The organism is Geothrix paludis (assembly GCF_022808815.1).
Classification (GTDB): domain Bacteria; phylum Acidobacteriota; class Holophagae; order Holophagales; family Holophagaceae; genus Geothrix; species Geothrix paludis.
Genome location: NZ_JAKZLC010000001.1, coordinates 901,210 through 956,503, shown reverse-complemented (window position 1 = coordinate 956,503; position 55,294 = coordinate 901,210). Strand labels below are relative to the sequence as shown.

Genomic DNA, 55,294 nt, shown 5'->3' with positions numbered 1-55,294 from the left:
CAGGTTGGGCTCACCCCAGTTGAAGTGACGGGCGCCGTAGGGGCAGGCGGCCATGCAGTAGCGGCAGCCGATGCACCAGTTGTAGTCCACCACCACGATGCCGTCCTTCTCGCGCCAGGTGGCGCCCACGGGGCAGACCTTGGTGCAGGGCGGTTTCTTGCACTGCTGGCACTGGACGGGCATGTAGAAGTGGCCCTCCTGGGGCACCTCCTCGGGGTTGTAGTACTGGTCCGCGTGCTGGAGGTTGACGCCCTCCTCCTTGTCCATCTGGAGGACGCGGATCCACTGCACTTCGGGATCCCGAGACTGGTTGTTCTCCTTCACGCAGGCATGGACGCAGCGCCGGCAGCCGATGCAGCGGCTGAGGTCCAGGGCGTAGCCGAAGATCACGCCGGGGATGGCCGGGGTGTTGGCGACCTTCACGTCCTTCCCGTACTTGGCCTTGTATTCCTTCTCCAGCCGGGCGATGACATCCTGCACCTCCTGCTTGGAGAGCTCGCGGAAGTTGTGCTGGAGGAACTCCTCCTTGCTCAGCGTCCCGCAGCCCGTGAGGGCGGCGGCCATGGCGGCCGTGGCCGCGCCGAGGAACTCGCGCCGGGTGCCGCAGCCGGAATCGCCGCAGCTCTCGGGAGGGGTGATGGGCTTCGGGTCCGTCATCGGACACCCCCTTTCCGGGCCTGGATCTCTTCGGGATGGGCGGGCGGCGCCATGGGCTTCAGCGGCTTGAACCGGGGGGAATGCGGGTTGTGGCAGTGGACGCAGAGGAGGTACTGCTTCTCGCCGTTCCAGTGGCCGGTGCGCTTCCCGTGGACGCCCACGCGCCAGTCCCGCAGCTTGTCCCCGTGGCACTGGCCGCAGAGCAGGTAGGAGGCGGTGAAGGGCACCTTCTCGCCGCTGGCCAGGTGGAGGCTGTCGCGGCTGTTGGCGTCGTGGCAGTCCAGGCACCAGCGGCTCGCCGGTCCGTGGTTCAGGACGATGTCCGTGTGCATGTCGGTCAGCTCGCGGCGCTTGAGGTTCGGCTTCATGCTCTTGCCGTCGTGGCAGGAGGTGCAGGGGAAGATGCCCTCGCTGAAGGGGGGCTTGGGCACCTCGATGCCCTCCGGCATCCCCGGATTCTCCGCCCGGGTTCCGGCGGGCGGCTTGACGGTGGGCGGCTCCGCGAAGGCCGCTGAGCCCAGGAGCATCAGCAGACCCGCCGCCAGCATGGACAGGATCGGAAAACGCATAGGGATGTCCTTTCGTGGAACGGCGCCGCAGGACGGCGAATGGATGGGGGCGGGACCGGCGGATCGGGCGAGGCGCTTCATGGGGCGTCCTCCTCTTCGTCCGCGTCCCGGACCGCCGGGTTCCTCAACAGGCGTGGGGCGAGGATGAGCGTCGCCCCGAAGCCCATGAAGGCCAGGAAGAGGGTGAGGGGCCGTCCCACGGCCATGTCTTCGAACAGGAACTTGAGCGTGGTGACGGCGAGGAACGGGTAGACCATCCACCGCAGCTCCAGCACGGGCACACGCCGCCCCAGCCAGGCCAGGGCGATGGCGAGGGCCGACAACACCAGGGTCCGGGCCAGGGCCAGGCCTCCGGGATCCGGGGTCCTGCCGCCGCAGCAGATCCAGATCGCCACGGCGCCGAGGCCCGCCGCGGCCAGGGCTCCCATGACCAGGATGGCGGGACGCATCAGGGCGGTGACGGGATCCGGCGGCCGGCGCGCCAGGAAGACCGCCAGGGAGGCGAAGAGCGCGGCCAGGCTGGCCAGCCCCGCGATGGAAGGGGCGGCGGTGGGACTGGCGGGATCCATGAACACGTGGAGGGCCCAGGAGCCGAGCCCGGAGGCCAGGGCGGCGGCCGTGAGGTAGATGCCGCTCTGGTACACCAGCACCTTTCGGCGCAGGCGCAGCGCGGCCAGCATGGCCACCAGGCCGAGAACCCCCGCGAGGGTGGCGAACAGGGGCAGGGGCACGACGAAGGGCCCGCCCAGCAGGAGGAAGATCTGGGCCAGGAAGGTGAAGAAGTTGAAGTTCGCCCGGGTCTCCTCCCGGTCGTCCGCGAAGGGGAAGGAGGCGGCGTAGCAGCCCACCCCGGCCAGGGAGACTCCCGCGCCCAGCAGCGCCGTGCCCGAGCCCGAGGCCTGGGCGACGCGGACCGCGCCCCCGAAGCCCACGAGGAGGACCAAGGCCGTCTGGATGAACTCGAAAGCGTTCACCGCCCGGCGGCGCTGGAGCATCCGCACCGCGAAGCTACCGATGTAGATGGCCACCAGGGCCAGGGCCAGGAACATGGCCCGTCCCAGGGACAGCCCCTGATAGATGCCCTGCGCGCCACCCGGCCAGGTGGCGAGGAGCGTGAGGATCAGCACACCGGCATCGGCCGCTAGTGCGGTGGGCCAGCGCAGGCCGTGCCAGCGCCGCCCGTAGGTGAGCCACAGGGCCCCGGCGCCCAGGGCGAGGAAGGCCGCCGTGAAGGGTTCGATGGACCGGCGGGCCATCATCACGATGAAGCCGGAGCCCAGGGCGGCCAGCGTGGCCGTCCAGAGGATGGCGTGGAGGTCCCTGCGCCAGGCCACGGCGGCGTGCAGCGCCGCGACCGCGACCAGGACCAGGGCCGCCAGTCCCGGGGCCAGGATGCCGAAGTGGGTGGAGGATTCCACGGTCAGCGGATAGGCGATGAGGATGGAGGCCAGGGTGCGGAAGGCGGCGTCCAGGGGACGCCGGGCCCGGCGCCCCAGCACGGCCCAGGTGGCGGCGTAGGCGAGTCCCAGGGCCACGCCCACGCCGTGGGGCAGGGTGCCGGCGTCCACCAGGGTCCGGATGAGGTAGGCCCCGCCGAGGATGAGGCAGACCCGTCCGATGAGGCCCAGGACGCGGGTGGGACTTGGCAGGGCGGGTTCCGGCAGGAGCGCATCCACCGCGGGAGTGACTCCGGGAGATCGCGCCGCGGACGCCGCCGTGGACGCCGCCGCGGATGTCGGCGCGGTCCGGAGCGCCGCCTCCAGGGCTCCCACCCGGGCCTCCAGGCCCCGGACCACCTCCGCCAGTGCCGCAAGGCGGGATTCCATTCCGGCCGGCGGGGCTTCGCCCGGCGGGGCCTTCAGGGGTGGAACCTGGGCAGTGGACATGGACCTTCCTCCGGGGAGGTGGGACCGACATATGTGGATGGATGAGTTGGACCCATCCTCACCCCGGGTCAGGGGACGTCAAGTCTCGGGAATCCATTCCAAGCGATTCATAAAGAAAACAATGAATCGTGTTATCACATGCGCGAATCGGTCGGGCCGCCCCAATGCCGGAGATGCTGAGAAAAAACAGATCGCGGCACGTGTCGGGACTTTCCAGGCCTCTGGGAGATCATGTGTCCGCCATCACAGGGGAGGCGCACCTCCGTTAACCTCGGAGGCGGAGGTTTCATGGCCGCGGTCCGATCCGCTTTCCTCTCGCTCTGGCTGGCCGTCGCCGCGGCCGGTCTCGCGGCCCAGGACACCACGGTGGTCCTGCTCCGGCATGCGGAGCGCCAGTCCCTCTTCGATGGGGACTCTCCTCTGGCCGAGGCCGGCCTGCGCCGGGCCCAGGCGCTGGCGCCTGTGCTGGCGGCCTTCCACCCGGCGGCGCTCTTCACGTCGGAGCTGAGGCGCACGCAGCAGACCCTCGCCCCCACCGCGGCCAGGCTGGGCCTGACGCCCCTCGTCCGGCCGAAGGAGGGCAGCGGGGCTCTGGCGGCGGAGATCCTCCACGCCCAGCGGGGGCGCACCGTGATCGTGTGCTGGCATCACGACCTCATGAAGAAGCTCGTCCGGGCCCTGGGCGTGAAGGGGCCCGTGCCCTACTGGTCGCTGGGCACGTACGACCGGATCTGGATCGTCACCATCCCCGCCGAGGGCGAGGCCCGGCTGGTGGAGAAGGTGCAGGAGCTAGGGCCTGTTTTCAAAGTGGGACGCCGCCGCGACACTGCCCAGCCGCGCTCATGGCAAGGCGACGGCCGAAGGGCGATGCGGGACATCGTTTGAGGCCGGCAACGCAGCCAGGGGTGCGGCTGGGCAGCGTCCCCCTCTCCCTATCGCAGGCCCCGCCCGGGGCCTGCTCCTGCCCGGCGGAACGCCGGGCAGAGGGCGGAACCGGCAAGGGGCGGCGCCCGGCGCGATGCTGCGTCAAGCTCCTCGACGATGGGTCCACCATCGCCTTCGTCGCTTTCCTTGCCTCGCTTGGGCGGCGCCCCTTGCGCGGCCACGCCCCACTTTGAAAACAGGCCCTAGCGCCAGCTCTCGCCGCGGCGTCCTGAGGCGGCCAGCACCTCTTCGGCTGCCCGCACGCCGTGGTCCTGGGCCTCTTCGAAGAGGGCCAGGCCGCTGAGCTCCGTGTGGGCGAAGTGGACGGCCCCGAAGGGCCGGGCGAGGCCCAGGAAGGCGGGGTCCCACATCTGGCCCGGCGCCGGCCGCACCATGGCGTGGCCCCAGCGCATCACGTCCAGCCGGGCCACCAGGCCCTCGAGGTCCGGATGGGCCGGGCGAAGGTCGTCCATCACCATGCGGGCGCACGCGGGCCAGTCCATGGCGCGGAGCCTCGCCCGTTCCGCATCGCAGTCGGCGCCGGCGAAGGGCCGGTACCAGGTGAGCACCGTGGGGCCGTAGTCCTTCAGGCTCTGGTGCGTGGCGGCCACGTAGCCCAGGGCCTCGCTGTCGCGGAGTACATTGTCCCAGGCCAGAGGAAAGGTGGGTTCCTTGGGGCGCGCGCGAAGGGTGAGGTTGGCCACCATCCAGGGCGCGTTCCGGATGCGGGCCGCGGCCGGGCGCGCTTCCGCCAGGCCCGCGACCACATGGCGGGCCACGTGCTGCGGCCCCGCGAAGATCACGCGCTTCGCCTTCCAGCCCACACGCCGCTGGCCCAGGTGATCCCAGGCGGTGACCAGGACGCCGTCCTTCTCCTCGCGGATGGCCACGGCCAACACACCGCAACGGAGCCGGTCGCCGAGGGGCTGGCGCAGGTGGTCCACGAGGAAGCCGTTGCCTTCGGGCCAGGTGAGGAGGGGCCGGGAGTCCTCGCCGGGGCCCTGCTTCCGGGCCGCGAAGTAGAAGAGGCCCGCCCAGGCGCTGGTGGTGTCCAGCCGGGAGCCATAGTCGTCGCGGCAGGCGTAGTCCAGCAGCCAGCGCAGGCGCGGCGAGGAGAGACCGCGGGCGTCGAGCCAGGCGGCGAAGGAGAGGCCATCCAGGGCTACCGCCTCGGGTGCGTCCGAGCAGCGGGAGCGCGGGATGCTGAAGGCCGGGCGCCCCTTCGCGTCGCGGAATGCCGCCCAGCGGTCGATCTCATGGAAGAAGGCATGGTACTGGCGCTCATCATCGGCACTGGCTCCGGCGCGCAGGTAGAGTCCTTCCCACCACTGGCCGTAGGCGAAGATCCGCTCCTCGGGAGACCGCACCGTGGCCTCCTCCGCGAAGCGCGGCTCGCCCTTGGCGTCGAAGCCCTCCAGGACGCCGCACTCGTCCAGCAGGCGCAGCACCGCGTGGTTCCCCCGATCAGGCACGGGCAGGTAGTGGGCGGCCCAGGGGAAGGCGCTCACGTGGTTGCGCCCCGAGCGGGAGGTCCCGCCCGGTTCCGGCTCCAGTTCCAGCACGCGGAAGTCGTCCAGCCCGCCGCCCGCCAGCCGCCAGGCGGCGCTGAGGCCGGCCACGCCGCCGCCCACCACCAGGGCGGAGACCGGTTCGAAGCGCTCCGGATCAGGGAAATCCCCGCCGCGAAGCCAGTGGCCCAGGGCCAGATCCGGCCCCACCAGCTCACCCTGGAATGGGAACTCCGGCTTCCGCCGGCAGGCCAGGGAAGCCGCCGAGATGGCGCCCGCTGCGAGGAAGGCGCGGCGTTTCATGATCCAGGCGCCCTGGAGATTCGAGCGGTCTGTTCACCGCAGAGAACGCGGAGAGCGCAGAGAAAGGCCAAATTATTCTCTGCGCTCCCCGCGTTCTCTGCGGTTGGCGTTTGTCTTTCCGGGGATGGGAGATGGATGGCCCTCACGACCACCGCCGCCACTCCCGGGCGTAGAGGTGGACCAGCACCTGGTTGTCGAGACGGTTCACTTCGGTGGGCACGCGGTCCATGTCCCTGGGGAAGGCGAACATGGCGGCTGTGGCCTCGTCGGAGAGGTGGCGCAGGCCGGGCAGCACGTGCGTGGGGATGGCGAAATCGCGCCTGGAGGCCAGGGCGAAGCCCCAGACGCCGAAGGAGGGTACGGCCAGGTGGTAGGGGTGCACCTTCAGGCCCGCGGCCTCCATGGTGGCGGCGATGCACCAGAAGGATTCCCGCGCCATGAGGGGCGAGGTGCTCTGCACGGCGATCATGGCGTCATCGGTGAGGCGGCGCTGGAGCAGGCGGTAGAACCGGGAGGTGTAGAGCTTTCCCAGGGCGTAGGTGTTGGGGTCCGGGAAGTCCACCAGGGCCAGGTCGAAAGGCGGTCCCGAGCTCTCCTGGAGCCAGACCATGGCGTCGGCGTTGATCACCTTCACGCGGGGATCCTCCAGGGAAGCCCCGTTGAGCTGGCGCACCATGGGTTGGAACCGGGCCATGTCGGTCATGGCGGGGTCCAGGTCCACCAGCACGATCTCCTGGACCGAAGGGTGCTTCAGCACCTCGCGCACGGCCAGGCCGTCGCCGCCGCCGCAGATGAGTACCCGCTTCGCATCCGGCTTCACGCCGAAGGCCGGATGCACCAGAGCCTCGTGGTAGCGGTACTCATCCGCCGAGGAGAACTGCAGGTTGCCGTTGAGGAAGAGCTGGAAGCTGCCCCGCCCCCGGGTGAGGACGATGCGCTGGTAGGGGCTGTCCTTGGCGTAGACGATCTCGTCGGCGAAGACTTCCTCCTCCAGGACCAGCGTGAACTTCCCGGCGAACGCCAGGCCCACCGCCAGCAGGGCCATGACCGCCAGGCAGCGCAGGCGGATCAGCCGCGTGGGTCCCAGCTGCGTGGCCAGCAGGTAGGTGCACCAGAGGCCCACGGTGGCGTTCAGCAGGCCGAAGAACAGGCTGGTGCGCACCAGGCCCAGCTTGGGCATGAAGAGCAGGGGGAAGAGGATCGAGGCGAACAGCGCGCCCATGTAGTCGAGGGTGAGCACGCCCGCGATGAGATCCTTGAAGCGCACCTGGTTCTTGAGGATGCGCATGAGGATGGGGATCTCCAGGCCCACCAGCGTGCCTACGACCATCACCACGCCGTAGAGCACCACCCGGAAGGCATGGGTGTGGGCGAAGGCCTGGAACAGGATGGGCGCGGAGAAGCCGCCCACCAGGGCTACGCCCAGCTCCAGGTCCACGAAGCGCCGCGCCAGGCCCCGCTGGATGAACTTCGAGAGATAGGATCCCAGCCCCATGGCGCTGAGGTACACCCCGATCACCGTGGAGAACTGCATCACCGAGTCGCCCAGCAGGTAGCTCGACAGGGTGCCGGCCACCAGCTCGTAGATCAGGCCGCAGCTGGCGATGAGCAGCACGCTGATGAACAGCAGCGGCGCCTTGAGCGTCGGTGCGGGTGCCTCTGGTTCAGATTCACCCATGGATCGCGGCAGCGATGATGAGGCTGATGCCCAGGATGAGGCTGCCGAGGACGATGCCCAGGGCCACGTTCTGGTCGTCCTCCATCTCCTTGCGGAGGGAAAAGGGCAGGACCTTCACCAGGATCAGCCAGACCAGGCCCAGGATGACGAGGCCCAAGACGGAGAAGATGGCGGCGACGACGAGCTGGTGGAGCAGTTGGTCCGTGATCATCACTTACCCCCGTGGAATCCGTTGTTGTGCAGGAAGGTGCGGTAGGCGCCGGGTGTCTGGCGTACGCTGGGCGGCAGGTCGGCGCGGCGGCGGTTCCCGAAGAATTCCCGGCCGAAGAAGCCGTTGGCCACCATGAGGCTGAACCCGCCGCCGAGGAAGAGCAGGTAGAGGATCCGCATCAGTCGTCACTCCCGGAGGCGCCCGCGTTCGGCGCGTACATGCTCTCCTGCCAGCGCCGGCTCTCGAAGGCGACCAGGCGGAACACCATGAGCAGGGGCACGAGCAGGATGGCCAGCAGGGCCAGGCCCGGATAGAGCCAGCGCATGACCCCCTGGCGCAGCCTCACGTCAATCAGCCGGACCGGCGGCACCTTCCCGTCCCATTGGGGCGCGAGGCGCAGCACGTAGCTTCCGGGCGGCACGGCGCTGAGGAACACCGTGTCGGTGCGGCCGCCCTCGGACCAGGACTCGCCGCCATCCACGCCGTGGTACCAGCTCGATTCCACCAGGAAGAGCTCCGCCACGCCCGTGGTCTCGCTCACCAGGGCCCCCTCCACGCCCACCCAGCTGTTGTTCACCGGGGCGTTGAGGGTGACCGCCAGGTTCTGGTGGCCGTCCTTGATCTCGATGGGGTCGGAGAAGAACACCGGCTCCTGGGGTTCCGCCGGGGCCGCGGATGCAGCCGAAGTCGGGAGAACCGCCTGGGTTGGCGGTCTGCGCGCGGGAATGCCCGGGCGCGCCGCGCCGGGGGCCTCGGCCTGGATGCGGGCCAGATCGTACAGGTCCAGCTGCCGGTGGAACAGCTCCGCGTTGCGGTGCGTGATGGATTCCGCCATCACGAGCAGCAGCAGGAGGCCCAGGGCTCCCACCAGCCAGAGGGCGGACTTCGCCAGGGCGACCCTGTGGGGGTTGGGCTGGAAGGACGCGATGCCGATGGGTTCCGGCGGGGCGCCCTGCAGCTTGAAGGCGGACCAGACCTCCGCCGGCTCCAGATAGGTGGAGAGGCTCCAGTTCACCTCGCCTCCCCCGCCCTTGTGGGCTTGGCGTTCGCGGGTGAGGCTCTGGGGCGGGGCCACGAACTCGGTCACCTCCACCCGCTCGCCCTGCTCCACCTGCCAGTAGAACTCGCCCCACACGCCTTCGACGACCGCTTCGACATCCTGGAAGCGCCGCCAGTTGCGGCCCTGGGCGAAGAGGTTCTTCTGGCCATCGCGGGCCTGGGGGATCTCGCCGGGCGCCACCGCCACGGCCAGGCTCCAGTGGCCGTCGCTTTGCACCAGCCACTGGAAGCCGTGGCGGCTGTCCAGCAGCAAGTACTCGTTCCAGGGATAGGCCGTGCCCTCGATGGTGCAGCTCCGGCGAAGCTGGCCGATGCAGGTGACCGGCTCGCCGCGCAGGCTGCCCTCGGCGCCCAGCGGGATGACCACATCCTGGCGGGGCTGCTGCAGGCTCTTGAGGAAGGCGAGCTTTCCGTTTTCAGCCGAGAGCAGGCTGCCGCAGCTGGGACAGCCCACCCGCTGGGTCTGGTCCGGAGCGCGCAGGGCCAGAGCGCCGCCGCACTTGGGGCAGTTGAGGGCCTGGGTGCCCGCCTTGGGCGGCTTCCGCGTGCCGCCCTGGATCCCCAGCTCCGCCAGCGACACTTCGCGGCCCAGGAAGAAGAGGGGCGGCTCCTCGCCGTAGTCCAGGGTGGCGAAGGCGCCGTTGCGGCCCGAGAGGTCGGCGTAGCGGTAGGTGGCGCCGGGTTCCACGGCCCAGGGGATCTCGCCTTCGGCGCTGTGGAAGGCGGCCTCGCTCACTTCGTCCACGGTCCAGAGGCCGTCCGGTCCCAGGTCCGCCAGGCCGCCGGGTTGCAGGCCGGCCGGAGACGGCAGGGTTCCGTGGGGCGTCTGGGTGAAGGTGAGGTAGAAGCGGCCCTGGGCCTCCGCCAGCCAGCCCCAGCGGCCGTCGTCGAGGGCCAGGTACCACTCGTCCCACACGCCGCCCAGGGGATGCTTAAGCTGCACCCGGCCCGCCAGGGTGAACGAGCGCCCCGCATGGCGCCCGGTGGCGCCCAGGCCCAGGGGCGAGCCCGTGTCCACCAGGTCGGCCACCTTGCCGATGAGCTCGGGATCCCGGTCGCGCCGGGCCGCCAGGGCCTTGCAGTAGGAGCAGACGGCCACCATGGTTCCTGGCCGGAAGCTCAGGGGGGCACCGCAGCTGGGGCAGGAGGCGAGGGGGCTCATGGGGATGGCCGATTATGTCAGAGGATCGGAAGAATCCGGTTGAGGCCTTCCCGAAAGCCCGTTTCCGGCGTGAGCAGGCTCAGGACCAGGTGGCCGTCCCCCGGCAGGTCGAAGAAGGAACCCGGATGGGCGAGCACCTCCGCCTGCTCGAGCAGACGCAGGGCGCAGGCTTCGTCCGCGTCCACGGCGGGGCGGCGCAGCAGGGCGGACCAGCCGCCCTCCACGGGAAGCCGGGTGAGGCGGGGATGCCGGGCGAGCGCGGCGTCCAGGGCTGCGAGGTTGGCGGAGAGGCGGGCGCGCACCTGGGAGCGAATCGCGGGAGCCAGGGCCAGAAGGGCCGGTGCCGCGGCCTGTACCGGCGCGGAAACGGAAAGGTACTGGTCCGCCAGGAAGGCAAGAGCCTCCAGGTGCGCCTCGGCGCCGGCGCCGCGCACGGCGATCCAGCCCAGCTTGAGCTGCGGCAGGGCCGCCACCTTGCTTAGGCCCGACAGCAGGAAGACCGGGCAGGGCGGCGCCGCATCCTCCAGGGCCGTGGGGAGCCGGTCCGCCGGAGCCTCCAGGGTGTAGTCCGCGAAGACCTCGTCCACCAGCAGGGCCAGACCCCGACGGGCACATAGGGCCGTGAGACCGTCCCACTCGCCCTTGGACAGGAAGTGTCCCGTGGGATTGTTGGGGTTCACCACCACCACCGCCCGCGTGCGGGGGCCCACTGAGGCCTCCAGAGCGCCCAGGTCGAGGTGCCAGCGGTCATGGAAATAGGAGGGCACGGGCCGGGCGTGCAGGCCCTCCAGGCGCGCCAGCCACTCGAAGAGCGGGTAGCTGGGGCTGGGCACCAGGATCTCGTCGCCGGGATCGCCCAGCAGCTTGAAGAGCAGGCCATAGCCCTCGCTGGTGGAAGCTGTGAGCAGCAGGTCCTCCGCCCGCAGCCCATGCCCGTGGTGGGCGGTCACGGCCTCCCGGGCGACCCGGGAACCCAACGGATCGGGATCGTAGGCCAGCACCGCGGGTGTGGACAGCGCTGCGCGGATCACCGCTTCGGGGTAGGCGAACCCGCAGCGGGTGGGGTTCGACACCGTGAGATCCAGGACCTCCCGGCTTTCCCGCCGCATGCGAGCCAGCGCCGCAGACAGGGCGTTCGGCTCGAAACCGTGCGGGAGGCGCGACGACAGGTGCATGGGGCTAGGTTAATCGAACAGCTGGCTCGCCGCGGAGATCGCTGAGAACGCCGGGGAAGGAATGTTTTTTCTCTGCGCTCTCCGCGTTCTCTGCGGTTGGCGGTTTGTCTTTAGAGGGATAATCGACCTACAAATCAGGAGGCTCCCATGGCGAAGACCCCCAAGGTCGCGGTGCTGCTGGCCGGTTGCGGCCACCTGGACGGCGCGGAGGTGCGCGAGGCGGTGCTCACGCTGCTGGCCCTGGACCAGCACGGAGCCGCCTTCCAGTGCATCGCGCCCAATGCGGACCAGCACCACGTCATCAACCACGTCACGGGCCAGCCCGTGCCCGGCGCCGCCCGCAACATCCTGGAGGAATCCAGCCGCATCGCCCGGGTGGGTCAGTGCCTGGACCTCGCCCAAGCCAAGGCCGGCGACTACGACGCCCTGGTGATGCCGGGCGGGTACGGCGTGGCCAAGAACCACTGCAGCTTCGCTTTCAAGGGCGCCGAAGCCGACGTGCGGCCGGACGTGGCCGCCTTTGTGCGCGCGTTCTTCGACGCGAAGAAACCCGTGGGCGCCATCTGTATCGCCCCGGCCCTGGTGGCCCTGGCCCTCTCTGGCCGGGCCTCCGCCAGCCTCACCCTGGGCAACGACGCGGGCTGTGCCGCGGCCGTCAACAAGCTGGGCCAGCATCACAAGGACACGCCGGATTCGCGGGAGATCGTCATCGACGAGGCCTGCAAGCTCGTCACCACACCGGCCTACATGTTCGACGACGCGCGGTTGAGCGACGTATGGGTCGGCATCGAGCGCTGCGTGGCCGAAGTCCTGAAGCGTTGCTGAGAAGGCCGGAGGTCCCATGACCACCTGCCCGGACGAACTCCTGGATGAGCGGACCCGGGGCCTGCGGGAGGAAATCCGGGCCTTCGTCAAGGCCGTGCCCCGGGACCTCCTTCTGGACATGGACGCGGAACGGGTGCGGTATCCCAAGGGTTTCCTCGCGGATGCCGGGCGGAGACGCCTCCTGGGGCTGCGCTTCCCGGAGGCCTACGGGGGCCGCGCGCTGCCCTGGACCGCGGAACTGGCTGCCCTGGAGGAGGTCGGCGTTCTGGGGACCTCCCTCGGCTGCCTCTACTCGTTGGTGTCCATCGTGGGCGAGGCGCTGGTCCACTTCGGGACCGAGGAGCAGAAGCGCCGCTACCTGGCGCCGATGATCGCCGGGACGCTTGCCCCTGCCGAAGCGCTCACCGAGCCCCGGGGCGGATCGGACTTCTTCGGAGCCGCCACCCGCGCCGTCCGGGACGGAGATTCCTTCATCCTCGAGGGCCAGAAGCGGTTCGTGGTGGGTGCCGAAGGGGCGGACGTCTTCCTGGTCTACGCACGCACCTCGGACGTTGGCGATCCCCGGCGATCCATCACGGCCTTCCTCGTGGAGCGGGGCGAGGGCCTGACCGTGGAGCACGTCTACGGGCTGATGGGCACCCGGGGCAGCGGCACCGGACGGCTCCGGTTCCGGAACTGCCGTGTGCCCATGGCCCAGGTGCTGGGCGGTGAGGCCGGGATCGGGCAGGGGGCCGAGGTCTTCGACCAGATGATGATCCCCGAGCGCATGACCAGCGCGGGCGGGGCCCTGGGCATGGCCCGGGCCGGGCTGGAGATCGCCGCGCGCTACGCAGCCAAGCGCAAGGCCTTCGGCCAGGAGATCCGGCGCTTCGAAGGCGTCTCCTTCAAGATCGCCGAGTCCCTCACGCAGCTTGAGGCGGCCCGCGCCCTGTGCCGGGAGACGGGCCGTGCCATCGACCACGGCGGCATCGCCCCGGGGCGGGTCCGCCGCATGGTTTCCGAGTCCAAGAAGTTCGCTACGGACACGGCCTGGACCGTGGTGAACCACGCCATGCAGGTGCTGGGCGGCATCGGCTACACCAACGTCTACCCGCTGGAGCGGCTCCTCCGCGACATCCGGCTCATCCTCATCTGGACGGGAACCAATGAGATCATGGACCTCGTCATCCAGCACGAGTTCTACCGCGAGTTCCTCAAAGCGCCCCTGCCAGGCCGCGACCTGGAGGCCGATGCGGTGAACGCCGAGGCTCCGGAGGAGAAGGCCTTCGAGTGACCGGCCTCCCTGGAGGCCCCTCTCGCGCCTTCAGCCCTCCGATTCCCGCCGCGGATGCACCATCCGGCGCAGGGCGGGCGTCAGGATCCGGCTGGCGGCGAGGATACGGGCATCCTCGTCCAGGGCCCTGATCCAGGGGGCGGCATGCCCGAGGGCCAGGCCGGATTCCGGCAGGGCCAGGCTGCGGTCCAGGGCGCGCAGCATCTGGTCTGCCACGGGGCCCACCTCGCGCCAGCGAGAGGTGGCCAGGGCTTCGGCCTGAGCGGGGCGCAGAGGCGGCTGGATGAGTGCCACCAGGGCCTCCAGGCCCAGCTTGGGATTCTGGAGGAAAGCGGCCAGCACGCCCGCGTCGGGAGCCCGCCACACCAGGGCCCACAGGGGCCGCGGGGCGTGCAGGGCGAGGCTGCGGCGCTCGCCGGTGGTCATGGCCGTCCACTGCTGCTGGAGTTTCTCGATGGCCTGCTGGCGCGCCTGGGGGTGGGCCGCCGGATCCACCGCCACCGCCGCCAGGGCCCGCCAGGGCAGGCGCATCATGAGCGAGGCGCGCAGGTGGGCAGTGGCCTTGGGGTGCTGGGCGATCCACCGGAGGAGCAGGGGGCGCTTCTTCAGCTCCGGAAGGTCCGCCGCCGCCTCCAGCCATCCCCGGGGCGGCTCCGGATGCCGGAGCATCCGCAGGAACCGCGGCCAGGGCAGCTCGGGCGGCAGGGCCCAGGGGGCGGATGAGGGGCGCGACATGGGGGAAGTCTAAGGGAATCCAATGATCGGCGAGCCTCAGCCAAAAAAGATCTCCACGAAGAGCACGAAGACGCCTTGCGGGCGCACGAAGAGCGCGAAGGGAACTTGACCCATCACGGACATCCCGTCGCCCGCGAAGCCGGTCGCGCGATGCGTGACCGGGGGCCAGAGGCCCGGATGTCCTAAGCGGAAACGCTGGTGCCTGTCTTCGTGGCCTTTGTTTTCTTCTTTGTGCCCTTCGTGGAGGCTTTTGAAGCCCTTGGTCAGGCTGAGGCTCGTCGATAACCGGGTAAGGGGATAGAGCCCTGACTCTGGACTGAGGACTGAATGCCGAGGACTGAGGACCGATTTGCGCCACACTATCCCCATGACTCCCGAGTTCACCATCCTGGGCCGGGGCCGCGCCGGCCGCGCGCTGGCGGCGGCCTGGGGGCCGCGGGCGGGCCTGCTGGATCACGGCGCCCGGCCAGATGGTCTGGTGATCCTGGCGGTGCCGGACCGGGCGGTGGCCGAGCTGGCCCAGGCCTTCCTCGGGCGCTGCGTGCACCTGGCGGGCAGCCTGCATCTGCCGGGCGTGCCCTGTGCTCATCCGCTCACCAGCTTCGACGGGCAGGCCCGGGACTGGAAGGGCACGCCCCTGGCCATCACGGGCGCGGTGCCGGACGGCCTGCGGAGGGCTTTCGGGGATCTGGGCTTCGCGGCCTTCGACCTGCCCGCGGAGCTGAAGCCGCTCTACCACGCGGCGGCGGTGCTCACCTCGGGCCACGCCGCCTCGCTGTGGCTGGGAGCCGAGGCCCTGCTGCGCGCCCGGGGCGTGGCGCTGCCGGGCCGGGGCCTGCTTCCGCTGGCGGAGGCCACCCTGCGCAACGTGGCCGCCCTCGGATCCGCGGGACGCACGGGCCCGTTCGTGCGCGGCGACGAGGCCACCATCGCCCGGGATGCCGAAGCCCTGCCCGAGCCCTGGCGGGACATCTTCCTGACACTGGGCCGAAGCCTCGACTGAACCGAATCCGCCCCGGAGCCTCATGTCCCTGCTGATGATCGTCTCGATTCTCTGGGCCTTGTCCTTCGGTCTCACGGCCCAGGTGAGCGAGCTCGGGGCGCCCTTCGTGACGGCCATGCGGACCCTCCTGGCGGCCCTGGTGTTCCTACCCTTTCTGGATTCCAGGGGCCTCACGCGGAGGCAGGTCCTGGCCTTCGCCGGCATCGGCGCCCTCCAGTTCGGTCTGATGTACCTGCTCTACATCGCCTCCTTCCACTGGCTGCGCTCCTCGGAGGTGGCGCTCTTCACCATCTTCACGCCCCTCTTGGTGACCCTGGTGAGCGACCTTCTGGACGGCCGCATGTCGTGGATGTTCCTCCTCACGGCCGCCCTGGCCGTGCTGGGGACGGGCATCTGCGTGTGGTCGGGGCTGGGGCGCCGCGGGATCCTCCTGGGCTTCCTGCTCATGCAGGCCGCGAACCTCTGCTTCGCCCTGGGCCAGGTGCTCTACCGGCGCCTGGCGCCGGCGTCGGGCAAGCGGGATCGCGACCTCATGGGCCTGCTCTACCTGGGGGCTTCCGTGGTGGCCGTGGCCATGGCCGCGCCCTCCATCCCTTGGGCCCGGATTTCCGCCATGGGCCTGCGCCAATGGGCGGTGCTGGTCTACCTCGGCGCCGTGGCGTCGGGCCTGGGTTTCTTCCTCTTCAATGCCGGGGCCCGGCGGACGGACATCGGCACCCTGGCCATCTTCAACAACATGAAGATCCCCCTGGCCATCCTGGCCTCGGGCCTGGTGTTCCGTGAAGCCGTGGACTGGCCGAGACTCGCGGCCGGCGGCGCGGTGATCGCCTGCGCCCTCGGCTTGAACGGCCTCACTGGAGCAAGGCCATGAACGCCTTTACGCCACCCCTGGCCCTCCGGGCCGAGACCCCCTTCGAATGGGCCGAGGCCGCCCTGGCGGACCCGGAAGCCCTGCTATCCGACCACGCCCACTGCGAAAAGAAGGCGGCCCTCACAGCCATGAACCTGGCCCGCCACCTGGGCGACATGGCCCGGGCCGCGGGGTTGCTGGAGCGGCTGGCGGAGGAGGAGCTGGATCACTACCGCCGAGTGCTGGAGGGCCTCCAGGGCTTCGGCTGGACCCTGCGTCCCGACCGGGGGAACCCCTACGCCCAGGCGCTCCACCGGTCGGCCTCCAAGGGGCTGCTGGACCAGCTGCTCATCGCCGCCCTCATCGAGGCCCGCAGCTGCGAGCGGCTCTGGCTGCTGGAGCGCGCCGCCGCGACTCATCCGACCCTGGGATCCGCCCCCTGGCTGGCCTTCCTGCTGGAGCTGGAACGGTGCGAGGCCGGCCACGCCCAGGCCTACCGGAGCCTGGCGGAGGAGCGGTTCGGCCGGGAGGCCACCCAGCTGCGGCTGGACTGGTGGCTGGACCGGGAGGCGGAAGCGATCCGGACCCAGCCCTGGAGGTCTGCGGTCCATTAGGGCCTGTTTTCAAAGTGGGGCGTGGCCGCGCAAGGGGCGCCGCCCAAGCGAGGCAAGGACAGCGACGAAGGCGATGGTGGACCCATCGACGAGGAGCTTGACGCAGCATCGCGCCGGGCGCCGCCCCGTGCCCTCCGGGACGCTGCCCCGCCGCACCCCTGGCTGCGTTGCCGGCCTCGAACGATGTCCCGCATCGCCCCTCGGCCGCCGCCTTGCCATGAGCGCGGCTGGGCAGCGTCGCGGCGGCGTCCCACTTTGAAAACAGGCCCTAAGGTCTCTTAACCAGAAGTAGGCTCAACCGTGGCAGACTGGACTACCTCCGAGGCAGCCTATGTCCACAGTTCCCGACCACGGTCTCAAAGAGATGGTGCCGGTCTTCGGGCCCGACGCCCTCGGGGCCCAGGCCGGCGTGAGCTTCCACCACGCGCTGGCGCGGCTCAGCGAGGGCGGCGACCTCAAGGCCCGCCTGCTGCTGTCGGCGCTTTCCCATTTCGCCGCCAAGGGCTACGACGGCGTGCAGGTGAAGGAGGTGGCCGAGGAGGCGGGAGTCTCCAAGCCCACCCTCTACTATCACTTCGGCAGCAAGGAGGGCCTCTTCCGGCAGCTCTGCCTCGTGTCCCTCTCGGCCATGGCCGTGCGCATCCAGAGGCTGGTCGAGCCGTTCCTGGCCTCGCCCATCCGGGGGGTCAAGGCCATTGACGAGGCCAGCGTGAAGCTCGCCCAGGCCTATCTCGATCTGCTGCTGGAGAGCCAGGAATTCACCGGCTTCATCCTGCGCTCCATCGCCGTGCCGTCGCCGGATTCGGGATTCCGGGACCTCATGCCCCTGGTGGAGAAGGGACTGGCCCCGTTGGGCCTCTTCATGAACCATGTGTTCGGCACGAGCCTGGAGCAGGCGCGCAAGGAAGTGCTGCTGTTCACTTCCCTGGTGGGCGCGCTCATCGAAGAGAAGCTCCGCGATCCGCAGTACCAGATCACCGGGGATGAAGTGCGGTGGGTGGCCCAGCGCTGGCTCCACGGCGTCCAGGGCTGACATTCGAGGGAAGGGCACCATGGCCAAGCTCGCCCCCATCAGGGCCACCCTCCGTCCGCTGGATCTGCCCCAGCATCTCTTCGAGGTCGAGCTGGCGGTTCCCGTCGAAGCCCTGGGTTCAGGCGCGGTGGCCGCGCTGCCCGCATGGACGCCCGGTTCCTATCTGGTGCGGGACTACGCACGGTTCGTGGACCGCGTGCGGATTCTGGAGGGCCGCCGGGAACGGCCCCTGGAGAAGCTCGACAAGCAGCGGTGGCGGGTTCCGGCATCCAAGCGGGACCTCGTGCTCCGCTACCGTGTGTACGGGAACGACCTCACCGTGCGGACGAACCATGTGGACGCCGCCCATGCGCAGATCATCCCCGCCGCCACTTTCCTCTACCTGGAGGATCAGCTGGACCGGCCCGTGGAGGTCCGCTTCGAGGGCTTCCCCGGCGACTGGAAGGTGGCTTCCGCCCTGCCGCAGAAGCAGGGCGCCTGCCTGGCGAAGGACTTCGACACCCTCGTGGATTCGCCCTTCGAGCTGGGCGCCTTCCGGACCCGCAGCTTCAGGACGGGCGGTACAGCCTTCGAGCTGGTGTTCACGGGGCCGCACAACGGTGATGAAGGCCGCATGGCCGAGGCCACTCGGAAGATCGTGGAGGCCGCGGGCGCCATCTTCGGCGGCTTCCCCTTCAAGCGGTACGTCTTCTTCTTCACCTTCACACCCAAGCTGCGCGGTGGTCTCGAGCACCGGGACTGCACCAGCCTCATCGCGGACAGCCACGCCTTCGACAAGCCCGAGGGCTATTTCGCCCTCTACCAGCTCGTGGCCCACGAGTTCTTCCACGCCTGGAACGTGAAGCGGCTCCACGATCCGGTCCTGGGGCCCTTCGACTACAGCCGGGAAAACCCCACGAAGATGCTCTGGTTCCACGAGGGGCTCACCTCGTACATGGAGCACGTGATCGTGCTGCGGGCCGGCGTGGTGCCCTGGAGCCACACGTCGAAGGAACTGGCCAAGTGCTGGAGCGAGCAGGTGCAGCGTCCCGGCCGCCTGGAGCAGAGCCTGGAGGAGTCCAGCTGGGATGCCTGGATCCGCTTCTACAAGCAGCATGAGTTCAGCCCCAACAGTTCGGTCAGCTACTACGACAAGGGCGAGATGGTGGCCTGGCTCATGGATGCCACCATCCGGGAAGGCAGCCGTGGAAAGGCCGGACTGACGGATCTCTTCGCCCTGCTCTGGACGCGTCATGGCGAGGCCGGCCTCACGGACGGGGATGTGCGCCAAGTCTTCCGGGAACTCTCCGGGAAGGATCCCGGTCCCTTCTGGGACGCCTACATCTCAGGCCGTGCGGAACTGGATCCCGCACCTCTGCGGCGCGCCTTCGGCCTGTCGATGGAAGCCCGGGCGCCCTGGGAATCCCTGGGCCCCGAAGAGGCTAAGGACCCGACCGCCCAGCGACGGGCCCGATCCTGGACAGGCCTGGTACTGGCCTCCAATGGCCCCACCATCCAGAACGTGATTCCCGGCAGCCCAGCCGCCAGGGCAGGCCTCAGCTTCGGCATGGAGATCCTGGCGGTGGACGGCTGGCGCACCACGACCGCCGCCGAGGCGCAGCGGTACCTCGCGGACCCCGGACCCGGCGGGAAGGTCGCGGTCCTGGCAGCGGACCGGGGCCGGGTGCTGGCCGTGGACGTGCCCGTGATCGAGAGCCCCGACCGTTCCCACCGGCTGACGGCGGATCCCCGGGCCGGCACCACGCAGCGGGCCGCGTTCTCGGCGTCCTATGGCCAGGCCCTTCCCTCAGCGCTGGTGAAGCGGGGCGGACGCCGGTGAGGCTCGCCGCGATCCTCGCCGCCCACGACGAGGCGGATCACATCGGAGCGGTGCTGGAGGGCCTGAAACCGTTCGGCCTCCATCGCGTGCTGGTGGTGGATGACGGTTCCTCGGACGGCACGGGGGCTGTGGCCGCCGCCCATGGCGCCGAGGTACTGCGCCTGGAGCCGGGGCAGGGCGGGGGCAAGGGGCAGGCCCTGCGGGCGGGCATCGCCCGGCTGCGCCCCGATGACTTCGACTTCTACCTGTTCCTGGACGCGGACGGCCAACACGATCCGGCCGACCTCCGGCGCTTCCTGGATCACCTCGCCATCCACCCGGACGCCGACTTCCTCATCGGCTCGCGGCTCCTGGACCGGGCGAAGATCCCGGCCAAGCGCTGGCGCACCAATGCCCTGGGCACCTGGACCCTGGGGCGTATCGCCGGCGTCACCTGGGAGGACAGCCAGAGCGGCTTCCGCATGATCCGCAAGAAGGTGCTGGATCGGCTGGAGCTGAAGTCGCGCGGGTTCGCCATCGAGATGGAGATCGCGATGAAGGCGGCCGACTGGAAGCTGCGATGGGCCCACGTGCCCATCCGGGCCATCTACCAGCCGGGGCCGGTGAGGAGCCATTTCAGAGGGGTGATGGATACCTGGCTAATTGCCTGGGAATCTCTGAAGTGCTAGCTGGCTTCAACCCAGTCAGGCCTTGTCACTTGGCGCTGCCCCGCAGCGCCAAGCTCGGTCCTGATCCGGGTTGACCTGGCTGATTGCCTGGGAATCCCTGAAGTGCTGAACGGGCGCCGACCCTCGCGGACCGGCGCCAGGCAGATCACTTGGCGGCGTTGCGCGTCGCTGGGGCGTGCGCCTGTACCACCTGGGTCTCGGGAACGCCGGTCACGGGGGTGATGGCGTGAAGCAGGGCCTGGAGGCGGGCCTGCATCTCCTTGTCGTCCACCTTGCCCACCCGGGCCAGGTAGAGGGTGAACAGATCGGGGCTGTCCGCGTTCGCCATGCCGGCCTTCAGGAAGGCGGGGTGCACCGCGGCGATGCGGCTGGCGCCCTCCTCTTCGAAGGTGCGCTGGGTGTAGGGATGCCGCTGCTTGGCGATCTCCTTCCAGCTCTTCTGCTCGCCATCCGGCATGTTCGGCGTGGGATGGAGATGCTTCAGCAGGACGAAGTAGTTGTCTTCCTCGTCTTCAGAGATGCTCACGCGGCGCAGGTCCCAGGCTACGTTCCCGTCCTTCCGGGAGAAGCCCATGTTCAGGATGAGGAAGGCCTTCGGGGAGAGCTCGACCTGGCTGGAATCCAGTTCGAGCTTTGTCCAGAGTGCCTGCAGGCGGAGGTGCTTGCCCTCCTTGAAGTCGAAGGCCATGTCCTTCAGGGCCGAGGGCAGGCGGTCCCGGTGCTTCAGGTACTCCACCCAGTCCCGCAGCTCTCCGGCGTAGGGGATGTAGGTGTAGTCGAGGAACTTGGGAAGGTCGTAGAGCCAGGGCATGAGGCTGGACGAGTCCACGAACTTGACGGCCATGACCACGCCGCCGGGAATCAGGGTGGTGTAGGTCAGGACGGAGCCATCGTCGTAGGGCGTGAACCAGATGGCCTGCTGCCAGGGGCGCCCGAGGCGGTCCACGTGGGGCTGCACCTGGTAGGGATCTCCGAAGGAGGTGACCCGGATGTCCTGTCCGCCCACGGTGCGGGTGACCTGGGCGCCTTTCAGCAGCAGGTCCATGGCGACCCTGGGCTTGGCCAAGAGGTCGCCGACGGCCACGTTGTCAGGATGCCGGAGCATGAAGAGGTAGACATTGTTGGCCTGGGCATAGAGGAGGCGGCCATTTTTCGGGAGATCGTTCTTCTTGTATTCCAGCCCCGAGATCGCCCAGGTCTTGGTGGTCGTGTCGCGGAAGATCACCTCGGGCTTGCCGCTGGTGGGAATGTCTCCGATGGCCGCCTCGCTGGCCTCGCCCTCGGGGAACAGCTCCCCCCGGAGGCTCGCGAACAGGGCATCCATGGACTGGACGTAGAAGGCCTTCTCCCGGACGGCGATCTCCTGCTTGAGCTCAGAGTACGGCCGCGGCAGCGGGAGATCGAACACCCGCTCGAGCGCCTTCGATTTCTCGGGAAAGAGGGAGAAGCTGAAAGTCACCTTGTTGAAGAAGGCAGCCGTGTGGGATTTCATGGCCTTCAGTTCGGCGGTGGGCAGGGAATAGCAGATGTTGTCCTTCTTTCCGAGGACCACGCCCACCACTCGGCCCTGGGGATCCACCAGCGGACCGCCGGAGTTGCCCGGGTTCACGCCGGCGCTGCTCTTCAGCAGGTTCCAGGCGCCGTTCATGGGTTCGGGAAGGGTCCCGATCACCTCGCCGGGGCGGATCACAAGGCCTTCCCCGTACGCGTTCCCCACGGTGAAGACCGGCTCGTTCTCGCGGAAACCGGGGCGCAGGTCCAGCCACCGGTCGAAGGTGCGCCCCTTGACCGAGAAGCGGATCACGTCCCGCTGTTCGTCCAGGGCCAGGATGCGATCCACTTCCCAGACCTTCTGCTTGGCGTCGCGGATGTAGCAGGTGGTGTAGCCCTTGGAGGCGTGGATGGACCTGAACACGTGGTGGGCCGTCACCAGCTCGTTCTTCGAGACGGCGAAAGCGGTTCCGATGGAGATGTAGGGATCGTTGCGGAGGTTGAAGGGGACCAGGTCCCAGGGGAGGTCCTTCTCATAGGACACGGGATCCTTGGCGGGGTCGGGGCGGGCGACCACCACCTCGAAGCTGGCCTCGGTGACGCGGGCCTTCACGGCCGGGGCCAGCGCAGTCTCCTGGCCCAGGAGGGCGGTGGCGGCCAGCAGGCACGGGAGCAGCAGAGGGGTCAGCAGTCGCATGGATCTTCCTTCGTCTGGCTGGGACCTGGGTCCATCCGTTGAGGTGGGGATGGCTCGAGTGTATTCGAAAAAAGGAGCGCGTCCGGTGGACTTGGGATCCGTTCCCTTCGGGGGTACCTTGGTCGCATGACGATGGAATCTTCTGATCCGAAGGCGCGGGGCGGGGCCCGATGAACCCCCTGGATTGGGACCTGGGCAATGTCCCGCCGGGGGTGCCGTGGGGTGGCGTGGACGAGGCGGGCCGGGGGGCCTGGGCCGGCCCGGTGGTGGCCGCCTGCGCGGTGCTGGACGCGGACACGGTGCGCCGATGGGGCCATGTGCTGAGGGGCGTCCGGGACAGCAAGCAGCTGAGCCCCGAGAAGCGCGAGGCCATGGCGGCGGAGCTGAAGTCCATTCTCCCTGCGTTCGGCATCGCCGAGATGGACCCGATGGCGATCGACCGGGAGAACATCCTCGAGGCCACCATGATGGCCATGCGGCAGGCGGCGAAGGACCTCTCCCCCCGTCCCCGCATCCTGTTCGTGGACGGCAACCGCGCCCCCGGGACGGGCCTGCTGGAGCGCCTGGTGGTGGATGGGGACGCCATCAGCTGCGCCGTCGGGGCGGCGAGCATCCTGGCCAAGGCCCACCGGGACGCGCTCATGATCGCCATGGAAGAGCTGCATCCCGGCTACGGGTTCGGCCAGCACAAAGGCTACGGGACGGCCCTCCACCGCGCCCGGATCGCCGAGCTGGGCGTCTCCCCGATCCACCGCATCAGCTATGCGCCGGTCGCTGCCCTGCAGCAGGTGGATGAAGGCCTTCGCGAGGTCCTGCGCCACAGCCTGGACGGCTGCGCCTCGGTGGCGGAACTGCAGGCCTGGGTGCAGACGGACCTTCGGCCCGCCTATGGCCGCCTGAAACTGGTCTGGGTGGAAACGCTCCGCCGCCGGTATGCGGATCGGCTGGCCCGGTTCGCCAGTGAAGAAGGCCTTGAATGACCGAGGTGGCCCTGGCCCTGATCCAGTCCGACGGGCGCTGGTTCCTCCAGCGCAGGGAGCCCTCGAATCCTGTGATGCCGGGGCTGTGGGAATTCCCGGGCGGGAAGGTGGAGGCCCGGGAGACTCTCCTGGACGCGCTTCGCCGGGAGCTCATGGAAGAGGTCGGCATGAAGCTCGAAGCGGCCACTGCGCTGCCGACGCTGGAGGGGCCCGTGCGCCTCCATCCGTTCGTGGTCCATGGGGTGGGGGCTCCGCGGACGGAGCTGGCCTGGGGATGGTTCACCCTGGAGGAGATGGCGCGTCTTCCCATCCCGCCGGCCAACGACGAGCTCATCCGCCGCCTCAAGGGCGTCCCCTCTCCGGATGTCGCGGACTGATCTGATAGGCTGGACTCTCCCCAGGCCCGGAGCTGCCATGCCTCGATACTTCATTCGGACCTTCCTGTGCGCCCTGGCCGCGCTGACCGGGCTGGCGCTCCAGGCCCAGCAGACCGAAGTGGTGTTGAGCGCATCAAGCAGCGCGAAGCTGGTGCTGGGGATGACCCCGCCGAAGGCTTCCGGCATCGATGACAGCCTGGTCGCCACGGAATTCACGGCCGTACTCAAGCGCGATCTCGATGAGACCGGCGTGTTCGCGGTACTTCAGGAGCGGCTGCCGGCCGATGGCGCCCCCGTGAAAGCCTGGAAGGAGGCGGGCGCCCAGTGGCTGCTTAATGTCCGTCTCACGAAGGGGGCTGCCGGGGACCTTCAGCTTGAAGCCTCCGCGCTCGACACCGCCGCGGAGAAGGCGGTGTTCACCAAGCCCTACAAGGCGGATCGCATGGTTCCCCTGCGGCGCATGGCCCATGCGCTGGCCGACGACCTCGTGGCCCGTCTGACAGGCGAGCGCGGCGTGGCGTCCAGCCGGGTGGTGTTCGTCCGCCAGACGGCGCCGGGGGTGAAGGAACTGTTCCAGATCGATCGCGACGGCGCGAACCTGGTGCAGCTCACGCGCCACGGCAGCCTCACGCTGTCGCCCACGGTGGCGGCCGATGGCCGTCTGGCCTATGTGACCTACAAGGGCGGGGCGCCCGAGATCTGGGGCCAGCGCCGCCGGGATGGCGCCCACGAGAAGCTCTATCCGGCGACCGGCTCCGGAGCCATGGTCTCCTCGCCGGCCTGGTCCCCGGATGGCCGCCGCCTGGCCTTCGTGCAGGGCGATCGGCGCGGCAACAGCGACATCATGGTGCTGGATCTGGACACAGGACGCGCACGGCGTCTGACCGACGGTAATGGCATCAATACCGAACCAAGCTGGAATCCCAACGGCACACAGATCGCGTTCACCTCTGACCGCGAGGGCGGCCCGCAGGTGTTCCTCATGCAGGACGATGGCTCCAACCTCCGCCGCCTGACTGGTGAAGGACTGTACAACGCCAGCCCGGCCTGGAGCCCCAACGGCGCCATGATCGCGTATGTCTCGCGATTCGAGGGCAAGTTCGATCTTTTTATCTATAAATTGGGAGAAGGAAAGGCCTATCAGATCACCACTGGCGTGAGCACATCCGAATCGCCGGCCTGGTCCCCCGATGAGCGCCGGCTTGTGTTCACCAGCAATCGCTTCGGCTCCATGCAAATCTTCACCACGGATCTGTCCGGCCGCCAGGTGGTGCGGATGACGGAACTTGCGGGTTGCCAGAGTCCCAAGTGGACTAGGGCGCGTTAAAAAATAAATCGCATTTACCTGAGTACTGTCCATCTATACTCAGGCTCATCCAGGAGGAACAACCCCATGAGATACGGAACCTACCTCGTCCCCGCTGCCATCGTGCTCACGCTCGGCAGCCTCGCCTGCAAGCCCCCCAAGACCGCGGAGGAGATCAAGGCCGAGACCCAGGCGGCGTTCAACGAGGGGTACCAGGCGTTCAAGGATGGCAAGGCCCGCGACACCAACCCCTACGTGAACGCGAAGGACGCCAAGGAAAACCAGCACAAGGTGACGGGCTGGTACGAGGGTTGGGACAAGGCCAAGGCCGACAAGGATGCCGCTGACAAGGCCGCCGCCGAGAAGGCCGCTGCCGACGAAGCCGCCCGCAAGGCCGCCGCCGAGAAGGCCGCTGCTGAGGAAGCTGCCCGCAAGGCCGCCGAGGCCGAGAAGGCCGCCGCCTTCAAGCGCGCCGCCGAGGCCGCCCTCAAGACCATCCACTTCGACTTCGACAAGTCGGACATCAAGGAGAACGATCGCGCGCTGCTCCAGGGCATCGCCGACTTCATGAAGGCCTACCCCGCCGCCAAGGTCGAGATCGAAGGCCACTGCGACGAGCGCGGCACCAACGAGTACAACCTGGCCCTCGGCAATCGCCGCGCCGCCGCCGCCCTGGCCTACCTGAAGACCCTGGGCGTGGACGAGGCCCGCTTTACCACCATCAGCTATGGCAAGGAGAAGCCCCTCTGCACCGAGGCCAAGGAAGCCTGCTGGAGCCAGAACCGCCGCGGCGAGTTCAAGCTCAAGTAGTCGTTCCGAAGGACGCGAAGCGGGGGCCTCGGCCCCCGCTTTTCGTTTAGGATGATGAAAGTCCCGGAGTCCCCATGAGCGCCCGCGCGATGCTGTTCCCCGTCCTGGCCGTGATCCTCGCCGTTGGCTGCAGTTCCGAAGACCAGCTCCGCCGCGTGGAGCAGGAAGTCGGCGACCTCAAGCTCGAGGTCTTCAAGCTGCGCCAGCAGGTCGAGGACGGCAACAAGCGCGCCGAAGCGGAGCAGAAGGCCGCCCAGGAGGCCCGCGGCCAGGACCGCCGCTTCCAGGCCGATCTGCAGGAGAGCCTGCGCCAGGTGCAGGACACCACGCGGGTGCTGAACAACCGCCTGAACAGCATGCCCCGCGGGACGGCGGTGCGACCCGCGGCCGCCGAGACCCAGCCTGCCCAGGTGTCCGATGAGGAGCGGGCCTTCAACGCGGCGGTGCTGGACTACAACCGCGGCAACTATCCCCTGGCCGCCGAAGGCTTCAATCTCTTCCTGAAGAACTACCCCCAGAGCGCGAAGCGCCCCGATGCCCTGTTCTTCCTCGGCCTCTCCCACTACAACCTGAGGGCCTACGACAAGGCCCAGCAGGCGTTCGAGCGGATCATCAAGGATCATGCGGCCTCCTCCCAGTTCCTGCCTGCCAAGCTCAAGCGGGCCCAGTGCCTGCTGAAGCAGGGCCTGAAGCCGGCGGCCGTGAAGGCCTTCCGCGAGCTGGTGGACGGGTTCTCCGGCAGCGCCGAAGCCCGCACGGCCCAGCAGGAACTGAGCGACCTGGGGCTTTGAGCGCATGAGCGTCGAAAGCTGGCGGGTCCCCGTCCGCATTGATTTCGCGGGCGGCACCCTGGACCTCTGGCCCATCTACGCCATGATGGGCGGCTGCCTTACCGTGAACGCCGCCGTGGACCTGTGGGTCGAGCTGGAGGTGAGGCGGGGCGGAGCCGGCCACCGGATCACCAGCGAGGATCTGGGGATCGATCTCGCCTTCGGCGCTTGGCCGACGGAACCGCCGAATGGCCTGTCCTGGGTGTGGCGGGTGCTGGACGCCTCGGGCGCGCCGCCGACGACTCTGTCCATCCATAGTCCCGTGCCACAGGGTTCGGGCCTGGGGGTGTCCTCCTGTCTTGGCGTGGGTCTGCTGGGCTCTGCCATCGGCGAGGAAGCCGGTGAAAGTCTGGCTCACAAAGTGCCGGTTCTAAGGGACCTGGAAAGTCGGGAGCTTCAGACCCCGGCGGGCTGGCAGGACTACTATCCGGCCGCCCTGGGCGGGGCCCTGGCCCTGCACTGGGATGGTCCGGAACCGCGCTGGGAGCGCCTGGAGCCCCATCCCGGCCTGCTGGCGGACCTGGTGGTGTTCTACACCGGCAGACCCCACCACTCGGGCCTCACGAACTGGGAAGCCTACAAGCGCTTCATCGAGGGCGACCGCCAGACCCGCCAGGCCCTGTCCGACATCCGCGACATCGCCCATGACATGGCCGCGGCGCTGCCCTCGGATCCTTCTGCGGTGGCCGCCCTGCTGGAGCGCGAGGGACAGGCCCGGGTGCGGCTCTCCCCGGCCGTGGAGACGGACGCCATGCACGCCGTGCGCGACCGCGGCCGTCTCGAGGGCTGGTACGCGGGCATGAAGCCCTGCGGCGCCGGCGGGGGCGGTTGCTGCCTGCTGGTGGTGAAGGATGGCATGCGGGAAACCGCTGAGGCAGCCCTGCGCGACATGGGTCTGCCCCCCCTGGACCTGCGGATCACGCCGAAGGGCCTGCACCGGGTTCCGGCCTCCTGACCTGGATCGGAGGCCCGGACTTCAGATCTGGCCGTCCCATCCGCCGTCGCAGGCGGCGAAGACGGCCCGGATGGCGTCCACCCGATCTGCCGGAAGGGGCCCCTTCTCGAGAAAACGGAGGTTGACCTTCAGGTGTTCCAGCTTGGTGGTGCCGACGATGCAGCTGGACACGCCTTCGTGGAAGGCGGCAAAGCGAAGGGCCAGCTCCGGCCAGTCCAGGTCCCCGGGATCAAGGCCCATGGCCTTCAGGCGCGCCCAGTAGACTTCGCAGTATTCCCCCGCCGGACGTTCGGTCCAGCGCCACGGGGCATTGGCCAATGGGCGCTTCGCGATGAGACCAAGGCCCTGCGCCCGGGTGGCGGGAAGGGTGTCGCCCAGGACCCTCTGGTCGCAGAGGTTGAGCGAGCACTGCACCCCATCGAAGCGGCCGGAGGCCAGGGCGAAGGCCAGGGCCTCGTTCTCGCCCGAATAGGCCATGGCCCGGATCTTCCCGGCGGCCTTGGCCTGCTCGAGGGCCTCGATGACACCGCCCTGGGCGAGGGTCTCCCGGGGGCAGGAGTGCAGGTGCACGATGTCGAGGTGGTCCGTTCGCAGGACCTTCAGGGCCCGGTCCACGCCTGCGACTACACAGGCATGGGTCCAGTCTTCCATCTCTTCGACGCCGTACCCCACCTTGGTGGAGAGGATGAATTCGCCGCGCCGCCTGGCCAGGTGCCGCCCGATGCGTTCTTCCGAAAGCCCGTAGCCCCGGGCGGTGTCCACCAGGGTGACGCCCGCGTCCAGCAGGCCATGGAGGAAGGCGCCGCAGTCCTTTTCACTGAAAGCCGGATCGCCGATGTGGCCGGCTCCGAAGCCCAGGAGGCTCACAACCATGCCGGTGGAGCCGTAGGGGCGCAGGATCGGCATGGGGTTTCCTCCTAGGCCATGGACAGAGTCTGGATCAGCAGGGCGGAATCCGGCGCCTCCAGGAGCGCCTGGCCGGGGGTGGCCAGCAGATCCCGCAGGCGCTGGTCGCGCTTCCCGAGGGGAAGGCGGGAGAGGTCGCCTGCGGGGACCCAGCACAGGCCCTCCGCCGCCTCGAAGCGTGCCTCAAGGCGCAGGTACAGTGGGCTCACGGCCTCGCGGCGATGGGTGTAGATCTGGGTCCAGCCGGGCCATGCGACGAGTGGCGCTGCAGGCGATGCCACCGAGGCCGCCGAGGCAACGCCGGCCGCTGGGATCGTCTCTGCATCGAGCGCTGGCCAGCGCCACAGGCCGGCCAGCAGGCCGCGGGCGGCGGGAGCATGGAGCAGCATGTGACCCTCGGCTTCCATGGCCACCAGCCAGAGGGCCGAGGCTTTCGGCGTCGGCCGCTTCGCCACGGGCGGGATCTCCGCCGTTCGGCCGGCAAGGCGGGCGCCACAACCCTCCACCAGGGGGCAGGACCCGCAGGCGGGGGCGGGCGCGCAGACCGTGGCCCCCAGCTCCATGAGGGCCTGGGTCAGGCGCGAGGGGCCATGGGCCGCGAGGGCGGGGGCGAGCCAGGCGCGCAGATCCCCGGCCCGGGCCTTGGGATCGCCCTCGATCAGCAGCAGCCGGGCCAGCACCCGGAAGGCATTGCCATCCAGGGCCGGGGCGGGCCACTGGAAGGCGATGGACCCCACGGCGGCGGCCGTGTACGGGCCCAATCCCGGAAGGCCCGCGAGACCTTCCAGATCGCCGGGCCATCCCTCCGAGGCGATGCAGTTGGCCGCGGCCTTCAGGAACCGTGCGCGGCGGTAGTAGCCGAGGCCCTCCCAGGCCTTGTGGACGGTGTCCTCGTCAGCTTCCGCGAGGTCCTGCGGCGTGGGAAAGCGATCCATCCAGCGTTTGAAGTAGGGGATCACCGTGGCCACCTGGGTCTGCTGGAGCATCAGCTCGGACACCAGCACTGCATAGGGATCCGGGTGGGGGGCCTCAAGGTCGCCGGCTCGCCAGGGCAGGTCCCGCCGGGAGGCTTCAAACCAGGGAGCCAGGGGGGCGAGGAGGGTGGAGGCGGGGGGCCAGGGCATACCCAGACCCTACCATTCCGGGGCCCGGCCACTCGGGCGGTCCCCGGGCGAGACGACGGGTTCCTGGGGGCGAATTTGGGGGTATTCGGAACGTTGAATCCGTTTTAGACTCATTCTTTTTTCATGGATGAGCGATGAAAACAATGATGAAAATAATGGCTGACGCATTCCGTTCGGCGCAGGTGTTCCTCGGCGTGGGGGTTGGACTGGGTTCCATCTGGGCCTGCGGCGGCGGGGGCTCCGGCGCCGTCGGGACCCCGGCTCCCGCCGCGCTGAAGCTCCTTCCCGCCTCCGGCGACATCAAGGTGGGCGGCGCCCTGCAGGTGTGGGCGGAGGACGCCCAGGGCCATGCGGTCCCGGCGGCCTTCTCGGTGGTGGAGCTCCAGGGCGGCACGATGGACGCCAGCGGCCGCTACCAGGCGCCGTTCACCGCCGGGACCTACCACCTCCGGGCCACGAGCGGCCAGGTCCCCGGGGCCGTCGCCGAAGCGCCCGTGAAGGTCTCCGCCTACCTGGCCAGCCTCGCACCGGCCGCCCCGGCCCAGTTCACCCGCTCGGACCACAGCGCCACCCTGCTGCCGGACGGCAGCGTGCTGCTGGCCGGCGGGATGGAGTCCAGCCAGCTCGAGCGGTACCTGCCCGCCTCAGGGACCTTCGTTCCGGCCGGCGACCTCGGGACCAGGCGCTGGGCCCACCAGGCCTCGGTCCTCCCCGGGGGCGGCGTGCTGCTGACGGGGGGTGTTTATGGCGTGAACGTCCTGTCCACCGCCCAGGTCTTCGAGATCGGAACCGGCCCGCGCGCGGTGGGCGCCCTGACGGCCACCCGGATGCTCCACGCGGCGGCGGAGCTGGCGGATGGGCGCGTCCTGCTGGCAGGCGGACTGCCCGCCACGGGCTCGGATGTCTACGCCACGCCCACCGCGGAGATCTTCAACCCCGCCACGGGTATGTTCACGCCGTCGGGATCCATGGCTTCGCCCCGGACCGGCCACACGGCGACCCGTCTCCCGGATGGGAAGATCCTCATCGCCGGCGGGCGGAACAGCACCTGCTGGTACGGATGTCCGGAGCTGACCTGGGCCTCCGCCGAGCTCTACGACCCTGCCACTGGCACGTTCACGCCGACCGGGAGGATGGCCCAGGCGAGGTACGGGCACACGGCGACCCCGCTGCCGGATGGCCGCGTCCTGATCGCCGGAGGCACCACGCCGGACCTGCCGGACACGGACGTGTCCCCCTCCCTGGAGATCTACGATCCATCTACAGGGACCTTCACCGCCGCGGGGACCATGCTCCGGCCCCGGAGCCACCACACGGCCACCCTCCTCACGGATGGGCGGATCCTCCTGGCCCACGGGCGGACCCAGGGCGAGGGCTCCCTCGCGTCGGCCACGCTCGAAGTGTTCGATCCGACCTTGGCCAAGAGCACCCTGCTGACTTCCGACCTGACCACCCGCTACCGCCACACGGCGACGCGCCTGCTGTCGGGCGACGTGCTCCTGGCCGGCGGCACCGAGGGCGGCGGCGGCATCAAGCTGACCGAAGTGTTCCGGTAGACGCCGGCCGGCCTGAAACAAAAAACGAGCGCCAGAAGGCGCTCGTTTCGTTTGGTGCCCGCGAGCAGACTCGAACTGCTACGGCTTGTGGCCACCACCCCCTCAAGATGGCGTGTCTACCAATTTCACCACGCGGGCACGTGGAACAATCATCTTCACCCAAAGCGCGGACGCGGTCAATGCCTGGTTTCGCGCCCCACCGCGGGGCGGACCTACTTCTTCTCGGTCGCGTGGGAGGGCGCGGGCGCGGGAAGGGGAACAGTGGGAGCGGGAGCGGGCGCCGTGGCCGCGGGCTTGTCGGAGATCTTCTCCAGCACGGAGCGGCTGCCGCGGATGATCATCACTTCGATGAGCAGCGTGGTTCCCAGGAAGCCCGCGGCCAGCCAGTACGTGGCCTTGGAGAGGAAGGGCGTGGCGCCCTGGGCGCCGAAGGCGGAGTTCGCGCCGCCGCCGCCGAAGGAGGCGCCGAGGCCGCCCTTGGTGCCGGGCTGCAGCAGGATCGTCCCGATGAGCAGGACACCGAAGAGGATCAGAAGTGCGAGGGCGAGGCCATTCATGGAAACTCCGAACCTCCTAGTCTCGCACAGGGCGGAATCTACATCCAGAGCCCTGTGAGGCTGGGAGCCCGCAGGGCCTGGTGCACGGCCCTGGCCCGCTCCACCAGGCGGATGAAATCCGAGGGCAGCAGGGCCTGGGGCCCGTCGCTCAGAGCCTTCTCGGGGTTGCAGTGGGTCTCCACCAGCAGGCCGTCCGCGCCTGCCGCCACGCCCGCCAGGCCGCAGGGAATCACCAGGTCGCGCCGTCCCGTGGCATGGCTCGGGTCCACCATGACCGGCAGGTGCGTGAGGGCCTTCGCGGCGGGGACCACGCTCACATCCAGCGTGTTGCGGGCGTGATCGGACCAGGTGCGGATGCCGCGCTCGCAGAGCACCAGGTTGCGGTTGCCCTCGCCCAGCACGTACTCCGCAGCGTAGAGCCATTCCTCCAGGGTGGCGGCGGGGCCCCGCTTGAGGAGCACGGGCTTCTCGCTGCGTCCGGCCCGGCGCAGCAGGGCGAAGTTCTGCATGTTGCGGGCACCGATCTGCACCATGTCGGCGCTGCGCTCCACATCGTCGAAGGTCTCGACTTCCGTGGCCTCGGTGACGATGCCCAAGTCGAACTCGGCCCGGACCTCCTCCAGCAGCCTCAGGCCCTCCAGGCCCAGGCCCTGGAAGGCGTAGGGGCTGGTGCGGGGCTTGAAGGCGCCGGCCCGGAGCAGCTTCACGCCGGCCTCGGCCACGTAGCGGGCCACGGTAAAGAGCTGCTCCCGGCTCTCGACGCCGCAAGGACCCCCCACCAGCACCAGATCGGGCCCGCCGATCTTCACGCCGTGCACGTCCACCACCGTGCGGCCCGCGGCCGCATCCGCGCTGGCGAGCTTGTAGGGGCTGGTGATGGGCACCACCCGCCGCACGCCCGCCATGGGCTCGATGCGGTCGGGCTTCAGCGCCTTGGAGGCGTTCGGCGCCACGATGCTGAGGGCTTCGGGCGTCTCGTTCACCTGGCTGCGGATGCCGGCGGATTCCAGCAGCGCCAGGACTTCGCCGACCTGTTCCCGGGTGGCGGTGGGTTCCATGAGGATGAGCATGCGGACCTCCTAGCGGAGAGAGAGCATCGGACGAACGTGGGAGAGCGGTTTCCTGTTCCCGAGGTCTGAGCCCGACAGGGCGAAGAGAATGAGCATGCGGCCTCGCAGGGAAGCTCGATTCTAGCGCCCAGGTGGGGCGAGCGCCTGGACACAGGGCGCAGCCGCCCCCAGACTTGGGCGCGGAGGTCCCATGCGGCGCGCCCCCATCCTGTTCCTCGCCCCACTCATGCTGGCCGTCGGCTGCGCCCGCCCCGAGGTGGAGGCCTTCCGGCGACAGCCCGGTCCCGTGAGCGTCTCCGTGAGCCTGCCCTCGGGCCTGGCGGATCGGGAGTCCTTCCAGAAGGAATACGCCTCGGCGCTGCGAGCCCATCTGGCCACCCGCGTGGTGGTGGTGCCCGAGGGCGTGAAGCCGCCGGTGGGGGCGGCGGAACTCCAGGTGGACATCCGGGACGTCTCTCCGGCCCCCGGCCAGCCCAGTCCCACGGCGGTGGGCGTGGCGGTGGGCGCCTCCGTGGGGGCCCTGAGCGCCGCCTCGGGCAACCGGGGCTGGGGCGTGGTGGATGGGCTCTTCTGGGGACTGTGGGCCGGCAGCCAGGCGGCCATGGCGCAGCAGAACACCCGGGACCGTCTGGGCTATCGTCCTCAGGTGGTCCGGGCCCAGGTCCGCCTGGTGCAGCCGGGAAACCCTGAACCGCTTTGGACCGAGGCCATCGAGCCCTCCGAGGTGGTCGAGGCCATGGATCCGCTGCCGCCCGGATCGCGGGACGATGACGGTCGCATCCGCGAGGAGGAGGCCAAGGGCTTCGCCCGCGTTGTGGTGCAGAAGCTGTCTTCCGAGTTCCACTGGATGCGCCTGGCGGAGCAGCGCTTCTACCAGGAGCCGGCTGCCAAGCAGGAGCCCGCCGCCAAGAAGGATGAGCCCGCGCCTTCAAAGCCCGAACCGAAGCAGGACTGATGGAAGCCAAGGCCCTCCGCTGCCCCGGCTGCGGCGCACCGGTCCCGCCGGATGCGCCGCAGTGTCCCTACTGCCAGGCCCAGCTCGCCACGGTGGCCTGCCACGCCTGCTTCGCCCTGGTGCCGCTCTCGGCGGACCACTGCCCCTCCTGCGGCGCCGCGATGGCCCCCAGGACGTCGACCGTAGCCGACGGGGCCCCCTGTCCCGCCTGCGCGAAACCTCTCGCCGCCAGCCAGATCGGAGGCCTCGACACGCAGGCCTGCCTGGCCTGTGGCGGCCTGTGGCTGGACCGGACCATGTTCGAGCAGCTGGGCGCCAGCCGGGAGCGTCAGGGGGCCGTGCTGGGCGCTCTTCCGGCGCCACCGCTCCCGTCCGCCACCGGGCTGGAGCCGGTGCAGTACCGCCCCTGTCCCGCCTGCGGGCAGCGCATGAACCGGGTGAACTACGCCCGGCGGTCTGGCGTGGTGCTGGATGTCTGCAAGGCCCACGGTCTCTGGTTCGACCGCGACGAACTGCGCCGCCTGCTCGCCTTCATCGCCGGTGGCGGTCTGGACCGCGCCCGGGCACGGGAACTGGAGGACCTGAAGGAAGCCCGGCGGGCCCAGGCGCCGCAGCCCGCGGCCGGCCTGGACCTCGAGCCGCAGACCGGCGCTCCGCCTTCATGGCTCACGGCCGCCGGGTTGATGGGGCTGGCCCTGGAGGTCGCGGACCGCTTCCTCGATCGGGATTGATCAGCCCGCCTGCTTCACCAGGGTGCCGAACTTGGCGGGATCCAGGCTGGCGCCGCCTACAAGACCGCCGGCCACCTCGGGGATGTCCAGCAGCTCGGGGAAGTTCTCGGGGGTGATGCTGCCGCCGTAGAGGATGGGCACGGGGCCGAAGTTCAGGTTCATGTGTTCGGCGATCTTCATCTTGATGAAGGTATGGGCTTCGCGGATCTGGCCGACCTCCGCACGGAGGCCCGTGCCGATGGCCCACACCGGCTCGTAGGCCACCCAGAGGGGCGTGGGGCCGGTCTTCGCCAGGATGGAGAGCTGGCGGTCGAGGACCTCCAGGGTCCGGCCCGACTTCCGCTCCTCGAGGGTCTCGCCCACGCAGAGCAGGGGGAGCAGGTTCCAGTCGCGGGCGGCCTTCACCTTGGTCACCAGGGCCTCGTCCGTTTCCCCGAAGAACTGGCGCCGCTCGCTGTGGCCCAGGATCACGCCCGAGCAGCCGCAGTCCTGGAGCTGGGCCATGGAGATCTCGCCCGTGTAGGCGCCCTTGGGTTCCGCGTGGCCGTTCTGCCCGAAGACGCGCACCTGGCGGCTCCGCAGGCTGTCGGCCACCGGGCGGATGAGGTGGAAGGGCGGCGCGATGGCCGTCGTCACCGAGGGTGATGGCGCGTAATCCGCGAGGAAGGCTTCGCAGAAGTCGCGGGCCTGGTCGGACAGGAAGTTCATCTTCCAGTTGGCGACGACGAAGCGCATGGGATCTCCCGGAGAACGCAGGGTGGTCGTCGACCATGGGGTTCTGGCGCGACCAATGGGGTAGACCTGGAGGCTATCAGCCTTCCGGGCCCTTCGCATACACGGCGGGGGTCCTGCCCAGGTAGGTCTTGAAGGCCTTGGTGAAGTGGGCCTGATCGAAGTAGCCAAGCGCCAGGGCGAGGGCCGGGAGATCCACCGCCTGATCCGCCTCCAGCTGCTCCATGGCTTCATGGAGGCGATACCGCTGGATCACCCATTTGGGGCTGACGCCGACGTAGTCCTGGAAGAGCCGCTGAAGCGACCGGAGGCTCAGCCCGGCTTCCCGGGCCACAGCCTCCGCCTGGGTCAGCTCGCGATCCTCCCGGATTCGGGCCACGATGCTTCGAGCCAGCGCGGCCTTGGCATCGGGTTCGGGAAGGCGCCCAAGAAGAAAGGCCTCGACGAGCGAGATCGCCGCATTCTCATCCCCGGCACAGCGCAACACGTAGGCTTCGAGGGCTTCGCCGGGGGCGCCGAAGGCCCTTCCCAGGGGAAGCACCTGATCCGTGAGTTCATCCACGGGCCGGCCCCAGAACGGCCGGAAACAGCCTGGGAGGAACTTGGCCCCGAGCACCCAGCCCCGGCCCTCCAGGACGCGGCTGAAGCGCCCCGTGTGGACGCCCGCGAGGCCGGAGCGGCCGGCTTCGATCACCAGGTGCACCGAGGGGTGGGGAAGGGTTTCCCGAGTCAGGGGCGGCCGCCCGCGCAGATCCCAGGAGACGGTCCAGAAGTGCTCCACGAACCCGGCCAGGGGCCCCTCGGGAAGGAAGCGGCCGGCCGGGGATTCCCGTCGGATCGCCCCGGCATCCACCACGCCCTTCGGTCGCCACACCACCGGCTTCGCCATGCCGAACCCTCTCCCAGCACCTGTCGCGTTTATACAATACTGTCGTCACAGGCGGGTCGAGGCTGGGACCAGCCCCAGCGACCGGAGTCGCCATGACCATACCCCTCATCCAGGCGAGCCTAGCCCTGCTCTTCTGCCTCGGCCCCCAGGCCCCGGCCATTCACCCAAAGGAGACCCGCATGACGGCCCTTGCGACAGGATCCTTCGACGTGAAATTGGTGCCTCTCACGGAAGGGGCGCGGGAAGGCGTCTGGTCGCCGGGCCGGATGTCCATCGACAAGCGGTTCAAGGGCGATCTGGAGGCGGCCAGCCAGGGAGAGATGCTGGCGGCCGGAACGGAGGTCCAGGGTTCCGCGGGCTACACGGCCATCGAGCAGGTGCGCGGGACACTCCATGGCCGAAGCGGCAGCTTCCTTCTCCAGCACTTCGCCGTGATGAGCCGCGGGGTACCCGGCGAATGGATCGTGATGGTGGTGCCGGACTCCGCTACCGGGGATCTGAAAGGGCTGGCGGGGAGAATGACGATCCTCATCGAGGGTGGCCGGCACACCTACACGCTGGAGTACTCGCTGCCAAGCGCCACCGAGTCCCCGTCCCAGCCCACCCCTCAGCGCTGAAGGACCGCGACCCCCGGCAGTTCCAGGCCGCTGAGGAACTCGAGGCTCGCGCCGCCACCCGTGGAGACATGGCTCATGCGGGTGGCCACGCCGGCCTTGTTCACGGCGGCTACGCTATCGCCGCCGCCCACGAGCACGAAGGCGCCCTTGTCCGCGGCCTCCGCCAGCTCCTCGGCCACGCTGAGGGTGCCGGCCGCATAGGACGCCATCTCGAAGACGCCCATGGGGCCGTTCCAGAGCAGGGTCTTCGCCCCGCGGATCTCGGCGGCGTAGGCCGCCACGGTCTCGGGGCCGATGTCCAGGGCCATGCGGTCCGCGGGGATGTTCTGGTCCACGGTGATGGCGCAGTCCGCGTCCTCCTTGAACTCGGAAGCGGCCACGTGGTCCAGGGGCAGCAGCAGGCGCGTGCCCTTGACCTGCGATTGCTTAAGCAGGTCCAGGGCCAGGTTCAGCTTGTCCTCCTCGCAGAGGCTCTTGCCGATCTGGAAGCCCTGCGCCTTGAGGAAGGTGTAGCTCATGGCGCCGCCGATGAGGATGGCGTCGGCCCGGCCCAGGAAGTTCTGGATGAGCTCGATCTTGTCGCTGACCTTGGCGCCGCCGAAGATCACCACGAGGGGCTTGTCCGGGTTCTCCGTGACCTTGCCCAGGGCCTTCAGCTCCTTCTCCATGAGGAAGCCGGCCGCCACGCGGTCCTTGGGGAAGTGCTGGACCATGCCGCTGACCGAGGCGTGGGCCCGGTGGGCCGCGCCGAAGGCGTCGTTCACGTAGGTGTCCGCCAGCTTCGCCAGGCTGGCGGCGAAGTCCTCCTTGTTCTTGGTCTCGCCCTTCTCGAAGCGAAGGTTCTCCAGGAGCAGCACCTGGCCGGGCTTCAGAGCCGCGGCCTCGGCCTCTACGGCCTCGCCATTTACGTAGCTCGCCAGGCGGCAATCGAAACCCTGCTCTTTCAGCCAGGCCGCCACGGGTGCAGCGCTGAACGCGGCCTCGAAGCCCTTGCCCTCGGGGCGGCCCAGGTGCGAGGCCAGTACCACGGAGGCGCCGCCGTCCAGCAGGCACTTCAGCGTGGGCAGGGTCTCGCGGATCCGGGTGGCGTCCGTGATGCGGCCTTCCTTGAGCGGCACGTTGAGGTCCGCCCGCAGAAAGACGCGATGGCCCTTCACATTGAGATCCCGCACCGACTGGAAGCCCATGGCTGCTCCTTGCTCTTGGAAAGGTCCATTCTGACGGAAGATGCGGTTGTCAGCTATCGGCTGTCAGATCTCAGCTCTCGGCTGTCGGAAGCTTTTCGAAGAGGCCGATCCAGCGGGGGCTGTCCTCGGTGAAGGGGCCCCCGGCGTAGGTGCCCTTCACGGTCCGCAGCCGCAGCCCGGCGTCGGCGGCCAGGGCCTCGATGTCGGTGGGCTGGTAGAGGCGCACGCTCTCCAGGACCTGGCGGGTCTCCCCCGTGTCCACTTGCGTGATCGTCATGCGCTTCACGATGCGGCCGCCCTCGATGGCGCGGCGGTTCTGGACCCGCACGCCCGAGCGTTCCAGCGTGTCCTCGGGCACCAGCTCGCGCGCCACCAGCCCCGCGTTGAGGTAGTCCATGAGGAGCGCGCCGCCAGGGCGGAGGACACGCCCGAGATCCAGCATCAGCGCACGGTTCTGGGCATCGGAGAAGTAGCCGAAGGGGGTGAACCAGAGGCAGGCGCCGGAGAGTGCCCCGTCCTTCACCGGCAGGGCGCGCATGTCGCCGCGGAGGAGCCAGGGGCGCAGCTCCGCGGCAGCCAGTCGGAGCAGGGAGGCGGAGAGGTCCATGCCGAAAGCCTGCGGGTTGGTCCGCCGCAGGACCTCCAGGTGGCGGCCCGCGCCACAGCCCAGGTCCAGCACCGGGCCCACCGCCAGTTCTGGGGCCTCGCGCAGGGCCAGGGCCACGGCCAAACTGGCCTCCTCCGCGTCCCGGTGCGCGTAGAGCAGGGCATAGTCCTCGTCGAACCAGGTTTCGAACCAGTCGGCCATCGAGGAAGGCTAACACCTCCGAGCCCGGTAGAATGGGGGCGGAAGGAAGCCCATGCAACGCCCCGAACGCCTCGAAGACCAGGTCCATTTCCTGCTGTCGAACCTCATCCAGCGCGAGCTCCGCGACCCGGAACTCGGATTCCTCACCCTCACCGCCGTGCGGCTCTCACCTGACCGCAGCGTGGCCAAGGTGTACTTCACGGTGCTGCCCCCCAACGGTGGGGACCAGGAGGCCCAGGACGCGCTCACCCGCAAGGCCCTGGGCCGCGCGGCAGGCTTCCTCCGCAGCCAGCTGGCGTCCCGCCTCAAGATGCGTCGGGTGCCCGAGCTGCGCTTCTTCCCGGACGGCACGCTGGAAGAAGGGAACCACATGGAGACCCTGCTGGCGGAGATCGAGAAGGAGCGGGCCACCCGGCCCGTGGATCCGGAAGCGGAAGAAGGCTGAATGGTGGAGCCGGGCATCCACCTCGTCCACAAGGCCGTGGGCCAGAGCAGCTTTGACGTGATCCGCGGCTTCAAGCGCCGGGCCTTCGAGGCGGAGCAGAAGAAACTGGCCCTGGGTCACGGCGGCACGCTGGATCCCTTCGCGGACGGTCTGTTGTTGGTGCTGGCGGGCCAGGCCACGCGGCTCATGGAGCTGATGCATCCCCTGCCCAAGACCTATGTCGCGGAAGTGGCCTGGGGCGTGGAGACAGACACCTGCGACCTGCACGGGAAGCCCGTGTCGGAGGCCCCGGCTGCGCACCTGACGGAGGCGGCTCTGGATGCCGCCCTGGCGCCCTTCCTGGGCTGGACGGATCAGGTGCCCCCCGCCACCAGTGCCAAGAAGATCGACGGCGAGGCAGCCTACAAAAAGGCGCATCGGGGCGAGGACGTGGTGATGCGCCCCAGCCGTGTCTTCCTGCTCTCCGCCCGCCGGATCGCCCAGGACCTGCCGCGACGGAGCACCTTGGAGCTCACCTGCCGCGGCGGCTTCTACGTGCGCAGCCTGGCCCGGGACCTGGGCCGCGCCTTGGGGTGCGGCGCCCACCTGACCGCCCTCCGCCGCACGGCCATCGGCCCCTGGATGGATCCCGGCGAAGGCCAGGAGCGCCTGCTCACCGGCGCGGACTTGCTGCCCTGGTGCCCAACGCGCCTTCTGTCCGACGTGGAGGCGGATCACCTGGCCCATGGCCGAATCATTCCTGCCGGCGAGACGGCACCACCAACCTGGCCCATGCCCGAAGGTTTCCCCGACCCCTGCGCGCCCCTGCGGGCCCTGCACGCGGGCCGCCTGGTGGCCCTCCTGAGGCCTTCCGATGACGGGGGTCTCCGCACCTTCGCGAACTTGCGGGGCGGGCTGTAGACCTTATCGGCGACGACCGCAGGAGAAAGATTCTCCTGCGGTCGTCGTGATCAACCCTGACGAATGGCTTCGAACGGAGAGGTCACTCCGTGCCGGGGCCGGTGCCGATGGCCCGCCTGGGCGCCGCTCCCTCGGTCGACAGGTCATCGTAGCGAGAGGGGAGAACGCCGCCATTGGCCTGGCATTGGGCGCGCACGTACTTCGCGAAGGCCTCGTAGGCTTTGATCGAGGAACCGTCCGTGGACCGGAAGAGCATCACCTGGCCGATGTTCGTCACCAGCTTGGTCCCGCCGGCGAAATCCGCCGCCGTGGCGTCCGGCAGCCAGTAGGCGAGCCCCAGGGTCTGGGCCATCAGGGCCAGATACACGTCCGTCGCCAGGACCACCGGCATGTAGGGATAGTCCGCGTTCAGCCAGCCGACCGGCGAATAGGTGAAGTCGAAGATCGGGAGGTCGTAGGTGTCCAGGGCGGCATGGTCGGTGGCGAAGGCGATCCGGGTGACCCTCCCCTTGGCGGGATTGCCCGGGTCCGCCGGGTCGAAGACCGGCCGGGACGTGTCGAAGGTGAAGGAGACTCCGGAGGGCAGCAGGTACTGGTCCGCGCCATTCCTGGTCATGAAGGGGTAGGTGGCGGTGACCTCCAGGATGGCCCTCAGCTCGATGGCGGGGACGGCCACCCGCACCAATCCGAAGCCTGGGGTGTAGTGTCCCAGGGCATCGGGGCCGAGCCCCATGGGGTAGACCCGGAAGGCGTCGGACATCGCGATGGTGCCGCTGTAGCCCAGGGAGATGCCGCCCCGGACGTTGCCGTAGGAGGTGATGCTCACGTGGGTGGGTCCCCCGGAAGCCTCTGCCTCGGCGAGGATCGAATCGGCCGCGAGCCGGAGCATGCCGGTCTCCTTGCGGGGCCTGGTCGTCAGCTCGAAGGTGGTGGCGCCCAGCTTCCTGAAGAACAGGTCACCGGTCGTCTTCGGATCGTTCACCACAGGGGCGCCCTCGATATCGCTGAGGGTCCGCTCGAGCATGGACTGGCCGGCGCCGGTCCATTCCTCGGGGGTCTCGAGGGCCTGGATGGCTTCATCCACGAGATACCTCATCTTGGGATCGGCGGGGGTGCGATCGTCCACGGGGATCAGGGTGGTCTGGTCCGCATCCATCTGGATGGTCCCGTCCTGCTTGACCTTGAGGACGAGCCGCTCCACGGCCTCTCCGTTCCAGCCGGGTTCCACCACGATCACGTTCTTCCCAGTGGTCGCGTTGGCCACCAGGAAGGGCGGGGTGGTCACATGGGTGTGGCCGCTGAGGATCACGTCGATGCCGGCGATGTTCCGGGCGATCTGGTAGCTCTCGCCCAGTTCGGGAGTGTCAGGTTCCGTTCCGGCGTGGGCCAGTAGGACTACCAGATCCACCTTCTCGGTGTTCCGGAGGTCGTCCACCCGCGCCTGGAGCTCCTGGTTGGGATCCTCCGGCACGGTGAACGAGACGGGGGCCTTGAGGGGGGCAGTGGCGGCCGGGATGGCCCCCAGTGCGCCCAGGACGCCGACCTTCAGGCCGTTGGTCGCCCGGAGCACCAGGTAGGGCCGGATGGGCTTGGTGGCGTCCTGGCCGGTGGGATCGTAGAGGCTGGCCAGGGCGGCGTCGGGTGCGGAGGCCTCCCCGGAGAAGTGGATGTTGCTGGCGATGACGGGGACGAGGCCGCCCTGGGCCTGGGCCGCATAGAGGGCGCCCGCCAGGTAGGCAGGGCCCGCGTCGAATTCGTGGTTGCCCAGGGTGGTGGCGTCATAGCCCAGGGCCTTGAGGGCCCGGTAGTCCGGCGAGGCCGAGGTGGATGCGGCCTGGAACAGGGTGCCCATGAGGTTGTCGCCTGAAGAGAAGGTCAGGCTGCTCTCTTGCAGGACGTCCGCGCGCTTCCGCTCCGCCGCGAGAATGGAGGAGCGCCGGGCGATGCCCCCCACCAGTTTCCCTTGCTGGGACTTGCCGAGGGCTGGGTAGCCGTCGACCTCGGGGCCCACGCCGAGCAGGCGGGAATGCTCATCCGTGGTGTGGAGCAGGACGAGGGTGCGGTTGCCTTCCTTGTCGACGCCGAACCGGCCACCGCAGGTGATGAGCGGTATCGCGGCGGCCAGGGCCAGCAGGGAGGACAGCAGTTGCTTGCGCATGGCAATGCCTCCTGAAGATGGGGGTGGAAGAACCGCGGGGACAGAACCCCTCCGCCCCGCATGTCGCAGGCGAAGCGGCCCGGGGGCCCTGTGGAAAGTTCAGATCGCGCCACCCTGGGGAAGGGGCCTGGCGTCGGTTCGAAGGCCGGGCCTTGTCGGCGGAGCAGAGCAGAGGCGGTGGCGCAGACTGAAATATGCGGACCCGATGATGTCCTGCAAGTCCTTTTCCAAGACTCGCCGTCAAATGCCGCTGTTTGTCATGCTCATGGTATGAAAATAATGATTAATGGCTAGATCCAAAAGAAGATCACCGGCTAGGGCTGACGCCGCTTGAATTGGATGCGGCTCCGAACCGAGAACGGCTTTCCCGCCTCGGCGACCTCGAAGGTCTCCACATAGGCCTCGGGGGAGATCTGCTCGAGGGTTTCCCGGGCCTTCGACGTGGCGGCGCTGTCCAGCTGCACGCTTTCGAAGACCAGCTTGGTGGACTGGCTCTGGGCCGGAGAGAGGACGAAGGTGCCGCTGAACGCCTCCTGGCGGAAGAGGCGGAACACCAGCACTTTCCGGGCGGTGTCGTAGGCCAGGAAGCTGGCGTGGCTGGCCACCGTGCCGTCCGGGTGGAGGGGCTGGGGCGGGAAGCTGGCCATGCTCCGCTCCTGGAGGAACTGGCCGCTCAGGATGAAGCGGTAGCGGCGCGTGGCCGTGCCCGTTCCCTGGTCTCCCGTGATGGCGCCCTGCCATTCCCCCACCAGGAAGCGGACGGGGGCCCAGGGATCCGAGGGCGCGCCTTGCGCCTGGATCACGGCTGCGGTTCCGATCAGGCAGGCCAGCGCCCGGGCGAGCTTGGTCATGGTGTCCTCGAGGTGGATGGAACTCCAGCTTAACCCGCCTTGAAAGGCCTTCAGCCCTGGACCGGGATCCTCCCCGCCAGATCGTCGAGGACGTTCAGCATGTGCTGGCATTCCTCGCAGCTGGTGTGGGGGCTCCCGCAGGGGAAACCGTCGCTCTGCATGCCAAGGCAGCGGGGCTGCTGGATGAACCGCGCCAGCTCGGCCAGGAGGCCGGAAACTTTGGCGCGGAGCGGGCTGTCCGGGATCTCCCGGAGGGCCATGACGATCTTCCATTCCTCGGCGTTGAGGGTGGTCTGGATGGCGATGTCCGTCATGGCTGCCTCCTGGAATTGCGGGCTTATTTGTCGAGCGCTTCCACCGACTTGATGCCCCAGGCGAAGGCTTCTTCGTTGAGGGGGATCAGGGCGCACTTGTCCTTCAAGGCGGTGCGGATCGCGCCGAGCAGGGTGTCCTTGGGGAAGATGTTCGTGGCAGCCTGGAGGGCGCCCAGGGCCACGATGTTCTTCACCACGGCCTTGCCCAGGTCGGTGGCGATGCCCGTGAAGGGCACGGGGAACATCTTGATGCTGGGATCCAGCACGGGGGCGTCGGTCACCACGGAGCTGTCGTAGATGACGAAGCCGCCCTTGCGGACCGTGGGACCGAACTTGACGAGGCTGGGGGCGTTGAAGGCGATGAGCACCTGGGGATCCGGGGACCCGGGGTTCAGCACCTCGTCCTCGGCCACGTGGACGTCGGCGTAGGACGTGCCGCCGCGGCTCTCAGGGCCGTAGCTGGGGATGTGGGTGGCGTCGAAGCCCTCGCTGATGGCGGCCCGGGCGATGAGCATGGCCGCGGTCTGGGCGCCGTCGCCGCCGGAGCCGGCGAGCTTCAGTGAGATGTCATTGGGGGCCAGGTGCGTGGGGAAGCCCTTGCAGAAGCGCTCGGGGTGCTCGGAGGTGGCCCCGGCCAGGCTGAGGATCTTCTCGCCCTTGAAGCAGGGCGCGTTCCGCTTGAACCAGGGATCGACGGTGAGGTCCTTCTTCACGCCCAGCGGATAGACGGGCTCCATGCACTCCTTGACCCACTTCTCCGTGTCCTCGGGGTTCATCTTCAGGTGGGTGGGGCACTCGGCCAGCACCTCGATGAAGGAGTACCCGCGGCCTTCCACCTGGAGTTTCATGGCCTTGTGGATGGCCTTCTTGGCCTTGATGCGCTGCTTGGCGTCGTAAAGGGCCACGCGCTCCACGTAGACGGGGCCGTCGAGGCCCGCGATGAGCTCGGCCATCTTGAGGGGCTGGCCGTTGTACTCGTTCCGGCCCGAGGGGCTGGTGGAGCTGGTCTGGCCCATCAGCGTGGTGGGGGCCATCTGGCCGCCGGTCATGCCGTAGATGGCGTTGTTGATGAAGATGACGGTGATGGGGGCGCCGAGCTGGGCCGTGGCCACGGTCTCGGCGAGGCCGATGGAGGCCAGGTCGCCGTCGCCCTGGTAGCTCACCACCACGCTCTCCGGGTTGGCGAACTTGTGGCCGAGGGCCACCACGGGCGCGCGGCCGTGGGCGGCCTGGGTGTTGCCCACATCGAAGTAGTAGTAGAGGAACACGGAGCAGCCCACCGGGCTCACGGCCACCGTGCGGTCCTGGATGCCCAGCTCGTCGATGGCCTCGGCCAGGTACTTGTGGGCCAGGCCGTGGCCGCAGCCAGGGCAGTAGTGGGTGGCGTGGCCCTTCAGGCCCTCGCCGTGGGAGTGGCGCTCGAACCTGTCGTAGAAGACGCTGGCCTTGCTCATGCGAGCACCTCCTTCCGACCCAGGACCCGGGTCATGATTTCGCTCTGCTGGGGCAGGACACCGCCCATGCGGCGCACGGATTCGATTTCGGGGAACTGGTTCACGCCGGCCTTGCTGAGGGCGAGGCGGATCTCGTCCTCCAGCTGCCCGGCGCTGGCCTCCACCACCACGATGCGCTGGGCGCCGTGGATGGCGGCCTTCAGCTCCTCCACAGGGAAGGGCCAGAGGGTGATGGGCCGGAAGAGGCCGGCCTTGATGCCCTGGTGCCGCAGCTCCTGGACCGCGCCCTTGGCGGTGCGGGCCGGGGTGTTGCAGGCGATGAGCACCACCTCGGCGTCCTCGCAGAGGAAGGACTCGGCGCGGGCTTCGACCTGCATGGCCTCGTACTTGGCGTTCAGGTGGACGTTGTGGGCCTCGAGGTCACTCTCCGTGAGGAAGATCGACGTGATGACGTTCTTCCGGTGCATGGCGTCGCCGAAGACCGCCCACTTGGGGATGCCGGGCTTGATCATGGTCTCGGGCAGCTGCACCTTGCCGGTCATCTGGCCCAGGTAGCCGTCGCCGAGGAGGATGACGGGGTTGCGGTACTTGAAGCTCAGCTCGAAGGCAAGCATGGTCAGGTCGAGCATCTCCTGGGGCGTGGAGGGCGCCAGGGTGATGGCCTGGGTGTTGCCGTGGCCGAGGCCGTGGCAGGCCAGCTTGATGTCGGACTGCTCGGGAGCGATGTTGCCCAGGCCCGGCCCGCCGCGCATGACGTCCACGAAGACACCCGGCAGCTCCGCGCCGATCATGTAGGACACGCCCTCCAGCATCAGGCTGAAGCCCGGCGAGGAGGTGAAGGTCATGGTGGGCAGCCCGGCGCCGGCGGTGCCGTACATCATGTTCACCGTGGCCACTTCGCTGACGGCCTGGATGAAGGTGCCGTCGAGCTTGGGCAGGAACTTGGCCATCAGCTCGGCGCCCTCGGTGGAGGGGGTGATGGGGTAGCCGTAGACGTGGCGGCAGCCCGCCAGCAGGGCGCCCAGGGCCGAGGCGTAGGTGCCCTTGATGACCAGGGGCTCGGTGCGGGGCAGGGGCAGCACTTCCGAGGGCATGTCCACGGGCTCGGGCGCGTTGCTGGGCTTCACGCCGAAGAGCTTGGCGGGATCCTCCAGCTCGAAGTCCTGGATCTCGCCCTCATGGGCGGGCCGCAGGCCGTAGGGCTCGGGGCAGGCGTCCATGCAGAGGCCGCAGGCGTTGCAGTTCGTCAAGTCCAGCTCCACGGGGACCAGGCCCGTCAGGGGGTTGATCTGGTCGCTGAGGTGGATGCAGTCCTTGGCGCAGGCGTCGAGACACCGGCCGCAGCCCTTGCAGTACTCCGGCAGCAGGAAGGGTTTCGGTCGTTCTTTGAGGGCCATGGGAACTCCATGCAGGGACGCAGGTCCTACCACGGGGAAGTGTCATGCCCACCCCGTGTGCGCGTGGTCACAAGCGGGCTCCGGCGCAGACCGCCACCGACCGAAAGGTCAGGAATGGGCCCCGGCGCGGGCGGTCTGCGGGGGACAGACCACTGGTGGTCCCCGGTCTCCGGTCCTCAGCCCTCAGTCCTGGAGAAGGCGGGCCGATGGCTCCAGGTCGGCGCCGACCCGCTTGAACGGCCCAAATGGAAACCAATGGCCGGCCCGCAGGGCTGCTCAAATTCCAGACTGAGGACCGAGGACTGAGGGCTCAGGACTGAACCTCACCGATCCCCCCAGTGCAGCTTCTGCTGGAGCAGGGCGAAGAAGTCCAGGCCGGGGCGCTGGAGGAGGGTGATGCGGGTCTGGGCCTGGCGGAGCCGCACTTCATCGCCGGGGAACAGCCGGTGCCCCACCTGGCCGTCCAGGGTCAGGTGGGCGTCCTCGGCTTCTTCCAAGGTGATGCTGATGGGGCGCGAGGCGGGCACCACGGACGGGCGGAGGGTCAGGGTATGCGGACAGATGGGGGCCACGACGAAGGCCTCCAGGCTGGGATGCAGGATGGGCCCTCCCGCGGACAGCGCATAGGCGGTGGATCCCGTGGGCGTCGCCACGATGAGTCCGTCCGCCTTGATGGGACCGGCATCCTCATTGCCGACCCGCAGGTGCATGTCCATGATGCGGGCCAGGGCGCCCTTGGCCACCACCGCATCGTTCAGCACCGTCTGCCGAACCATCTGACGATCCTCCCGCCAGAGCTCCACCTCTAGCGTCGGCCGTCGGTCGGTCGCCAGGGTCCCTGCCAGGAAGGCCTGCACAGTGGCGGCGGCTTCGGATACGGGATGGGCTGTGAGGAAGCCCAGGGAGCCGAGGTTGATGCCCAGGATGGGGGTGCCCCGCATGCCCACGCGGCGGGCCGCATGGAGCAGGGTGCCATCGCCGCCGAGCACCAGGCAGAGGTCCGCGACGGGATCCGCCGTGCCAAGATCCGGATCCAGGGCCAGCTTCGCGGGGGGCAGGTCGGCCTGGGCCCAGGCCTCGGCCAGGGCCGGCTCGCCCTTGACGGCCCAGCCCCGATCGAGGAACGGCGGGACCGCCTCGCGCAAGGTGGACACCAGGTGCGGAGACTTGGCCTTGGCCACGAGGATCAATCGCTGGGGCATGGCAACACTCTACCGCTATCCTGGTCCCATGGCTTCGAACCAGGCATCCCACTCATCCCCCGCCCGGCGCTGGATCGGGCGCGCCCTGTGGGCCTTCCTGGCCCTGTCGGTGGCCGGCGCGGCCACCCTGGCAGTGTCCTGGTCCGTGCTTTCGCGGGACGCGGACAGCTTCCTCACGCTGTTCGCCCTGCGCGTGCCCAAGACCATCACCAAGGTGCTGGATCACGACGGCAACGTCATCGGCATCTTCGCCGAGGAGCACCGGGTGGTGATCCCCTACGGCGACATCCCCAAGGCCTTCGTGAACGCGCTGGTCGCGACGGAGGATTCGGATTTCTGGAGCCACAGCGGCGTCTCCGCCCGGGGCATCATGCGCTCGGGCGTGAACTTCATCACCAGCTTCGGCCGGCGGCGGGAGGGCGCCTCCACCCTCACCATGCAGCTCATCCGCACGGTCACCGCCAAGCGCCAGAAGCGCCTGGACCGCAAGCTGAAGGAGATCATCCTCGCCCGCAAGCTGGAGAAGGCCTACTCCAAGAAGCAGATCATGGAGATGTACGCCAACGAGGTGTACTTCGGCGGCGGGCGCTACGGCATTGAGGCCGCCGCGGAGTTCTACTTCGGCAAGAGCGCCCCCCAGCTCAACGTTGAGGAATGCGCCCTGCTCGCAGGGCTGGTCCAGAATCCCAACTGGTACAACCCGTACAACCCCGACCCCAAGGCCCGCGCCGCCGCTAAGGCCCGGCGCAACCACGTGCTGCTCCGGATGGTGAAGGAGGACTACCTCAAGGCCCAGGAAGCCAGTCTGCTGATGGACAAGCCCATCCGTCTGGCCCGTGAAAACGCCCACGAGGAGGCCGTGGCCCCCTACGTGGTGGAGGAGGTCCGCAAGTACCTCTACGAGAAGTACGGCCGCGAGCAGGTCCTGAACGGCGGCCTGGAAGTCACCACCACCGTGGACAGCTACTGGCAGGAGGCCGCCAACGAGGCCGTGCGGAACGGTCTGAAGGCGGTGGATCGCCGTCGCGGGTTCCGGAAGGACGCCGTGCAATTCGTGACGGATCCCGACACGACGCAGCTCAACGGCTGGAAGCGCTACTTCGAGGCCGGCGACAACGTTCGGGGCGTGATCCTCGCCTGGAAGGGCGGCAAGGCCCAGGTGCGCATCGGCAAGACAACTCTCGAAGTTCCCGACAGCGCCTTCGCCTGGATCGGCAAGGACCCCCAGAAGCTGCTGCCCCGCGGAGCCGCGCCGCTCTTCCTGGTGAAGGCCGCGGATGACGGCACGCCGAAGACCCTGGAGCTGGACCAGGAGCCCCAGGTGGAAGGCGCCCTGATGGCGCTGGATCCGAAGACGGGCGAGATCCGCGCCATGGTGGGCGGCTACGACTTCAACCGCTCCAAATTCAACCGCGCCATGCAGGCGCAGCGCCAGGTCGGATCCACCATGAAGGCCTTCGTCTACGGCGCGGCCTTCACCGCCGGCAAGACGCCCGCCAGCATGGTCCTGGATGTGCCCACGCGCTTCGTCAACACGGTGGACTACATGACCGTCACCCTCCCGGACGGAACCTCGGAATACAAGCCCCTGCGCGGCGGCGTGAAGCCGTATGAACCCAAGAACTACGAGCGGGATTTCTGGGGCCCCATCCCCATCTGGGAGGCCCTCCGCGATTCCCGGAACGTGCCCGCCGTCCGCACTCTGGAGGAGACGGGCGTCCTCAACGTCATCGATTTCGCCCGCAAGTGCGGCATCACCAGCAGCATCCCCCCCTATCCCAGCATGGCCCTCGGCTCCGCCGACCTGACGCTGAAGGAGATGGTGCGCGGCTACGCCACCATCGCCAACGGCGGCCTCCAGGCGCCGCCGCCCTTCTTCATCAAGAAGGTGGTGGACCGGAACGGCCGGGTCCTGGAGACCCACGGCGGCGCGGCCACGGAGCAGGTGCTGGACGCGCAGAGCACCTACCAGCTCATCCAGTGCCTCCAGGGCGTGGCCACCAGCGGCACCGGCGCCAAGAGTAACGAACTGAACTGGCCCGTGGCCGGCAAGACCGGCACCACGGACGATCACACGGACGCCTGGTTCCTGGGCTTCTCCACGCGCGTGGTGTGCGGCGTGTGGGTGGGCCTGGACGAGAAGAAGACGATCTTCCGGGGGGCGGATGGCGCCAAGGTGGCCCTGCCCATCTGGGTCGATTTCATGAAGGCGGCCCTGCCGACCACGCCGCAGGAGACGTTCCAGGCTCCCGAGGGCATGGAATGGGCGGACATCGACCGCTACACGGGCCTGCTGGCCACCTCCGCCACCGCCGACAAGGTGCTCCACCTGGCCTTCAAGCCCGGCACCGTGCCCAAGTCCGGCAGCGACGCCGAGGCCATCCAGAAGGTGAAGGAGGCCCGGGACAAGGCGGCGGTCCAGCCCATGGAGAACCGCGTCTGGGGCCAGCCCGCCAAGGTCGAGGAACCCAAGCCCGTGGATCTGAACGCGACGGATCCAAACGGGTGATCCGTGGTTCACCCGCTCCAAAACAAAGGGCGCCAATCGGCGCCCTTTGTTTTGGAGATAGGAGGATACAAGGCTACTTCTTCTTCCACGCCTTCGCAGGGGCGGTCTTCCAGGGGCGGGGTGTGTCCTTGGGAGCGGGGCGGTCCTCCCAGGTGCGGCGCGGGCGGGTGTCGGCCTCCGGCTTGGGCTTCTGGTAGGGGCGCGGCTTCTCGTCGAACTCGCGGCGGGGCTTGAAGCTGCCATCAGGCCGGGTCTTGGAGAAGGCGGAATCCGGCCGCGGAGCCTCGCCCCGGGCGGCGCTGCGCTCCGCGTAGGAACGCTGGGGGCGGGGACCGCCCTCCTTGCGCTCGCGGGGGGTGTCGAAGCGGGGCTTGGTCTTCTTCTCAGGCTCGTTCGGCAGCTCGAATCCCGCCGACTTCTCGGCCTGGACCAGCCCCAGCAGGCCGGCGACGAGGCGCAGGGGGTCGGCGTCCTTCAGCAGCTGGGTGGCCTGGGCGAGCAGTGCGGCGCTGGCGGCGCCCTGGATGCCGTCCAGGAGCTTGGCGGCCTGGGCCTCCCGGATCTCCGCGGGCGTGGGCACGGCGCGCCAGTCCAGCTTGAGCCCGCCACGGCGGCCCCAGGCCAGCAGGATGCGGCTCTCCTTCCAGTTCACGAGGGCGAGGCTGGTGCCCTTCGCACCGGCGCGGCCCGTGCGGCCGCTACGGTGGATGTAGCTTTCCAGCTGGGTGGGGATGCCCACGTGCACGACCAGCGGAAGGCCGCCGATGTCGAGGCCCCGCGCCGCCACGTCCGTGGCCACGAGGTAGCGCAGCTTGCCGTCCTTGAACTGGCCGAGGATGCGGGTGCGGGTCGCCTGGGCCAGGTCGCCGTGCAGGAAGGCCGCGGGCAGGCCCGAGACGGTCAGCTCTTCGGCGACTTCCTCGGTCTGGGCCTTGGTCTTGGTGAAGATGAGCGCGGCGCTGGGCTCGTCCTTCAGCAGCAGGTTCACGAGGGCGCGGACCTGGTGATGGTCGGGCACGAGCACGGGCGTGTGCGCGATGTCGGCGTGGCTGGCCTGCTCGCCGGCCTCCGCCAACTGGATCTGGACGGGATCCTTGAGGAAACGCTTGGCGAGCTTGGCGATGGGGGCGGGCAGGGTGGCCGAGAACAGGTAGGTCTGGGGGCCCGCGGGCACCTTGGCGAGGATGGTTTCCACATCCTCCAGGAAGCCCATGTTGAGCATCTCGTCGCACTCGTCGAGGACGATCATGCTGACGCGGCCCAAGTCCAACGTGCCGCGCTCCAGGTGATCCATCACGCGGCCCGGCGTGCCCACCACCACGGGAGCGCCCATGCTGAGGGCCCGCAGCTGGGGCGTGTAGCTCACCCCGCCGACGAGGGAGGCGATGGGCAGCTTGGGCACGAGGCTGTGCAGCTCGGCACCCACCTGCTGGGCCAGCTCGCGCGTGGGCGCGAGGATGAGGGCCTGGGTGTGGCGCTCGTCCGAGAGCCGGTGCAGCAGGGGCAGGCCGAAGGCCAGGGTCTTGCCGGAGCCGGTGCGGCTCTGCACCAGCAGGTCGCGCCCTTCGAGGCCCGGCTTGAAGGTCTGGGCCTGCACGGGCATGGGGGTCTCGAAGCCGCGCTTGGCCAGGGCGGCCAGCAAAGCTTCGCTGCAGCCGAGGGCTGCGAAGGTCAGGTCGTTCACAATGTCTCCCGGGGCTGTTCCCGCAGAAGATGGCAGACAGCGCCAGCCGGGAGAGGCCCAAACAGGAAGCTTCTCACGAAACCCAATAATTTCCAAGGGATATTCCAATTCTGTATCGACAACCTTCCGCCATACTGGTCCATGGCTGATCCCGAAGACCGCATCCTCACAGTCCCCCTGGGTTCCGATCCATCCCTGCGGCGGCGCTACATGGTGCTCGACCAGGACCTTCCGGCCAACGTGCGCTTCGGCCTGATCCTCGAAGTGCTCGACAAGGTTGCGGAGGAGTGCGCGCTGGATTACGTGCGCCGCACCCATCCCCAGGCCCGGGTGGTGACGGCGGCCATCGACAACATCTTCGTGCGCAGCGCGGCGGACGTGCACCGCGACATGGTGTTCCGGGCCCGGGTCAATTTCGTGGGCCGCACCAGCCTGGAAGTGGGCATCCGCGTGGAGCACCCGGCGGAAGCGGGCCTGCCCGCCGCCCACATCGCCTCCTGCTACTTCACCATGGTGGCCCGCAGCACCGCGGGGGCGGGAGCGGAGAGTCTGGTCCTTCCCGGCTTCGAACCCGGCGATGCCCTGGCGCTGCGGCGCTGGGAACGCGCCATCGCGCGGCGGGAAAGCTACCGCCAGCAGCTGCACCAGGCCCAGGAGCCACCCAGCCGCGACGAATACGCCCTGCTGGCTTCCCTGCACGCGGCCCAGGACGCTTCCGGCTTCCAGGGGCTGATGGCGGCGGAGTGCGTCACCAGCGGCTGGGAGCGCACCTATCCAGAGCATGAGAACGTCCCCACCAAGATCTTCGGTGGGCACCTCATCCGCCAGGCTTTCGAGCAGTCGGCCATCTGCGCGGAACAGGTGGCACCGCACCGCCCCGTCATCGTGGCCGTGAACCGCATCAACTTCGTTCAGCCCGTGCGCATGGGTGACAAGCTGCAGTTCCTCAGCCGGGCGGTCTATGCCGGAAACACCAGTGTGTGCGTGGAGACGGACATCATCCGCGTGAGCCGCGACCGGACCCAGACGAATCTCTCCAACAGCTGTGTCTTCACCTTTGCGAGTGTAGACGACGAGCTGCGTCCCCAGCCCGTGCCCCCCATCTACCCCACCACCTACGCCGAGGACGCCCGCTACCTGGCCGCCCACCGGCGCCGGGAGGCGCGGCTGGCGTGGAAGGCCTCGCGGGAGCGGTAAGATCACGGCATGACTTCGATCCTGCTCATCCGTCATGGCATCGCGGAGGATGCCCGGCCTGGCCAGCGCGATGCGGACCGGGCCCTGACCCGGGAAGGCTGGACCAGGACCCGCGCGGCCATGAAGGGGCTTGTGAGCCGCGGCCACCGTCCCACCCGGGGATTCAGCAGCCCCTACCGGCGCGCCATGGAGACCATGGCCTGCCTCCAGGAAGCCTCCGGGGTCTTTCCCATGGAGACCTCCCTGCTGGTCCTGCCGGAGAGCCGCGTGCCCCAGGCGGACCTCTGGCTGCGCGGGCTGGCGGCCGAGATGCCAGGCGGCGTGCTGGCCCTCGTCAGCCACCAGCCCTTCCTCGGCGAGCTGATCTTCCATCTCACGGGCCGCAGCCTCGAGGTGAAGAAGGCCAGTTGCACGGTCATCCGCTGGGAGGATGGCGCCTGGCGCTTCGAGGCGCAGTACCAGCCATCGGAGCTGAGGGGCTGATGCGACCCCAGCCCACGTTCGCCACCCTCCCTTCGGGCCTGAAGCTCCACTACCGCGTCCAGGGGAATCCGCATGGACCCTGGGTGGTGCTGCTGAACGGCCTGCTGTCGGACACCACCATGTGGGCCGGGGTGCTGCCAGGCCTGATGGGCCGCTACCGCGTCCTCACCTTCGACAGCCGGGGGCAGGGGAAGTCGGACGCGCCGGAGGCGGGCCCCTATCCCACCGCCCTGATGGCCGCCGAGGCCAAGGCGTTGTTCGGCGTCCTGGGCGTGGAACGGCCCTGGCTGGTGGGCCTCTCCAACGGCAGCGCCATGAGCCTGGAGCTGCTCTCTGCCCATCCCGGCGCCTTCGCTGGAGCCGTGCTCACCAGCGCCATGCCGCGCATCGACTTCGCCATGGCCCTTAAGGCCGAGCACTGGGCCCGATGCCTGGAGGTGGGCGGGCCCCTCATGCAGTTCGATGCCGTGGCGCCCTTCCTCTGGGGCGACGCGTTCCTGGAGGCCCGGCACGGTGTCCTGCGGGCCTACCACCAGGTGGTGACGGGGGGCGCCGGGAAGCCCATGCACGGCAACCTGCATCAGATCCGGGGGATCCTGGGCTGGGACATCCGGGAGCGTCTGAGTCTCATCCAAAATCCAGTCCTGATGCTCTCCGGTGCCGAGGATCTCCTCACCCCGCCCTGGAAGTGCCTGGAGACGGCCCAGCGCATTCCCGGCAGCCGCTTCGAAGTCGTACCGGGCATCGGGCATGCCTACCCCGTCGAGGACCCCAAAGGATTCGTGGCCAGGATTCGGAACTTCATGGATAAAGTCGATGCCGGGTTTGGCCGATAGAGGAAACTGGCCTACCATACATCCTTCCCCGAGCCACTTCCGACTCGCCCTGCCCCTGAGGTGACCTATGGCCACCCCTTCTCAGTCCCCGGCCATCCTGAGCTTGCAAGAGCTCAAGGAACTCTCCATCGGCAAGCTCGCCGAACTGGCGAAGGACCTGCAGATCGAGAACCCGCTCGCCATGCGGAAGCAGGAGCTGGTGTTCCGGGTGCTCCAGGCCCAGGCCGAGCGCGAGGGCCAGTTCTTTGCCGAGGGCGTGCTGGAGGTGCTGCCCGAGGGGTTCGGCTTCCTGCGCAGCCCCGACCAGAACTACCTCGCGGGCCCCGAGGACATCTACATCTCGCCCAGCCAGATCCGGAAGTTCAACCTGCGCACCGGCGACACGCTCTCCGGCATGATCCGCGCGCCGAAGGAAGGCGAGAAGTTCTTCGCCATGCTGCGGGTGGACGCCGTGAACTTCGATCCGCCCATGGTGGCCAAGGACCGCGCCCACTTCGATGATCTCGTGCCTCTGTATCCCAAACACCACCTGCGCATGGAGCGGGACGCCCAGGAGGTCAGCACCCGCGTCATGGACCTGATGACGCCGCTGGGCAAGGGCCAGCGCGCCCTCATCGTGGCCCCACCCCGCACGGGCAAGACCGTGCTGCTGCAAAACATCGCCAACTCCATCACCGCCAACCACCCGGAAGTGTTCCTCATCGTGCTGCTCATCGACGAGCGGCCCGAGGAAGTGACCGACATGGAGCGCAGCGTGAAGGGCGAGGTGGTCTCCAGCACCTTCGACGAGCCCGCCACCCGCCACGTCCAGGTGGCCGAGATGGTCATCGAGAAGGCCAAGCGCCTCGTGGAGCACAAGAAGGACGTGGTGATCCTTCTGGACTCCATCACGCGCCTGGGCCGGGCCTACAACACCGTGGTGCCCCCCAGCGGCAAGGTGCTCTCCGGCGGCGTGGACAGCAACGCCCTCCAGCGCCCCAAGCGCTTCTTCGGTGCGGCGCGCAACATCGAGGCCGGCGGTAGCCTCACCATCATCGCCACGGCGCTGATCGAGACCGGCAGCCGCATGGACGACGTGATCTTCGAGGAGTTCAAGGGCACCGGCAACAGCGAGATCGTGCTGGACCGCAAGCTCAGCGACAAGCGCATCTTCCCGGCCATGGACATCCAGAAGTCCGGCACCCGCAAGGAGGACCTGCTCATCGACGCCGCCAAGCTCGCCAAGATCTGGGTGCTCCGCAAGATCCTCAGCGCCAGCGGCCCCAGCGAGAGCATGGAGCTGCTCGTCGACCGCCTGGGCAAGGCCAAGACGAACGACGAGTTCCTGGCGAACC

Annotated in this window: 52 protein-coding genes and 1 tRNA gene (2 of these 53 running past the window's edge); 26 read left to right on the top strand and 27 right to left on the bottom strand. The window is 69.0% G+C overall.

What is annotated here, in order from left to right; all coding sequences use genetic code 11:
• From MLE64_RS04385 to MLE64_RS04375, 3 genes are all read right to left on the bottom strand, one after another.
• Positions 1-657 carry the 5' portion of a 4Fe-4S dicluster domain-containing protein gene (locus tag MLE64_RS04385; protein WP_243316498.1) on the bottom strand. The gene continues 270 nt to the left of window position 1, outside the view, so 657 of the gene's 927 nt are visible here — the first part of the coding sequence; the start codon lies at positions 655-657; the stop codon falls past the left edge of the window.
• Positions 654-1,226, bottom strand: a complete 573-nt coding sequence (locus MLE64_RS04380) for a cytochrome c3 family protein (protein ID WP_243316496.1) — start codon at positions 1,224-1,226, stop codon at positions 654-656. The genes MLE64_RS04385 and MLE64_RS04380 overlap by 4 nt, the downstream gene beginning before the upstream one ends.
• Positions 1,227-1,303: 77 nt before the next feature.
• On the bottom strand, positions 1,304-3,112 hold the full coding sequence (locus MLE64_RS04375; RefSeq protein ID WP_243316493.1) for a DUF2339 domain-containing protein: 1,809 nt from the start codon (positions 3,110-3,112) through the stop codon (positions 1,304-1,306).
• A gap of 288 nt (positions 3,113-3,400) precedes the next feature.
• Here MLE64_RS04375 and MLE64_RS04370 point away from each other — a divergent pair, with 288 nt between their 5' ends.
• Complete coding sequence (locus tag MLE64_RS04370) at positions 3,401-3,997, top strand: SixA phosphatase family protein (RefSeq protein WP_243316491.1); 597 nt, start codon at positions 3,401-3,403, stop codon at positions 3,995-3,997.
• A 242-nt stretch (positions 3,998-4,239) separates the two neighbouring features.
• Here MLE64_RS04370 and MLE64_RS04365 read toward each other — a convergent pair whose 3' ends face one another.
• The 6 genes from MLE64_RS04365 to MLE64_RS04340 form a co-directional block, all read right to left on the bottom strand.
• Positions 4,240-5,847 (bottom strand): FAD-dependent oxidoreductase, encoded by a 1,608-nt coding sequence (locus MLE64_RS04365; protein ID WP_243316481.1) that lies wholly within the window; start codon positions 5,845-5,847, stop codon positions 4,240-4,242.
• Positions 5,848-5,989: 142 nt separating this feature from the next.
• Positions 5,990-7,525 (bottom strand): polyamine aminopropyltransferase, encoded by a 1,536-nt coding sequence (locus MLE64_RS04360; RefSeq protein WP_243316472.1) that lies wholly within the window; start codon positions 7,523-7,525, stop codon positions 5,990-5,992.
• Positions 7,518-7,736 carry a DUF350 domain-containing protein gene (locus MLE64_RS04355; RefSeq protein ID WP_243316470.1) on the bottom strand — a complete coding sequence of 73 codons (219 nt, stop codon included), beginning with the start codon at positions 7,734-7,736 and terminating at the stop codon, positions 7,518-7,520. The genes MLE64_RS04360 and MLE64_RS04355 overlap by 8 nt, the downstream gene beginning before the upstream one ends.
• Positions 7,736-7,915 (bottom strand): hypothetical protein, encoded by a 180-nt coding sequence (locus tag MLE64_RS04350; RefSeq protein ID WP_243287879.1) that lies wholly within the window; start codon positions 7,913-7,915, stop codon positions 7,736-7,738. Before MLE64_RS04350 ends, MLE64_RS04355 begins: the two co-directional genes overlap by 1 nt.
• Positions 7,915-9,957, bottom strand: coding sequence for a DUF4178 domain-containing protein (locus MLE64_RS04345; RefSeq protein ID WP_243316467.1), 2,043 nt, complete (start codon positions 9,955-9,957; stop codon positions 7,915-7,917). The genes MLE64_RS04350 and MLE64_RS04345 overlap by 1 nt, the downstream gene beginning before the upstream one ends.
• 17 nt (positions 9,958-9,974) lie before the next feature.
• Positions 9,975-11,132 (bottom strand): pyridoxal phosphate-dependent aminotransferase, encoded by a 1,158-nt coding sequence (locus tag MLE64_RS04340; RefSeq protein ID WP_243316465.1) that lies wholly within the window; start codon positions 11,130-11,132, stop codon positions 9,975-9,977.
• A 147-nt stretch (positions 11,133-11,279) separates the two neighbouring features.
• On the opposite strand from MLE64_RS04340, the gene elbB reads away from it, so the two are divergent.
• A complete protein-coding gene (elbB, locus tag MLE64_RS04335; RefSeq protein ID WP_243316463.1) occupies positions 11,280-11,957 on the top strand; it encodes an isoprenoid biosynthesis glyoxalase ElbB in 678 nt (225 codons plus the stop codon).
• A gap of 16 nt (positions 11,958-11,973) precedes the next feature.
• Entirely contained in the window at positions 11,974-13,230 is a 1,257-nt protein-coding gene (locus MLE64_RS04330) for an acyl-CoA dehydrogenase family protein (RefSeq protein ID WP_243316460.1), read from the top strand.
• A 30-nt stretch (positions 13,231-13,260) separates the two neighbouring features.
• Here the strand turns inward: MLE64_RS04330 and MLE64_RS04325 are convergent, their stop codons facing one another.
• A complete protein-coding gene (locus tag MLE64_RS04325; RefSeq protein ID WP_243316458.1) occupies positions 13,261-13,965 on the bottom strand; it encodes a hypothetical protein in 705 nt (234 codons plus the stop codon).
• A 349-nt stretch (positions 13,966-14,314) separates the two neighbouring features.
• On the opposite strand from MLE64_RS04325, the gene MLE64_RS04320 reads away from it, so the two are divergent.
• The 6 genes from MLE64_RS04320 to MLE64_RS04295 all read left to right on the top strand — a co-directional run bounded on the left by MLE64_RS04320 (position 14,315) and on the right by MLE64_RS04295 (position 19,952).
• Positions 14,315-14,968, top strand: a complete 654-nt coding sequence (locus tag MLE64_RS04320) for a DUF2520 domain-containing protein (protein WP_243316457.1) — start codon at positions 14,315-14,317, stop codon at positions 14,966-14,968.
• A 22-nt stretch (positions 14,969-14,990) separates the two neighbouring features.
• On the top strand, positions 14,991-15,839 hold the full coding sequence (locus tag MLE64_RS04315) for an EamA family transporter (protein ID WP_243316455.1): 849 nt from the start codon (positions 14,991-14,993) through the stop codon (positions 15,837-15,839).
• Positions 15,836-16,432 carry a tRNA isopentenyl-2-thiomethyl-A-37 hydroxylase MiaE gene (miaE, locus tag MLE64_RS04310; protein ID WP_243316454.1) on the top strand — a complete coding sequence of 199 codons (597 nt, stop codon included), beginning with the start codon at positions 15,836-15,838 and terminating at the stop codon, positions 16,430-16,432. Before MLE64_RS04315 ends, miaE begins: the two co-directional genes overlap by 4 nt.
• 331 nt (positions 16,433-16,763) lie before the next feature.
• Positions 16,764-17,465, top strand: a complete 702-nt coding sequence (locus MLE64_RS04305; RefSeq protein ID WP_243316452.1) for a TetR/AcrR family transcriptional regulator — start codon at positions 16,764-16,766, stop codon at positions 17,463-17,465.
• A gap of 19 nt (positions 17,466-17,484) precedes the next feature.
• Positions 17,485-19,284 carry a M61 family metallopeptidase gene (locus tag MLE64_RS04300; protein WP_243316449.1) on the top strand — a complete coding sequence of 600 codons (1,800 nt, stop codon included), beginning with the start codon at positions 17,485-17,487 and terminating at the stop codon, positions 19,282-19,284.
• The gene (locus MLE64_RS04295) at positions 19,281-19,952 is read left to right on the top strand and encodes a glycosyltransferase family 2 protein (RefSeq protein WP_243316448.1); all 672 of its coding nucleotides are present in this window, start codon (positions 19,281-19,283) and stop codon (positions 19,950-19,952) included. The genes MLE64_RS04300 and MLE64_RS04295 overlap by 4 nt, the downstream gene beginning before the upstream one ends.
• Before the next feature lie 145 nt (positions 19,953-20,097).
• On the opposite strand, the gene MLE64_RS04290 is transcribed toward MLE64_RS04295, so the two are convergent.
• Positions 20,098-22,140, bottom strand: a complete 2,043-nt coding sequence (locus MLE64_RS04290; protein WP_243316447.1) for a S1 family peptidase — start codon at positions 22,138-22,140, stop codon at positions 20,098-20,100.
• A gap of 170 nt (positions 22,141-22,310) precedes the next feature.
• Here MLE64_RS04290 and MLE64_RS04285 point away from each other — a divergent pair, with 170 nt between their 5' ends.
• From MLE64_RS04285 to MLE64_RS04260, 6 genes are all read left to right on the top strand, one after another.
• A complete protein-coding gene (locus MLE64_RS04285; protein ID WP_243316446.1) occupies positions 22,311-23,120 on the top strand; it encodes a ribonuclease HII in 810 nt (269 codons plus the stop codon).
• Positions 23,117-23,497 (top strand): NUDIX domain-containing protein, encoded by a 381-nt coding sequence (locus MLE64_RS04280; RefSeq protein ID WP_243316445.1) that lies wholly within the window; start codon positions 23,117-23,119, stop codon positions 23,495-23,497. Before MLE64_RS04285 ends, MLE64_RS04280 begins: the two co-directional genes overlap by 4 nt.
• A gap of 37 nt (positions 23,498-23,534) precedes the next feature.
• On the top strand, positions 23,535-24,824 hold the full coding sequence (locus MLE64_RS04275; RefSeq protein WP_243316444.1) for an LpqB family beta-propeller domain-containing protein: 1,290 nt from the start codon (positions 23,535-23,537) through the stop codon (positions 24,822-24,824).
• 66 nt (positions 24,825-24,890) lie between these two features.
• Positions 24,891-25,613 (top strand): peptidoglycan-associated lipoprotein Pal, encoded by a 723-nt coding sequence (pal, locus tag MLE64_RS04270; RefSeq protein ID WP_243316443.1) that lies wholly within the window; start codon positions 24,891-24,893, stop codon positions 25,611-25,613.
• 74 nt (positions 25,614-25,687) lie between these two features.
• Positions 25,688-26,404: a tetratricopeptide repeat protein gene (locus tag MLE64_RS04265; RefSeq protein WP_243316442.1), complete on the top strand. Its 717-nt coding sequence runs from the start codon at positions 25,688-25,690 to the stop codon at positions 26,402-26,404.
• Positions 26,405-26,408: 4 nt separating this feature from the next.
• Positions 26,409-27,398 carry a GHMP family kinase ATP-binding protein gene (locus MLE64_RS04260; protein ID WP_243316441.1) on the top strand — a complete coding sequence of 330 codons (990 nt, stop codon included), beginning with the start codon at positions 26,409-26,411 and terminating at the stop codon, positions 27,396-27,398.
• 21 nt (positions 27,399-27,419) lie between these two features.
• On the opposite strand, the gene MLE64_RS04255 is transcribed toward MLE64_RS04260, so the two are convergent.
• Positions 27,420-28,304: an aldo/keto reductase gene (locus MLE64_RS04255; RefSeq protein ID WP_243316440.1), complete on the bottom strand. Its 885-nt coding sequence runs from the start codon at positions 28,302-28,304 to the stop codon at positions 27,420-27,422.
• 11 nt (positions 28,305-28,315) lie between these two features.
• Positions 28,316-29,428 carry an A/G-specific adenine glycosylase gene (locus MLE64_RS04250; protein ID WP_243316439.1) on the bottom strand — a complete coding sequence of 371 codons (1,113 nt, stop codon included), beginning with the start codon at positions 29,426-29,428 and terminating at the stop codon, positions 28,316-28,318.
• 155 nt (positions 29,429-29,583) lie between these two features.
• On the opposite strand from MLE64_RS04250, the gene MLE64_RS04245 reads away from it, so the two are divergent.
• A complete protein-coding gene (locus MLE64_RS04245; RefSeq protein ID WP_243316438.1) occupies positions 29,584-30,984 on the top strand; it encodes a Kelch repeat-containing protein in 1,401 nt (466 codons plus the stop codon).
• Positions 30,985-31,036: 52 nt separating this feature from the next.
• Here MLE64_RS04245 and MLE64_RS04240 read toward each other — a convergent pair.
• From MLE64_RS04240 to aroF, 3 genes are all read right to left on the bottom strand, one after another.
• A tRNA-Leu gene (locus tag MLE64_RS04240) sits at positions 31,037-31,122 on the bottom strand.
• Positions 31,123-31,196: 74 nt separating this feature from the next.
• On the bottom strand, positions 31,197-31,541 hold the full coding sequence (gene secG, locus MLE64_RS04235; protein ID WP_243316437.1) for a preprotein translocase subunit SecG: 345 nt from the start codon (positions 31,539-31,541) through the stop codon (positions 31,197-31,199).
• A gap of 38 nt (positions 31,542-31,579) precedes the next feature.
• Positions 31,580-32,611 carry a 3-deoxy-7-phosphoheptulonate synthase gene (aroF, locus tag MLE64_RS04230; RefSeq protein WP_243316436.1) on the bottom strand — a complete coding sequence of 344 codons (1,032 nt, stop codon included), beginning with the start codon at positions 32,609-32,611 and terminating at the stop codon, positions 31,580-31,582.
• 190 nt (positions 32,612-32,801) lie between these two features.
• Between aroF and MLE64_RS04225 the strand changes: the two genes are divergently transcribed.
• On the top strand, positions 32,802-33,566 hold the full coding sequence (locus MLE64_RS04225) for a hypothetical protein (RefSeq protein WP_243316435.1): 765 nt from the start codon (positions 32,802-32,804) through the stop codon (positions 33,564-33,566).
• A complete protein-coding gene (locus MLE64_RS04220) occupies positions 33,566-34,297 on the top strand; it encodes a zf-TFIIB domain-containing protein (RefSeq protein ID WP_243316434.1) in 732 nt (243 codons plus the stop codon). The genes MLE64_RS04225 and MLE64_RS04220 overlap by 1 nt, the downstream gene beginning before the upstream one ends.
• Here MLE64_RS04220 and tpiA read toward each other — a convergent pair whose 3' ends face one another.
• Positions 34,298-35,032 (bottom strand): triose-phosphate isomerase, encoded by a 735-nt coding sequence (gene tpiA / locus MLE64_RS04215; RefSeq protein WP_243316433.1) that lies wholly within the window; start codon positions 35,030-35,032, stop codon positions 34,298-34,300.
• A gap of 76 nt (positions 35,033-35,108) precedes the next feature.
• Positions 35,109-35,918: an AraC family transcriptional regulator gene (locus MLE64_RS04210; RefSeq protein ID WP_243316425.1), complete on the bottom strand. Its 810-nt coding sequence runs from the start codon at positions 35,916-35,918 to the stop codon at positions 35,109-35,111.
• A gap of 92 nt (positions 35,919-36,010) precedes the next feature.
• Between MLE64_RS04210 and MLE64_RS04205 the strand changes: the two genes are divergently transcribed.
• Positions 36,011-36,535, top strand: a complete 525-nt coding sequence (locus MLE64_RS04205) for a DUF3224 domain-containing protein (RefSeq protein WP_243316422.1) — start codon at positions 36,011-36,013, stop codon at positions 36,533-36,535.
• On the opposite strand, the gene MLE64_RS04200 is transcribed toward MLE64_RS04205, so the two are convergent.
• Together MLE64_RS04200 and MLE64_RS04195 are read right to left on the bottom strand one after the other, a co-directional pair.
• Positions 36,526-37,722 (bottom strand): phosphoglycerate kinase, encoded by a 1,197-nt coding sequence (locus MLE64_RS04200; protein WP_243316420.1) that lies wholly within the window; start codon positions 37,720-37,722, stop codon positions 36,526-36,528. The genes MLE64_RS04205 and MLE64_RS04200 overlap by 10 nt on opposite strands.
• A 70-nt stretch (positions 37,723-37,792) precedes the next feature.
• Positions 37,793-38,530 (bottom strand): class I SAM-dependent methyltransferase, encoded by a 738-nt coding sequence (locus MLE64_RS04195; protein WP_243316419.1) that lies wholly within the window; start codon positions 38,528-38,530, stop codon positions 37,793-37,795.
• A gap of 52 nt (positions 38,531-38,582) precedes the next feature.
• Here MLE64_RS04195 and rbfA point away from each other — a divergent pair, with 52 nt between their 5' ends.
• Complete coding sequence (rbfA, locus tag MLE64_RS04190; protein WP_243316417.1) at positions 38,583-38,975, top strand: 30S ribosome-binding factor RbfA; 393 nt, start codon at positions 38,583-38,585, stop codon at positions 38,973-38,975.
• Entirely contained in the window at positions 38,976-39,875 is a 900-nt protein-coding gene (truB, locus tag MLE64_RS04185; protein WP_243316415.1) for a tRNA pseudouridine(55) synthase TruB, read from the top strand.
• A gap of 82 nt (positions 39,876-39,957) precedes the next feature.
• On the opposite strand, the gene MLE64_RS04180 is transcribed toward truB, so the two are convergent.
• From MLE64_RS04180 to MLE64_RS04155, 6 genes are all read right to left on the bottom strand, one after another.
• A complete protein-coding gene (locus tag MLE64_RS04180) occupies positions 39,958-42,033 on the bottom strand; it encodes a bifunctional metallophosphatase/5'-nucleotidase (protein WP_243316413.1) in 2,076 nt (691 codons plus the stop codon).
• A 314-nt stretch (positions 42,034-42,347) separates the two neighbouring features.
• Positions 42,348-42,884, bottom strand: a complete 537-nt coding sequence (locus MLE64_RS04175; RefSeq protein ID WP_243316412.1) for a hypothetical protein — start codon at positions 42,882-42,884, stop codon at positions 42,348-42,350.
• Positions 42,885-42,934: 50 nt separating this feature from the next.
• On the bottom strand, positions 42,935-43,198 hold the full coding sequence (locus MLE64_RS04170; protein ID WP_243287844.1) for a hypothetical protein: 264 nt from the start codon (positions 43,196-43,198) through the stop codon (positions 42,935-42,937).
• A 23-nt stretch (positions 43,199-43,221) separates the two neighbouring features.
• Positions 43,222-44,652: a 2-oxoacid:acceptor oxidoreductase family protein gene (locus MLE64_RS04165; RefSeq protein ID WP_243316410.1), complete on the bottom strand. Its 1,431-nt coding sequence runs from the start codon at positions 44,650-44,652 to the stop codon at positions 43,222-43,224.
• Positions 44,649-46,049, bottom strand: a complete 1,401-nt coding sequence (gene vorB, locus MLE64_RS04160; RefSeq protein WP_243316408.1) for a 3-methyl-2-oxobutanoate dehydrogenase subunit VorB — start codon at positions 46,047-46,049, stop codon at positions 44,649-44,651. The genes MLE64_RS04165 and vorB overlap by 4 nt, the downstream gene beginning before the upstream one ends.
• A 323-nt stretch (positions 46,050-46,372) precedes the next feature.
• The gene (locus MLE64_RS04155; RefSeq protein ID WP_243316399.1) at positions 46,373-47,251 is read right to left on the bottom strand and encodes an NAD(+)/NADH kinase; all 879 of its coding nucleotides are present in this window, start codon (positions 47,249-47,251) and stop codon (positions 46,373-46,375) included.
• Here MLE64_RS04155 and MLE64_RS04150 point away from each other — a divergent pair.
• A complete protein-coding gene (locus MLE64_RS04150) occupies positions 47,250-49,760 on the top strand; it encodes a penicillin-binding protein 1A (protein WP_243316398.1) in 2,511 nt (836 codons plus the stop codon). The two genes, MLE64_RS04155 and MLE64_RS04150, sit on opposite strands and share 2 nt — an antisense overlap.
• A gap of 73 nt (positions 49,761-49,833) precedes the next feature.
• Here MLE64_RS04150 and MLE64_RS04145 read toward each other — a convergent pair whose 3' ends face one another.
• The gene (locus MLE64_RS04145; protein ID WP_243316396.1) at positions 49,834-51,444 is read right to left on the bottom strand and encodes a DEAD/DEAH box helicase; all 1,611 of its coding nucleotides are present in this window, start codon (positions 51,442-51,444) and stop codon (positions 49,834-49,836) included.
• A 141-nt stretch (positions 51,445-51,585) separates the two neighbouring features.
• On the opposite strand from MLE64_RS04145, the gene MLE64_RS04140 reads away from it, so the two are divergent.
• The 4 genes from MLE64_RS04140 to rho form a co-directional block, all read left to right on the top strand.
• The gene (locus tag MLE64_RS04140) at positions 51,586-52,641 is read left to right on the top strand and encodes an acyl-CoA thioesterase (protein WP_243316394.1); all 1,056 of its coding nucleotides are present in this window, start codon (positions 51,586-51,588) and stop codon (positions 52,639-52,641) included.
• A gap of 9 nt (positions 52,642-52,650) precedes the next feature.
• Entirely contained in the window at positions 52,651-53,124 is a 474-nt protein-coding gene (locus tag MLE64_RS04135) for a SixA phosphatase family protein (RefSeq protein WP_243316393.1), read from the top strand.
• Positions 53,124-53,960 carry an alpha/beta fold hydrolase gene (locus tag MLE64_RS04130; RefSeq protein ID WP_243316391.1) on the top strand — a complete coding sequence of 279 codons (837 nt, stop codon included), beginning with the start codon at positions 53,124-53,126 and terminating at the stop codon, positions 53,958-53,960. The genes MLE64_RS04135 and MLE64_RS04130 overlap by 1 nt, the downstream gene beginning before the upstream one ends.
• 97 nt (positions 53,961-54,057) lie before the next feature.
• Positions 54,058-55,294, top strand: the 5' portion of a protein-coding gene (gene rho, locus MLE64_RS04125; protein WP_243316791.1) for a transcription termination factor Rho. It continues 26 nt past the right edge of the window; the window shows 1,237 of its 1,263 coding nt (coding positions 1-1,237); its start codon is at positions 54,058-54,060; its stop codon lies off the right edge, out of view.

Bases quoted from the DNA above. Each gene is read 5' to 3' on its own strand.
- MLE64_RS04380 (WP_243316496.1), bottom strand. From the start codon at position 1,226: ATGCGTTTTCCGATCCTGTCCATGCTGGCGGCGGGTCTGCTGATGCTC.
- MLE64_RS04375 (WP_243316493.1), bottom strand. From the start codon at position 3,112: ATGTCCACTGCCCAGGTTCCACCCCTGAAGGCCCCGCCGGGCGAAGCC.
- MLE64_RS04370 (WP_243316491.1), top strand. From the start codon at position 3,401: ATGGCCGCGGTCCGATCCGCTTTCCTCTCGCTCTGGCTGGCCGTCGCC.
- MLE64_RS04365 (WP_243316481.1), bottom strand. From the start codon at position 5,847: ATGAAACGCCGCGCCTTCCTCGCAGCGGGCGCCATCTCGGCGGCTTCC.
- MLE64_RS04360 (WP_243316472.1), bottom strand. From the start codon at position 7,525: ATGGGTGAATCTGAACCAGAGGCACCCGCACCGACGCTCAAGGCGCCG.
- MLE64_RS04355 (WP_243316470.1), bottom strand. From the start codon at position 7,736: ATGATCACGGACCAACTGCTCCACCAGCTCGTCGTCGCCGCCATCTTC.
- MLE64_RS04350 (WP_243287879.1), bottom strand. From the start codon at position 7,915: ATGCGGATCCTCTACCTGCTCTTCCTCGGCGGCGGGTTCAGCCTCATG.
- MLE64_RS04345 (WP_243316467.1), bottom strand. From the start codon at position 9,957: ATGAGCCCCCTCGCCTCCTGCCCCAGCTGCGGTGCCCCCCTGAGCTTC.
- MLE64_RS04340 (WP_243316465.1), bottom strand. From the start codon at position 11,132: ATGCACCTGTCGTCGCGCCTCCCGCACGGTTTCGAGCCGAACGCCCTG.
- elbB (WP_243316463.1), top strand. From the start codon at position 11,280: ATGGCGAAGACCCCCAAGGTCGCGGTGCTGCTGGCCGGTTGCGGCCAC.
- MLE64_RS04330 (WP_243316460.1), top strand. From the start codon at position 11,974: ATGACCACCTGCCCGGACGAACTCCTGGATGAGCGGACCCGGGGCCTG.
- MLE64_RS04325 (WP_243316458.1), bottom strand. From the start codon at position 13,965: ATGTCGCGCCCCTCATCCGCCCCCTGGGCCCTGCCGCCCGAGCTGCCC.
- MLE64_RS04315 (WP_243316455.1), top strand. From the start codon at position 14,991: ATGTCCCTGCTGATGATCGTCTCGATTCTCTGGGCCTTGTCCTTCGGT.
- miaE (WP_243316454.1), top strand. From the start codon at position 15,836: ATGAACGCCTTTACGCCACCCCTGGCCCTCCGGGCCGAGACCCCCTTC.
- MLE64_RS04305 (WP_243316452.1), top strand. From the start codon at position 16,764: ATGTCCACAGTTCCCGACCACGGTCTCAAAGAGATGGTGCCGGTCTTC.
- MLE64_RS04300 (WP_243316449.1), top strand. From the start codon at position 17,485: ATGGCCAAGCTCGCCCCCATCAGGGCCACCCTCCGTCCGCTGGATCTG.
- MLE64_RS04290 (WP_243316447.1), bottom strand. From the start codon at position 22,140: ATGCGACTGCTGACCCCTCTGCTGCTCCCGTGCCTGCTGGCCGCCACC.
- MLE64_RS04285 (WP_243316446.1), top strand. From the start codon at position 22,311: ATGAACCCCCTGGATTGGGACCTGGGCAATGTCCCGCCGGGGGTGCCG.
- MLE64_RS04280 (WP_243316445.1), top strand. From the start codon at position 23,117: ATGACCGAGGTGGCCCTGGCCCTGATCCAGTCCGACGGGCGCTGGTTC.
- MLE64_RS04275 (WP_243316444.1), top strand. From the start codon at position 23,535: ATGCCTCGATACTTCATTCGGACCTTCCTGTGCGCCCTGGCCGCGCTG.
- pal (WP_243316443.1), top strand. From the start codon at position 24,891: ATGAGATACGGAACCTACCTCGTCCCCGCTGCCATCGTGCTCACGCTC.
- MLE64_RS04265 (WP_243316442.1), top strand. From the start codon at position 25,688: ATGAGCGCCCGCGCGATGCTGTTCCCCGTCCTGGCCGTGATCCTCGCC.
- MLE64_RS04260 (WP_243316441.1), top strand. From the start codon at position 26,409: ATGAGCGTCGAAAGCTGGCGGGTCCCCGTCCGCATTGATTTCGCGGGC.
- MLE64_RS04255 (WP_243316440.1), bottom strand. From the start codon at position 28,304: ATGCCGATCCTGCGCCCCTACGGCTCCACCGGCATGGTTGTGAGCCTC.
- MLE64_RS04250 (WP_243316439.1), bottom strand. From the start codon at position 29,428: ATGCCCTGGCCCCCCGCCTCCACCCTCCTCGCCCCCCTGGCTCCCTGG.
- MLE64_RS04245 (WP_243316438.1), top strand. From the start codon at position 29,584: ATGGCTGACGCATTCCGTTCGGCGCAGGTGTTCCTCGGCGTGGGGGTT.
- secG (WP_243316437.1), bottom strand. From the start codon at position 31,541: ATGAATGGCCTCGCCCTCGCACTTCTGATCCTCTTCGGTGTCCTGCTC.
- aroF (WP_243316436.1), bottom strand. From the start codon at position 32,611: ATGCTCATCCTCATGGAACCCACCGCCACCCGGGAACAGGTCGGCGAA.
- MLE64_RS04225 (WP_243316435.1), top strand. From the start codon at position 32,802: ATGCGGCGCGCCCCCATCCTGTTCCTCGCCCCACTCATGCTGGCCGTC.
- MLE64_RS04220 (WP_243316434.1), top strand. From the start codon at position 33,566: ATGGAAGCCAAGGCCCTCCGCTGCCCCGGCTGCGGCGCACCGGTCCCG.
- tpiA (WP_243316433.1), bottom strand. From the start codon at position 35,032: ATGCGCTTCGTCGTCGCCAACTGGAAGATGAACTTCCTGTCCGACCAG.
- MLE64_RS04210 (WP_243316425.1), bottom strand. From the start codon at position 35,918: ATGGCGAAGCCGGTGGTGTGGCGACCGAAGGGCGTGGTGGATGCCGGG.
- MLE64_RS04205 (WP_243316422.1), top strand. From the start codon at position 36,011: ATGACCATACCCCTCATCCAGGCGAGCCTAGCCCTGCTCTTCTGCCTC.
- MLE64_RS04200 (WP_243316420.1), bottom strand. From the start codon at position 37,722: ATGGGCTTCCAGTCGGTGCGGGATCTCAATGTGAAGGGCCATCGCGTC.
- MLE64_RS04195 (WP_243316419.1), bottom strand. From the start codon at position 38,530: ATGGCCGACTGGTTCGAAACCTGGTTCGACGAGGACTATGCCCTGCTC.
- rbfA (WP_243316417.1), top strand. From the start codon at position 38,583: ATGCAACGCCCCGAACGCCTCGAAGACCAGGTCCATTTCCTGCTGTCG.
- truB (WP_243316415.1), top strand. From the start codon at position 38,976: ATGGTGGAGCCGGGCATCCACCTCGTCCACAAGGCCGTGGGCCAGAGC.
- MLE64_RS04180 (WP_243316413.1), bottom strand. From the start codon at position 42,033: ATGCGCAAGCAACTGCTGTCCTCCCTGCTGGCCCTGGCCGCCGCGATA.
- MLE64_RS04175 (WP_243316412.1), bottom strand. From the start codon at position 42,884: ATGACCAAGCTCGCCCGGGCGCTGGCCTGCCTGATCGGAACCGCAGCC.
- MLE64_RS04170 (WP_243287844.1), bottom strand. From the start codon at position 43,198: ATGACGGACATCGCCATCCAGACCACCCTCAACGCCGAGGAATGGAAG.
- MLE64_RS04165 (WP_243316410.1), bottom strand. From the start codon at position 44,652: ATGAGCAAGGCCAGCGTCTTCTACGACAGGTTCGAGCGCCACTCCCAC.
- vorB (WP_243316408.1), bottom strand. From the start codon at position 46,049: ATGGCCCTCAAAGAACGACCGAAACCCTTCCTGCTGCCGGAGTACTGC.
- MLE64_RS04150 (WP_243316398.1), top strand. From the start codon at position 47,250: ATGGCAACACTCTACCGCTATCCTGGTCCCATGGCTTCGAACCAGGCA.
- MLE64_RS04155 (WP_243316399.1), bottom strand. From the start codon at position 47,251: ATGCCCCAGCGATTGATCCTCGTGGCCAAGGCCAAGTCTCCGCACCTG.
- MLE64_RS04140 (WP_243316394.1), top strand. From the start codon at position 51,586: ATGGCTGATCCCGAAGACCGCATCCTCACAGTCCCCCTGGGTTCCGAT.
- MLE64_RS04135 (WP_243316393.1), top strand. From the start codon at position 52,651: ATGACTTCGATCCTGCTCATCCGTCATGGCATCGCGGAGGATGCCCGG.
- MLE64_RS04130 (WP_243316391.1), top strand. From the start codon at position 53,124: ATGCGACCCCAGCCCACGTTCGCCACCCTCCCTTCGGGCCTGAAGCTC.